General features: G+C 45.8%; 46 protein-coding genes and 1 pseudogene (2 of these 47 running past the window's edge). 27 read left to right on the top strand and 20 right to left on the bottom strand.

Annotated features, from left to right (window positions below):
• Together AC6EJC_RS00775 and AC6EJC_RS00770 are read left to right on the top strand one after the other, a co-directional pair.
• Window positions 1-5,656: the 3' portion of a non-ribosomal peptide synthetase gene (locus AC6EJC_RS00775; protein ID WP_444952293.1), read on the top strand. The gene continues 1,919 nt to the left of window position 1, outside the view; 5,656 of the gene's 7,575 nt are visible here — the last part of the coding sequence; the start codon falls outside the window, past its left edge; it ends in the stop codon at window positions 5,654-5,656.
• A 299-nt stretch (window positions 5,657-5,955) separates the two neighbouring features.
• Window positions 5,956-6,371: pseudogene (locus AC6EJC_RS00770) on the top strand (glycosyltransferase 87 family protein); the annotation flags it as partial.
• 140 nt (window positions 6,372-6,511) lie between these two features.
• On the opposite strand, the gene AC6EJC_RS00765 reads toward AC6EJC_RS00770, so the two are convergent.
• The 4 genes from AC6EJC_RS00765 to AC6EJC_RS00750 are packed head-to-tail and all read right to left on the bottom strand — an operon-like array spanning window position 6,512 to window position 9,911.
• Complete coding sequence (locus tag AC6EJC_RS00765) at window positions 6,512-7,225, bottom strand: Crp/Fnr family transcriptional regulator (protein WP_444952292.1); 714 nt, start codon at window positions 7,223-7,225, stop codon at window positions 6,512-6,514.
• A gap of 47 nt (window positions 7,226-7,272) precedes the next feature.
• Window positions 7,273-7,443, bottom strand: a complete 171-nt coding sequence (gene rd / locus AC6EJC_RS00760) for a rubredoxin (RefSeq protein WP_149034708.1) — start codon at window positions 7,441-7,443, stop codon at window positions 7,273-7,275.
• A gap of 2 nt (window positions 7,444-7,445) precedes the next feature.
• The gene (locus tag AC6EJC_RS00755; protein ID WP_444952291.1) at window positions 7,446-8,639 is read right to left on the bottom strand and encodes an NAD(P)/FAD-dependent oxidoreductase; all 1,194 of its coding nucleotides are present in this window, start codon (window positions 8,637-8,639) and stop codon (window positions 7,446-7,448) included.
• 36 nt (window positions 8,640-8,675) lie between these two features.
• Entirely contained in the window at window positions 8,676-9,911 is a 1,236-nt protein-coding gene (locus AC6EJC_RS00750) for an FprA family A-type flavoprotein (protein WP_444952290.1), read from the bottom strand.
• 256 nt (window positions 9,912-10,167) lie between these two features.
• On the opposite strand from AC6EJC_RS00750, the gene AC6EJC_RS00745 reads away from it, so the two are divergent.
• Window positions 10,168-10,509, top strand: coding sequence for a cupin domain-containing protein (locus AC6EJC_RS00745; protein ID WP_444952289.1), 342 nt, complete (start codon window positions 10,168-10,170; stop codon window positions 10,507-10,509).
• A 116-nt stretch (window positions 10,510-10,625) separates the two neighbouring features.
• On the opposite strand, the gene AC6EJC_RS00740 is transcribed toward AC6EJC_RS00745, so the two are convergent.
• A complete protein-coding gene (locus AC6EJC_RS00740; protein WP_444952288.1) occupies window positions 10,626-11,480 on the bottom strand; it encodes an SDR family oxidoreductase in 855 nt (284 codons plus the stop codon).
• On the bottom strand, window positions 11,477-12,613 hold the full coding sequence (gene uxuA, locus AC6EJC_RS00735; protein ID WP_444952287.1) for a mannonate dehydratase: 1,137 nt from the start codon (window positions 12,611-12,613) through the stop codon (window positions 11,477-11,479). The genes AC6EJC_RS00740 and uxuA overlap by 4 nt, the downstream gene beginning before the upstream one ends.
• A gap of 143 nt (window positions 12,614-12,756) precedes the next feature.
• On the opposite strand from uxuA, the gene AC6EJC_RS00730 reads away from it, so the two are divergent.
• The 6 genes from AC6EJC_RS00730 (at window position 12,757) to AC6EJC_RS00705 (ending at window position 22,734) form a co-directional block, all read left to right on the top strand.
• Window positions 12,757-14,388 carry a response regulator gene (locus tag AC6EJC_RS00730; RefSeq protein WP_444952286.1) on the top strand — a complete coding sequence of 544 codons (1,632 nt, stop codon included), beginning with the start codon at window positions 12,757-12,759 and terminating at the stop codon, window positions 14,386-14,388.
• Window positions 14,385-16,148: a sensor histidine kinase gene (locus tag AC6EJC_RS00725; protein ID WP_444952285.1), complete on the top strand. Its 1,764-nt coding sequence runs from the start codon at window positions 14,385-14,387 to the stop codon at window positions 16,146-16,148. The genes AC6EJC_RS00730 and AC6EJC_RS00725 overlap by 4 nt, the downstream gene beginning before the upstream one ends.
• Before the next feature lie 209 nt (window positions 16,149-16,357).
• Complete coding sequence (locus tag AC6EJC_RS00720; RefSeq protein WP_444952284.1) at window positions 16,358-18,025, top strand: ABC transporter substrate-binding protein; 1,668 nt, start codon at window positions 16,358-16,360, stop codon at window positions 18,023-18,025.
• Between the two features lie 14 nt (window positions 18,026-18,039).
• Window positions 18,040-19,014, top strand: coding sequence for an ABC transporter permease (locus tag AC6EJC_RS00715; RefSeq protein WP_444952283.1), 975 nt, complete (start codon window positions 18,040-18,042; stop codon window positions 19,012-19,014).
• Window positions 19,015-19,619: 605 nt separating this feature from the next.
• A complete protein-coding gene (locus tag AC6EJC_RS00710; RefSeq protein WP_444952282.1) occupies window positions 19,620-20,543 on the top strand; it encodes a carbohydrate ABC transporter permease in 924 nt (307 codons plus the stop codon).
• A 52-nt stretch (window positions 20,544-20,595) separates the two neighbouring features.
• A complete protein-coding gene (locus AC6EJC_RS00705; RefSeq protein WP_444952281.1) occupies window positions 20,596-22,734 on the top strand; it encodes an endo-1,4-beta-xylanase in 2,139 nt (712 codons plus the stop codon).
• 142 nt (window positions 22,735-22,876) lie between these two features.
• On the opposite strand, the gene hxlB is transcribed toward AC6EJC_RS00705, so the two are convergent.
• Both hxlB and hxlA read right to left on the bottom strand, forming a co-directional pair.
• Complete coding sequence (gene hxlB, locus AC6EJC_RS00700; protein WP_444952280.1) at window positions 22,877-23,434, bottom strand: 6-phospho-3-hexuloisomerase; 558 nt, start codon at window positions 23,432-23,434, stop codon at window positions 22,877-22,879.
• A 5-nt stretch (window positions 23,435-23,439) separates the two neighbouring features.
• Entirely contained in the window at window positions 23,440-24,075 is a 636-nt protein-coding gene (hxlA, locus tag AC6EJC_RS00695; protein ID WP_013312540.1) for a 3-hexulose-6-phosphate synthase, read from the bottom strand.
• Window positions 24,076-24,462: 387 nt separating this feature from the next.
• On the opposite strand from hxlA, the gene AC6EJC_RS00690 reads away from it, so the two are divergent.
• Window positions 24,463-25,338, top strand: coding sequence for a DNA-binding protein (locus tag AC6EJC_RS00690; protein WP_444952279.1), 876 nt, complete (start codon window positions 24,463-24,465; stop codon window positions 25,336-25,338).
• Window positions 25,339-25,527: 189 nt separating this feature from the next.
• Here the strand turns inward: AC6EJC_RS00690 and AC6EJC_RS00685 are convergent, their stop codons facing one another.
• Together AC6EJC_RS00685 and pepT are read right to left on the bottom strand one after the other, a co-directional pair.
• Entirely contained in the window at window positions 25,528-26,364 is an 837-nt protein-coding gene (locus tag AC6EJC_RS00685) for a methyl-accepting chemotaxis protein (protein ID WP_103047242.1), read from the bottom strand.
• A 200-nt stretch (window positions 26,365-26,564) separates the two neighbouring features.
• Window positions 26,565-27,800: a peptidase T gene (pepT, locus tag AC6EJC_RS00680; protein WP_103047243.1), complete on the bottom strand. Its 1,236-nt coding sequence runs from the start codon at window positions 27,798-27,800 to the stop codon at window positions 26,565-26,567.
• A 179-nt stretch (window positions 27,801-27,979) separates the two neighbouring features.
• On the opposite strand from pepT, the gene AC6EJC_RS00675 reads away from it, so the two are divergent.
• From AC6EJC_RS00675 to AC6EJC_RS00660, 4 genes are all read left to right on the top strand, one after another.
• Window positions 27,980-29,044, top strand: a complete 1,065-nt coding sequence (locus AC6EJC_RS00675) for a LacI family DNA-binding transcriptional regulator (protein ID WP_444952278.1) — start codon at window positions 27,980-27,982, stop codon at window positions 29,042-29,044.
• Between the two features lie 199 nt (window positions 29,045-29,243).
• The gene (locus AC6EJC_RS00670; RefSeq protein ID WP_444952277.1) at window positions 29,244-31,538 is read left to right on the top strand and encodes a glycoside hydrolase family 2 protein; all 2,295 of its coding nucleotides are present in this window, start codon (window positions 29,244-29,246) and stop codon (window positions 31,536-31,538) included.
• Between the two features lie 235 nt (window positions 31,539-31,773).
• Window positions 31,774-32,061 carry a hypothetical protein gene (locus tag AC6EJC_RS00665; protein ID WP_444952276.1) on the top strand — a complete coding sequence of 96 codons (288 nt, stop codon included), beginning with the start codon at window positions 31,774-31,776 and terminating at the stop codon, window positions 32,059-32,061.
• 146 nt (window positions 32,062-32,207) lie between these two features.
• Entirely contained in the window at window positions 32,208-32,948 is a 741-nt protein-coding gene (locus tag AC6EJC_RS00660; protein ID WP_444952275.1) for a Bax inhibitor-1/YccA family protein, read from the top strand.
• A gap of 216 nt (window positions 32,949-33,164) precedes the next feature.
• Here the strand turns inward: AC6EJC_RS00660 and AC6EJC_RS00655 are convergent, their stop codons facing one another.
• Window positions 33,165-34,040 carry a DNA-binding protein gene (locus tag AC6EJC_RS00655; RefSeq protein ID WP_444952274.1) on the bottom strand — a complete coding sequence of 292 codons (876 nt, stop codon included), beginning with the start codon at window positions 34,038-34,040 and terminating at the stop codon, window positions 33,165-33,167.
• Window positions 34,041-34,122: 82 nt separating this feature from the next.
• Window positions 34,123-34,572, bottom strand: a complete 450-nt coding sequence (locus tag AC6EJC_RS00650) for an AbrB/MazE/SpoVT family DNA-binding domain-containing protein (RefSeq protein WP_444952273.1) — start codon at window positions 34,570-34,572, stop codon at window positions 34,123-34,125.
• A 228-nt stretch (window positions 34,573-34,800) separates the two neighbouring features.
• Here AC6EJC_RS00650 and AC6EJC_RS00645 point away from each other — a divergent pair, with 228 nt between their 5' ends.
• The 3 genes from AC6EJC_RS00645 (at window position 34,801) to gpmA (ending at window position 37,604) form a co-directional block, all read left to right on the top strand.
• Window positions 34,801-36,183, top strand: a complete 1,383-nt coding sequence (locus AC6EJC_RS00645) for a helix-turn-helix domain-containing protein (protein WP_444952272.1) — start codon at window positions 34,801-34,803, stop codon at window positions 36,181-36,183.
• A gap of 220 nt (window positions 36,184-36,403) precedes the next feature.
• Window positions 36,404-36,646 (top strand): Spo0E family sporulation regulatory protein-aspartic acid phosphatase, encoded by a 243-nt coding sequence (locus AC6EJC_RS00640; RefSeq protein ID WP_444952271.1) that lies wholly within the window; start codon window positions 36,404-36,406, stop codon window positions 36,644-36,646.
• A 208-nt stretch (window positions 36,647-36,854) separates the two neighbouring features.
• Window positions 36,855-37,604 (top strand): 2,3-diphosphoglycerate-dependent phosphoglycerate mutase, encoded by a 750-nt coding sequence (gene gpmA, locus AC6EJC_RS00635; RefSeq protein WP_444952270.1) that lies wholly within the window; start codon window positions 36,855-36,857, stop codon window positions 37,602-37,604.
• Between the two features lie 63 nt (window positions 37,605-37,667).
• Here gpmA and AC6EJC_RS00630 read toward each other — a convergent pair whose 3' ends face one another.
• Window positions 37,668-39,161, bottom strand: coding sequence for an alpha-amylase (locus tag AC6EJC_RS00630; protein WP_444952269.1), 1,494 nt, complete (start codon window positions 39,159-39,161; stop codon window positions 37,668-37,670).
• A gap of 263 nt (window positions 39,162-39,424) precedes the next feature.
• On the opposite strand from AC6EJC_RS00630, the gene AC6EJC_RS00625 reads away from it, so the two are divergent.
• Complete coding sequence (locus AC6EJC_RS00625; protein WP_444952268.1) at window positions 39,425-40,249, top strand: HNH endonuclease; 825 nt, start codon at window positions 39,425-39,427, stop codon at window positions 40,247-40,249.
• A gap of 24 nt (window positions 40,250-40,273) precedes the next feature.
• On the opposite strand, the gene AC6EJC_RS00620 is transcribed toward AC6EJC_RS00625, so the two are convergent.
• Window positions 40,274-40,669: a rhodanese-like domain-containing protein gene (locus AC6EJC_RS00620; protein WP_444952267.1), complete on the bottom strand. Its 396-nt coding sequence runs from the start codon at window positions 40,667-40,669 to the stop codon at window positions 40,274-40,276.
• A gap of 501 nt (window positions 40,670-41,170) precedes the next feature.
• Here AC6EJC_RS00620 and AC6EJC_RS00615 point away from each other — a divergent pair.
• Complete coding sequence (locus tag AC6EJC_RS00615; RefSeq protein ID WP_444952266.1) at window positions 41,171-41,605, top strand: DUF1641 domain-containing protein; 435 nt, start codon at window positions 41,171-41,173, stop codon at window positions 41,603-41,605.
• 27 nt (window positions 41,606-41,632) lie between these two features.
• Window positions 41,633-42,814, top strand: coding sequence for an NAD(P)/FAD-dependent oxidoreductase (locus tag AC6EJC_RS00610; protein WP_444952265.1), 1,182 nt, complete (start codon window positions 41,633-41,635; stop codon window positions 42,812-42,814).
• An 89-nt stretch (window positions 42,815-42,903) separates the two neighbouring features.
• On the opposite strand, the gene AC6EJC_RS00605 is transcribed toward AC6EJC_RS00610, so the two are convergent.
• Window positions 42,904-45,477 (bottom strand): LamG-like jellyroll fold domain-containing protein, encoded by a 2,574-nt coding sequence (locus AC6EJC_RS00605; RefSeq protein ID WP_444952264.1) that lies wholly within the window; start codon window positions 45,475-45,477, stop codon window positions 42,904-42,906.
• 304 nt (window positions 45,478-45,781) lie between these two features.
• Here AC6EJC_RS00605 and AC6EJC_RS00600 point away from each other — a divergent pair, with 304 nt between their 5' ends.
• Together AC6EJC_RS00600 and AC6EJC_RS00595 are read left to right on the top strand one after the other, a co-directional pair.
• Window positions 45,782-46,888: a hypothetical protein gene (locus tag AC6EJC_RS00600; protein ID WP_444952263.1), complete on the top strand. Its 1,107-nt coding sequence runs from the start codon at window positions 45,782-45,784 to the stop codon at window positions 46,886-46,888.
• A gap of 185 nt (window positions 46,889-47,073) precedes the next feature.
• Complete coding sequence (locus AC6EJC_RS00595; protein WP_444952262.1) at window positions 47,074-47,871, top strand: copper amine oxidase N-terminal domain-containing protein; 798 nt, start codon at window positions 47,074-47,076, stop codon at window positions 47,869-47,871.
• 121 nt (window positions 47,872-47,992) lie between these two features.
• Here AC6EJC_RS00595 and AC6EJC_RS00590 read toward each other — a convergent pair whose 3' ends face one another.
• Both AC6EJC_RS00590 and AC6EJC_RS00585 read right to left on the bottom strand, forming a co-directional pair.
• The gene (locus AC6EJC_RS00590; RefSeq protein ID WP_444952261.1) at window positions 47,993-49,042 is read right to left on the bottom strand and encodes a stalk domain-containing protein; all 1,050 of its coding nucleotides are present in this window, start codon (window positions 49,040-49,042) and stop codon (window positions 47,993-47,995) included.
• Between the two features lie 256 nt (window positions 49,043-49,298).
• Entirely contained in the window at window positions 49,299-49,475 is a 177-nt protein-coding gene (locus AC6EJC_RS00585) for a CsbD family protein (protein WP_444952260.1), read from the bottom strand.
• A gap of 157 nt (window positions 49,476-49,632) precedes the next feature.
• Between AC6EJC_RS00585 and AC6EJC_RS00580 the strand changes: the two genes are divergently transcribed.
• Both AC6EJC_RS00580 and AC6EJC_RS00575 read left to right on the top strand, forming a co-directional pair.
• A complete protein-coding gene (locus AC6EJC_RS00580; RefSeq protein WP_023990890.1) occupies window positions 49,633-50,148 on the top strand; it encodes a DUF2179 domain-containing protein in 516 nt (171 codons plus the stop codon).
• A 245-nt stretch (window positions 50,149-50,393) separates the two neighbouring features.
• Window positions 50,394-50,606, top strand: a complete 213-nt coding sequence (locus AC6EJC_RS00575) for a cold-shock protein (protein WP_025721956.1) — start codon at window positions 50,394-50,396, stop codon at window positions 50,604-50,606.
• 118 nt (window positions 50,607-50,724) lie between these two features.
• Here AC6EJC_RS00575 and AC6EJC_RS00570 read toward each other — a convergent pair whose 3' ends face one another.
• The 3 genes from AC6EJC_RS00570 to AC6EJC_RS00560 form a co-directional block, all read right to left on the bottom strand.
• On the bottom strand, window positions 50,725-51,738 hold the full coding sequence (locus AC6EJC_RS00570) for a substrate-binding domain-containing protein (protein WP_444952259.1): 1,014 nt from the start codon (window positions 51,736-51,738) through the stop codon (window positions 50,725-50,727).
• A 247-nt stretch (window positions 51,739-51,985) separates the two neighbouring features.
• Window positions 51,986-53,185: a glycoside hydrolase family 130 protein gene (locus AC6EJC_RS00565; protein ID WP_444952258.1), complete on the bottom strand. Its 1,200-nt coding sequence runs from the start codon at window positions 53,183-53,185 to the stop codon at window positions 51,986-51,988.
• Complete coding sequence (locus AC6EJC_RS00560; protein WP_444952257.1) at window positions 53,182-54,357, bottom strand: AGE family epimerase/isomerase; 1,176 nt, start codon at window positions 54,355-54,357, stop codon at window positions 53,182-53,184. Before AC6EJC_RS00560 ends, AC6EJC_RS00565 begins: the two co-directional genes overlap by 4 nt.
• A gap of 235 nt (window positions 54,358-54,592) precedes the next feature.
• On the opposite strand from AC6EJC_RS00560, the gene AC6EJC_RS00555 reads away from it, so the two are divergent.
• The 3 genes from AC6EJC_RS00555 to AC6EJC_RS00545 all read left to right on the top strand — a co-directional run.
• Window positions 54,593-55,915, top strand: coding sequence for an ABC transporter substrate-binding protein (locus tag AC6EJC_RS00555; protein ID WP_444952256.1), 1,323 nt, complete (start codon window positions 54,593-54,595; stop codon window positions 55,913-55,915).
• 67 nt (window positions 55,916-55,982) lie between these two features.
• Window positions 55,983-56,867: a carbohydrate ABC transporter permease gene (locus AC6EJC_RS00550; RefSeq protein WP_444952255.1), complete on the top strand. Its 885-nt coding sequence runs from the start codon at window positions 55,983-55,985 to the stop codon at window positions 56,865-56,867.
• Between the two features lie 2 nt (window positions 56,868-56,869).
• On the top strand, window positions 56,870-57,671 hold the 5' portion of the coding sequence (locus AC6EJC_RS00545) for a carbohydrate ABC transporter permease (protein ID WP_444952254.1). 32 nt of this gene lie beyond the right edge of the window; only the first 802 of its 834 coding nucleotides appear in the window; its start codon is at window positions 56,870-56,872; its stop codon lies beyond the right edge, outside the window.

The following is a 57,671-nucleotide window of genomic DNA, read 5'->3' as shown; positions in this document are numbered from 1 at the left end:
TGATTTTGATCATCAGGATGTATGGACTATGTTCCACTCGATGTGCTTTGATTTTTCTGTGTGGGAGATGTATGGAGCGCTTCTTCAAGGCGGAAGGCTTGTTATTGTACCGAGAGAGACAGCTCAGGACGCTACTCAGTTTAGACAATTGCTGCTGGAAGAAAAGGTTACTGTCCTGAATCAGACCCCTTCAGCTTTTAATATGCTGTCAGCTTTGGAAGAATCTCATTCGAGTCCACTTCATATTCGTAAGATTATTTTTGGTGGAGAAGAGCTATCTCCTGTCCAACTTAAGAAATGGAACCATAAGTACCCGCATACCGAACTGATTAATATGTACGGAATTACGGAAACTACGGTCCATGTAACCTACAAGAGGATTACGCAAGAAGAGATAGATAGCAATAGGAGTAACATTGGAACTACGATGGCTACCTTAAACGCTTATATTTTAGACGATCAGCATCATCTTATGCCTATTGGAATTCCTGGAGAATTGTATGTTACGGGAGGCGGGGTTACCCGGGGCTATTTGAATCGAGTAGAGTTGACTGAGGAACGATTTATAGATAACCCTTTTAAACCAGGAGAAAAAATGTACAAATCTGGAGATCTGGCTAGATGGCTGCCCAACGGTGATATGGAGTATTTGGGCAGAATAGATCACCAGGTGAAAATCAGAGGTCACCGTATTGAACTAAATGAGGTATCTACTCAGCTACTGATTTATCCGGGGGTTAAGGAGGGTATTGTAATAGCCAAGCAAGATAAAGATGGCTACAGCTATTTATGCGCATACCTGGTTCCGGAAGAACATTACAGTCTGGAAGACTTGCGTAAACATATGGAAAATAGTCTCCCGGATTATATGGTACCTTCTTTTTATGTGGAAATGGAACAGTTGCCCATGAATTCAAACGGCAAAATCCAGCGTAGCGGATTACCTGAACCGGCAGACATGAAGAAACGGGATCTTCATGTTATAGAGCCTGTTAATGAGCTGGAATTCAAACTCCTGAATATTTATCAGGATGTGCTGGGTTTTCAACATATAAGTACAACGGATCACTTTCTAAAACTTGGCGGACATTCGCTTAAAGCGGCTATGCTGGTATCCAGAATACATAAGGCTCTGGAAATCCAAGTGTCGATCCGTGATATATTGCTGAATCCTACGGTTCGCGAAATGGCGAAATTGATTAATTCCAGAGATCATTCAGAGCAGGCGTTTTGGATTCAAGCGCATGATCATCGTGACGCATACCCGGTCACTTCGCAGCAAAAGAGACTGTATTCTATTCAGCAATTGGATCCAGCGGGGATAAGCTACAATGTGCCCTTTGCTGTTGAAATTATCGGGAGCATTGATAAAGAAAAATGGCAGGCTGCAGTACAAAAGCTAGTGGAAAGACACGAGCCGTTAAGAACATCCTTTCACTTGGAGAATGGCCAACTTATTCAACGAGTTCATGACGAGGTTTCTTGCCCCCTATTATATATGGAAACCAATGAGGAAGAGCTGGAATCCCATGCGTCAGGCTTTATTCAGTCATTTGAACTGAACCAGGCTCCGCTGGTTCGGACAGCTCTGTTGGAATTAAGCATTACCAAGCATATTTTCATCATGGATATTCATCATATTATTTGTGACGGACTGTCTCTGAATATATTGATACAGGATTTACTACAGATATATCAAGAGAATGCTCTCCCGCTCATTCAGGTTCATTATAAGGATTATGCAATATGGCAAGAGGAATGGGTGCATTCATCGGCATTTAAGCAGCAAGAATTTTTTTGGAGGGAGCGTTTTTCCGGGGAGTTGCCTACTCTCAATATTCCAACGGATTATCGTCGGCCTCCTCAGCAAACGTTTGAAGGAGATCAGCTGGATTTTGAACTGGACGCCGCAACAACAGCCAAACTCAAGGAATTGGCCGTATCTGAGCAGGTCACGTCGTATATGGCACTGTTTTCTGCGTACACTATACTTCTGGCCAAATACAGTGGACAGAAAGATATTATTGTAGGTTCTCCGCTTTCAGGAAGAAGAACGGGACAGTTGGATCATACCGTCGGCATGTTTGCCAATGTCGTACCCTTGCGCAATAAACTGGATTACGAGCAAACCTATGCGGACTTTCTACAGCAGGTGAAGACAGAAATGCTGTTGACTTATGAGAATGGAGATTATCCATTAGAGCAGTTATTAGAGCAGTTACCACTACAACGTGATCTGAGTCGAAATCCTTTATTTGATACCGTGTTTACCTTGGAAGATATCGAAGAATTGGATATTCAGATGTCGGATATCGAGCTTAAAGAGTACAAAATAGGCACCCAAAGCGCTAAATTTGATTTGACGTGGGAAATTCGTTTAGGCGAAACGATTGAAATTCATTTGGGTTACAATAAAAGTTTGTTTGCCAAAGCCACGATGGAGCGTCTTATCGGTCATTTTCAGCAAATCATTCTACAGATAGTTGATCATCCGGGCGTCTCTATAAGGGATATTCAACTTCTAACAGATAGGGAACACCATGAGGTTCTCCATCAATTTAATCTTCCTGAAAATCTACCTGATCATCGTCAATCGACTGTTATTGAGTTGTGGGAAGAACGTGTTGCCCAAACTCCGGATGCAATCGCATTGGAATGGCGGGAAGAAAAGTTAACCTATCGACAAGTGAATGAGCAAGCCAACCAAATAGCAAGAGTATTACGGAGCCGAAATATTAGTAGAGATCAGGTTGTGGGTATTATGTTGTTTCCATCTTGCCTGAGAGTAGTAAGCGTCATGGGTGTATTAAAGGCGGGGGCTGCCTATTTACCTATTGACCCTTCTTATCCCGCTGAACGTATATCCTATTTTATGGAAGACAGTCAAGCTCAATTATTGATCACAGAGCGGGATTTGATTGATAATATAACTGTCGATTTAGGAGATACCAACCGAATTCTATTCATTGACGACCGACAGGCTATAGATGAGCATGATACTTCCAACATAGAAAGAATAACTCGACCGGAAGATATGGCCTATGTCATTTATACCTCTGGATCAACTGGAAAGCCTAAGGGGGTCATGATTGAGCATCATAGCCTGTGCAATTTTTCTAGTTTAGCTACTACATTTAACATAAAGGAAGGAAGTAGGGTATTACAGTTTTTTTCCTTTAGCTTTGATGCCTCAGTGCTTGAGACCTTTCTGGCGCTTTTAGCCGGAGCGACGCTGGTCATTGAGGATCGCAATGTTTTGTTGGAATATGGGGTTGGACGGTGGTTAAGAGAGCATACGATCCATGCAACGATATTACCGCCTTCTCTTTTAAGAACCCTTCCCTATGAGCCGATCCCTAGCTTGCATACCCTTATAGCAGGTGGAGAAGCGTGTACCATGGATATTATTGAAAAATGGAGTGAGGGTCGTACCTTTGTGAATGCATATGGACCGACAGAGGGCACTGTATGTGCTACAGCGGCCATATTAGATCAAGATTCCTCCCGTATTACCATTGGTCGACCGGTTGTAAACACCGAGGTTTATATCGTGGACGAACATCATCATATGCAACCCGTAGGAGTTCCCGGAGAACTGTGCATCAGCGGTCCGGGATTAGCCAGAGGTTACCTGCACCGACCTGAATTAAGCAGAGAAAAGTTTGTACCTAACCCGTTCAGCGAACATCAGCGTATGTACAAGACAGGTGACTTAGCTCGTTGGCTGCCTAACGGGGAAATTGAGTATTTGGGCAGAATTGATGATCAAGTAAAGGTAAGGGGATACAGGGTTGAGCTTGGGGAAATAACGCAGGCGCTATTAAAACATGAAGCAATCCTTGAGGCTTGTATTCTTCCGGTTACGAGCGTAAACGGTATCGTATCTCTGGTCGCGTACTATGTATCGGAAGAATGCTTTACGACTGCTATGCTGCGTAAATTTTTGAGCAAGGAACTGCCTGATTATATGATCCCGGCTCATTTTGTCCATCTGTCAGCCATGCCGCTAACTGCCAACGGAAAAATAGATACTAAGGCGCTGCCACAGCCAAACGAGTCCTCCGAATCTAAAGTGGCACCTAGAAATGAGCTAGAACAATTATTGGTGGACATATGGAGCGAGGTTTTATCTATATCGAATACAGGCATTGATGATCATTTCTTTGAGCTGGGCGGCGACTCTATTAAAGCCATACAATTAGCTGCTCGGTTGGGACAAGTGGGTTATGCCGTAAAAATAAAAGATATTATGCAATTCCAGACGATTAGAGAGCTGGCCTCTAATCTGAACTGGGAGAAAACTATAAGCATCGGCGAACAAATGGTGGTAGGAGAGGTACCTTTAACACCCATTCAACAATGGGTATTCAACCTGAGCGATAATCCTTTCCATTGGAATCAGGCAGTCATGATGTATAATCCAAAAGGCTGGGATACGCAAGTCATTGTTGAGGCATTTGAGCGAATTACGAAGCATCATGATGCCTTAAGAATGCGTTTTAAACACACAGATGAAGGCTTAGTGCAGGAGAACTCGGGCGAAGCAGGTCGTCACTTTGATATTGAATTATTCGATTGGACCACGTCTGAAAAAGTTGAATTTCAGATCGAACAAGAAGCTAACCGATTACAGGAAAGTATTGATTTATTACAGGGTCCGCTGATTAAACTGGGCGTATTCCGAGCAAATGATGGAGATCACTTGCTAATTATTATTCATCACCTAGTTGTTGATGCAGTCTCCTGGCGGATTATTATGGAGGATTTTGAGTATTTGTACGAGGGTCTTAAAGATCATCCAGATCTGCAACTGCCTGCAAAGACGACCTCATTCAAGACTTGGAGTCAGGAATTATCTGCATATGCGAATAGCGCTGACTTTTTGCAGGAAAAAGATTACTGGAAAAATGTATTAAAAGCGAGCGTGCCTCGACTTCCAGTTGAATTGGCGGAGGGGGTAGGACCTCATGTATTTAAGGATATGGATTTCATAGATGTTTCACTTACCCAGGAAGAGACGGAAGCATTATTAACGAAAGCTTCTTCCGCTTATAACACGGAAATCAACGATTTGTTGCTTACAGCGTTGGTCAAGACGATTAAGGAATGGACGGGTAATCCTAACATAGCGGTTGATGTAGAAAGTCACGGAAGGGATGAATTCAGAGAACATCTCAATTTGACACGGACGGTAGGCTGGTTTACTTCTTTTTATCCTGTAGTCTATGATTCCAGTGGGGATTCTCCTGGCGAGCTCATTCAAAGGGTTCAACGTACGCATGCTAAAGTGCCCCATAATGGAATTGGCTATGGTATTCTAAAATATCTGACGGAACCGCAATATAAGGAGGATCTTGAGTTCACTTTATCTCCAGAGATATTATTTAATTACTTGGGACGGTTCGAGGATGGACTACAGCGTGAAGAGATTACTTCTTCCCCTATGCCTATGGGTGAACTTATTCATCAGGATATGCAGTGGCCCTACAATCTCGAGATGAACGCCTTTATCGTAAATGGAATATTCCATTACTCTTTGCGATTTAATCAGCGATTGTTTACCCGTCGTACTATGGAAGCACTAACCTTGAAATATCAGCAAAGTCTGTCGGATATCATTGATCATTGTGTTCATAAAGGATTACAAAAAGTCTAATGAAGTTTGATTGAATACAATCCCCTCAAGTTGTCACTCCTAAAACCTTTAAGGAGTGAGTGAACTTGGAGGGGATTTTTTTGTGACGCGACGAATCCATATTCAGCCAACATTCAGCCAGAACTCACCATGCTCTAAGCTAAAGCAGATACAATATGAGGAAAATAGAAACAGAGAGAGGTGCATCGGATTTGAACGTTTGGAAAGCGAACGGTCTGAAATATATACTTCTATTTAGCCTCATATTGTGTGCTGTCGTTAGTGTCGTTTCGTTATGGAGTTATTCAGGTAGTTCTGCGTCTCAGTCTGCGGCTGTTCAGCTGCACTGGTGCTAATTGCAGGTGTATTTACCTTCGCTTCCAGCATGCATGAACGGTACTTGTTCCCTGCGGCGGCGTTGGCGGTACTGGCGTTTCTGTATTTGCGGGATCGCAGATTTTTGTGGCTTGCAGGTGGATTCAGTCTCACGATTTTCCTGAACACCTTCGATATTTTCTATAGCTCCAATTCTCAGGATCATTATGGTGTTATATTGTGTGTGACCTCGTTGTTGAATGTGTTGCTGTTTGGGTATCTGGTTAAAGTAGTGTGGGATTGCTCCAAATCGACTACGATTCAGCCTGCTCCTTCCAAGGACCCGGTTCCGTCGGAGTTTCCTCTAGCGCAGTCTGCATGGGGAGCGTCTTCCAAAGGTGTGAACACAGCGAATGATTGAAAGATAGTTAATTGTAAATATATTCCAAAAAACCGCCCTTTGGCGAAATGGAAGTGGTCGATACACCAACCATAATCATAAACCAAAGAAGCGGTTTTTTTGTTATTCTTCATGCTGAAACAACATTGTATTGCTGTGCCTCAATCCATATATTCGTTCAGTTTCTGTATATCGCAGATGGTAATCTCTCGTGTACCCTTAATATGAATAATCCCCAGCTGTTCAAATTTTGCGAATTTTCGACTGATGGTTTCACGTGTGACACCAACATAATTAGCCATTTCTTCGCGTGAAAGGGGGAGATTTATTTTAATGTAGGAGCCGTCCGGCTTGCCGTATTTATGTCCGAGTTCGAGAATCATATAGGCGATACGGATTTCCGGGTCTTTGGTAGCCAGGCTTTGAGCCAGATTTTCGGTATGTGCCAAGCGTTTAGTAATGGTTTTGAGCAGCTTCAAAGAGATATCGGGATTGTTGCGGATCAACTGCTCCATATCATCCTTGGTAAGCATACAAATATCAGTATTCTTTAAGGCATAAGCACTAAAATTACTCAGCTCATCGCTGTTAAATATATTCAACTCGCCAAAAAAATCGCCAGTTGTCAGAATGTGCAGAATTTGTTCTTTGCCCTGAGGTGTCATTTTCAGAAGCTTGACATGTCCGCTTTTAATAATGTACAGCGTATCGGAAGCCTGCTCCTCCACAATCAAGGCCTCGCCTTTCTGATATTTTCTGTGTCGGATCATGGAACTGACCTTAAACAAATCTTCATCGGACAAAGAGGAAAAGATAGGCACTTTGCGGGCGCAAGGCTCCTTCGCATACTGGCACGACATCTCATTCACATTCATTCACTCCATTCATAAAACCGGAAACTACAGATTATAGCGCTTTGTTGTTATTCTGTATCATCTATTGGGGCAAAATGGCTTTGATCCTCACCGCAGACCGGACAAACCCAATCTTCCGGAAGATCCTCAAACGCTGTACCGGGCATAACGTCTTCATCGGGATCACCTATAGCAGGATCATAAACGTATCCACAGGGCTGACATACATATTTTTTCATCTTTAGTTCTCCTTGTCATCAAAAATTTTTGTAAGCTCTGGCGCATCCGGTTTGAGTCTATGGATGATGGCTGTTTTATATGGAAGTGAAGCGAGAGCATCCCCAAAGCCAATCACGCCGCAGATAGAACCATTTTGTATGAACATACGTGTATAAGAAGCTTGATTTTCACTAGTCAGGCTAGTGTCGCAGACTTGTTCATCTACTAGACCAATGGAAAACAGAGGGGATTCATAGCTGTTCGATAGGGTTACAGGGATGGGACGCTGATAGTTGACGGATGCACCCGCCATATTAGCACCTGCTATTTTTCCTTGCTCTATAGCACTTTCCCATAATCCATCCACTCTATTCTGAAATTCGGCTACATCACCTGCCGCATATATATTGGCGGAGCTGGTCTCCATCTGCGCATTCACCAGAATGCCGTGTCCAATATCAAGGCCGATCTGGCGAGCAAGCTCAGTATTAGGTACAATTCCGATAGAGTACACGACATGCTCGCAGGGAATAACAGACCCGTCCTGTAGCTCTACACCTTCTACATGATCTGAGCCTGTAATACGCTTTACGCCTTGTCCAAGGCTTACCTTGGTGCCCCGTTCAGTAATGCGATGGGTCAAAATAGCGGAGGCCTTCTCATCTAGCTGGCGGGGCATAAGCCGATGCGAAGCTTCCAGAATGGTTACAGAATATCCGGCTTGCTGGAAGGACCAGGCGGTTTCTACGCCTTGAATCCCACCGCCGATAATACATATCCGGTCTTCCTTTTGCAATTTCGTCTTAAGGCTGTCGGCATCTTGTCTAAAACGGATATTGTGAACGTTCCTTAGTGAAGCTCCGTCCAGCAAAAGCTCACGGTTGAAGGCGCCTGTACACAACAGCAGCTTGTCATAAGCAACAGTCTGCCCATTTGCCGTTTCAATGGTGCAATCCTCTGCATGTATCGCGGTGACCTTGATGCCGGAATAAACATTAATTCGTTGACTGGCAAACCATTTTTCCTTTTTGATCAGGATTTTGTCGCTGTGCAAGTCTGTGAATAGTCCCTTGGAAAGTTTGACTCTGTTATACGGAAGGGATGCTTCTTCCCCGTAAATAGAAATTTCGGCTAGCTCATCATGATCTCTAATCGCTTTTGCCGCGTTGACGGCGGCAACACTTCCTCCGATAATAACGTAATGTTGGTTACCCATTCAGTATCTCTCCTATTCGTTATACGCTACTGTGTTTTAAATAACACTAAGCAGTAGATCTGAGACAAATTCAGCGGCATTTTTAATTTTCTTCACTTTTTCAACTTCTGTAGGAGAGAAACGAATACGTACCGGGAATTCCACATGGGTCATACCCGTTGATTTGATTACATCTGAAGTACTTTGGACCTTCATATTGGTACCGTTCAAGTAATCCTGTACGACTTCAATGGCTTCCCCGCTCCAGCCGTAGGAACCAAAGGCAGCAGCCAGCTTGCCTTCCAGATTCATCTTTTGCATTTTTTGCAGCAGGTCTTCCAGCTTGCCCGTCATGTCGGCATATTTGGTAGAGCTACCCACGAAAACAGCATCCGCGGAGGCAATACTATTCAAAATCTCCGTTTCATCCGCCTTATCTACGTCCCATAGCTCCACCCTGATTTGGTTTTCCAAAAAGCAATCTTTCAGGATGTTTGCCATTTTTTTAGTATTATTTTTTAGGGTGGCATAAACAATCGCTACTTTTTTATCATCTTTGGTTTCGGTACTCATAGAGGCGTACAAATCAATAAACTTGGCAATATCATGCCGGATCGCGAAGCCGTGGGAAGGTGCAATCATCTCAATATCCAGATCAGCAACAGCTTCGATTAATGTGCGCACATATCTGCGATGCGGATGAATAATAGCCTGATAGTATCCAATAAAGTCTTCGGTGATATCAAAACCAGCCTCATCAGCAAATAGATGCTCCACAGCCACGTGTGTACTGAAAATATCGCAAGGGAACAAGATTTTATCTTCTATGCAGTACGTAATCATGGTTTCTTCTGTATGGAGGTAAGGCGTTTCCTTGAACAGTAGCGTTTTTCCTCCAATATCCAGTTGATCCCCGTCCTTAATTACGAGGAAATTACGATGCTGAAGCTTGTACATTTGTTGAATTTCCGGAACGGCAATCTCAGTGCAGACAATCGTAGCGTTCGTTGCCTTGGAAGCAAGTGCCGCCAATCCGCCCGAGTGATCTGGTTCCGTATGATTGACGATAATATATTGAATATCCAACGGATCGATCAATTCGGTTACAGCTTCTGCAAATTCTCTACCGAATGCCATATCCACGGTATCCACAATGGTTGGTTTTCCAGTTTTTAATAGATATGCATTATAGGTTGTACCCTTTGATAGTAGAAGACGATGAAAGGGAACCTCACGATTATCAATTTTTCCTACCCAATAAATATCCTTTGCCAGTTGAAATCCTGGTTTCATAGGAACAACCTCCTGCTTGTTTTTGTTTGTCTAACACAATTCGATTCTAGTTGGATGTGTTGATGAAAAAGATGATTGAAATCAAATTTTTAAATATTTCAAAGTATTTATGACTCAATTTTATTTTTGTGATTGCAATCACAAGGACAGCGTAATAATCAAATACAATAAAACCGTATAGATTGAAGCCTGAGAGCATGCCAGGTATCCAATCCATCATAGACAAACCCAATTTCAAACAGGAGAGTGAATCTACATGAAAAAATCAAACCTCATTCAATTTCAGGAATATAAAGAAGCTGCCTTTACTAAACGAATTGTGCATAAGGAAGCCGACAATGTAATTTTTATTCTCAACTTTACTCCTAATGCTGAACTGCCAACGCATAATCATCCAGGAGCAAATGTATATTTGCTTGTTCTTGAAGGTAACGGTACTGTAACTGTGAATGGTGAAGAAACGGAAGTTGTCCAAGGGGATATGATCCATGTTACCGGAGATGAGCGCTTTTCCTATCGCGGTGGTGCGGAGGCAAATTCCAGCCTGCATGTGGTGCTGACCCAAACGCCAAGTGAAAGCTATGCGCAAAATATATAAAGAGGGTACATCACCATCACTATATAAATTATAAAAATCACAAGAAGAGGAAAAGAACTCCACATATAAAAAAAGCCGCTTGGGCACTTGAGCCAAGCGGCTTTTTTTAGTGGGGGTCACACCCCGGAATACGCCATGAATCCGCCGTCTACCGGGATCACTGTGCCTGTAACAAAACCGGATGTCTGTTCATCCACAAGCCACAGCAGGGTACCCAGCAGATCGTCCGGCACACCAAAACGGCGCATAGGAGTATGGGTAATGATTTTATCCGCACGTTCAGTGAGAGAGCCGTCCTCATGGGTTAGCAGGCTACGGTTCTGTTCAGTGAGGAAGAAGCCGGGAGCAATGGCATTGACACGAATACCCGCTTCGGCTAGATGGACAGCCAGCCATTGGGTGAAGTTGTTAACCGCTGCTTTGGCTGCGCTGTAGGCTGGAACTTTAGTCATGGGGCTGGGTGCGCTCATGGAGGAAATGTTAATGACGACAGCCCCCGGGCGTCCAGTCATACCTTGAGCGAATATTTGCGTCGGAATGAGCGTCCCAATGAAGTTGACGTCCAGCACCTGACGGAAACCGGGTATACTCAGCTCAAAAAAGGTAGTAATGTCCGGCTGCGTCAGATCCTCCAGCCGGAAGGTTTCCCGGGTGGTATTAGCGCTAGCATGATTCCCTCCGGCTCCATTGATCAGAATATCACACGCGCCGAATTGCTCGCGTACCGCCTGTTCGGCCCGCAGTACGCTGTCGCCATCGGTAACATCGCAGGCCACGGCCATCGCTTCTCCGCCTGTGGCCTGAATAGCATGAACTACGCGTAGGCCTTTTTCCTCCGTTCGGTTCAGAATGGCGACCTTCACGCCTTGCCTTGCCAGCTCGTGGGCCATCCCGCTGCACAGAACTCCGGCGCCGCCTGTAACTACTGCTGTTTTGCCTGCCAGAGAAGGGTGTAGAGATTGTGTGCTCATAGGATCGACTCCTTCGGGTGAACGAATTCGGTTAGTGTGGACTCCACATGATAAGTGGGGTTGTTGTGTTGGGCTCGGCTTTGTGTAAGCGCATCCCACAATCCCCACAAATACATAATTCCGAGTGCGCGGTCGTACAGTCCATACCCGGGTCTGCATTGCTCTCCCCACAAGTGACGGCCGTGATCCGGTCTGACGTAGCCCGTAAAGCCAACATCGTGATACGCCTGAACAATGCCCGCAATATGGACGGTTCCATCCTGAGTTCGGTGAGATGTCTCGATGAAGTCTCCGTTAGCCGACACACGCACATTGCGTATATGGGCGAACGGAATGCGGTCCTTGAACTCATGAATCATGGAAATGATATCATGATTGGGATTGGCTCCCAGCGAGCCGGAGCATAGGGTAATGCCGTTTGCCGGACTGTCGTACAACGCCAGTAGCCTGCGCAGATGTGCCTGGCTTGTGATGATACGCGGCAGTCCGAATACAGACCACGGCGGATCATCGGGGTGAATAGCCATCCGAATGCCGCTGCGTTCCGCCGCAGGAATAACGGCCTCCAGAAAGTAGGCCAGATTCTCCCACAGGTCTTCCTCCGTGACGTGTGCATACGCTTCGAACAAAGCCGTCAGATGCTCCAGCCGCTCCGGCTCCCAGCCGGGCATGGTTAACGAGCTATTTTCGTTAATCCGACGTACCAGTTCGAACGGATCGATACCCTCGATTCGTGATTTCTCAAAGAAGAGGGCAGTGGAGCCATCCTCCAGTTCCTTGTGCAAATCAGTGCGCAGCCAGTCGAATATGGGCATGAAATTATAGCAGACGACCTTGACATCGTTTTGTCCAAGTTTTTCCAATGTACGTATGTAATTGCTGATATACTGATCGCGTGTCGGTCGTCCGAGCTTGATATCTTCATGCACATTCACACTTTCCACGACTTCATGATGAAAACCTGCCTGTACAGCTTGCTCTCGAAATGCCACAATACGTTCCAAAGGCCATTCTTCTCCGGCCGGAATATCGTGTAGCGCCCACACGATCCCTTCAACTCCCGGAATTTGACGTATTTGTTCCAGTGTTACCGTATCGTTCCCTTCACCGAACCAACGAAATACCATGCGCATGCTTTGCACCGCCCCATTCGTCATATGATAGGTGTAACGGAAATTTCCAATTCCTGATGTTTTTACATTACCATATTGCTAGAGATCATTGGAATAGTTAACCAAAATAAAATGACGTTTACATCGAAAGGAGGAAGCGGGTTATGAAGCTGCATCGGGCCATCGTAGTCGATGATGAAATCTTTACTCGTAAAGGGCTGCTTCAACTCATGGATTGGCAAGCCTGTGGTTTTGAAATCGTGGGAGAAGCTGATAACGGTGAGGATGCGTTGGAGTTAATCGACAGTATTCATCCCGACCTGGTTATCACCGATATTCGTATGCCTGTGCTGGATGGACTAGAGCTGATTCGGTCTGTGCTCGAACGGAGTACAGAACATCCTGCGTTTATTATCTTAAGCGGCTACAGCGATTTTGCTTATGCGCAGCAGGCACTCCGCTATGGGGTTCATGATTTTATGCTTAAGCCGATTGATGAGGGTGACTTTTCGACTACACTGCGCAAGCTGAGTGAAAGACTGCATCGTGAGCAGCGGAACGCGCAACTATATCAAAATCACCGTACAGGTGGGCTGTTAGAGACAGTGATGATAAACAAAGTGGATGATGCCGTGGTGACCCATTGGGAGCAGCAATTACGGCTTGGAGAAGCCGCCCATATGTACTATGTACTCGTCGAGCTGAATGATCAGCATCCGTGGCGCACCGGTGACGATGGCGTCATGCTGTCGCTTTTCCAATTCAGAGAGCTTATAGAGCAAGCGCTTCATCGTTTAATAGACGGCAAGTACCCCCTCTATGTCCATGAGCATCGTAACCGGATGGGTCTTATCGTACCGGACTTCTTTTTAGAGTGTTTTGAAGCCAAGGTGGAAGTATTTATGAAAGCGCTGCAACAGGAGATAGAGGGGATGAGGTCACTAAAAGATCGGCTGGGAAGTCGGGTTTTCGTTTATGCAGGAAGCCCTGTAAATCGGTTGCAGGATATCCAACAGTCCTATGCCTGTGCGAGGGAAGCAGTGCTCCATAAATACATTCATGATCATAGCGGTATTGTTGTATATCTGGAGGGGGGAATGCCACCACTCCACTATAGAACCATCCATCCGGACGTACTGGATCGGTTGACAGAGCAAGTCGAGGAACTGCGGCTGGAAGAGCTGCATGCGACCGTGGATCATTTATTTAGCAGCTTTCGGGAGGAGTGTTATGCTCCTGAGGCTATGAAAATGAGTCTGCATCAATGTGTTCTCAGTATCGTGCGGGTCATTCATAACATGCAGGGAAATGAGCGCTCACTTCAGTCATTGGAGCCGATGATGAATTGGCAGGATATGAACCTGTCGCTCGGTGAATTGCAGCGATTGTTCACAGCTTTTGCCGAGGAAAGTGGAAGATATATCGGGGTTCTGCGCAAGGATCGTCAGCAGGGAGGCATCCAGCATATCCGCGCTTACATTGAGCAGCACGCCGCTGAGAATATAAGCCTGAAAAGTATTGCGGCTCGCTTTTACATGAACCCGGTTTACCTCGGTCAATTGTTCAGAAAAACGTACGGTATGTACTTTAACGAGTTCCTGCTGAAATTACGCGTTCAGGAGGCGAAGCGGCTGCTGCGGCAGACGGATCTGCGCATTTATGAAATTGCCGAGCGTGTGGGCTTTGGCAGTTCCGACTATTTTGTTACCCAGTTTGAAAAGATGGTACATGCCACGCCAAGCGAATACCGCAACAGCCTGAGTGTTGGAGACGAGCCAGAGAGGGCTGGCGAATGAAGATGCTGAGAACCACCCTTGATCATGTGCGACTGCGGGATAAAATGCTGTTGCTTTATTTTCTCTGTGTTTTTACGCCTGTAGTGCTGACCAATCTGATTTTTTACCATGTCACCTCGCAAAATGTGAAAGAACAGCGTATACAGGATATTTCGCGCGCGCTGGAGCAGATTAAAATTGAATTTTACCGTGAATTTGAAGATGCGATGGAAATCTCGTCTATCTTTTATACCGATCATCGGCTCAATAAAGTATTGGAGGAAACCTATCCCCATCCTGCTGATTATATTGCCGCCTATGATTCTTATTTACGTCGTATCTTGAACAATACTTACAGTCCCGTATACCATTCCGTAGGTGGAATTACGATCTACACAGATAATTCAACGTTGCTGGATTCCGGGGGAATCAGCTTTATAGATGAGCGGGTCAGAAGCTTGCCCTGGTATACCAAAATCCCGCCCGGACGGCAGTCCAAGCCTATATTTGTGCGTACCAACGACGGTACGGGCGAACAGCTACATCCCTTTAGCCTGATTCGGCGGATGAACTATTTTTATTCCCAAAATGGTCGTGAGAAAATACTGAAAATAGAGCTGCGAATGTCGTCCATTCGAGATATTTTCAATAATCTGAATTTACAGGGTAGTCTCTTTCTACTGAACGAACGGGGGGGAATCGAGTATACGACTGATCCCAAGATTGATATAAATCATAAGAGCGTGGCCTATAGCACCCTCAGGTTTCCTGGGGACACTATGGAGTTCAAAACGAATTATGTACTTACGAGTAACTTGAACGGCTGGAGCATTGTGGCTGCGGTATCGAGAGATGAAGTGCTGTATGAAATGCAGGAATCCCGCAATTTTGTACTGCTGTTAACCTGTGTGAACATGCTGCTGCCTACCTTGATCATTATCTGGATTACACGTTCGCTGAACGTGCGGATTCATCGCATTCTGAAACATGTGAAAAAGGTGAAAAATCAGCATTTCGAACTCATTCCCGGTACGGAGTCGAGCGATGAAATCGGGCAACTAACAGGCGAGTTTAATCGGATGACACTGAAAATAAAGCGACTGATTAACGACGTCTATATGGCCGATATTCAGCGAAAAAATTTGGAGATTCAGCGCAGACATGCCCAATTGAATGCACTTCACAGCCAGATCAACCCACATTTTCTGTTCAATGCGCTGGAGACGATTCGCATGCGGAGCCTAATGAAGCATGAGGATGAGACAGCCCGCATTATTCATAACATGGCACGGATTTTCCGCAATTCGTTGGTGTGGAACAAGGATCGGGTTACTTTGCGGGAGGAGCTAGAACTGATCCGTTGTTTTCTGGAAATCCAGCAATATCGCTTTGGTGAGCGAATACAGTACGAAGTGCAGACGAGTTCTGAAGACTTGGAGTATTTGCTTCCCAAAATGGTTGTGCTGACGCTGGTTGAAAATGCAAGCATCCACGGCATTGAGCCACTAAAGCACGGGGGGCGCATCGAGATTCATTTTGAAAATTGGGAAGGACAATTGATTCTAACGGTTCGGGATGATGGGGTTGGCATGTCTGCGGAACAGGTACAACGATTGTATGGTTACATGCAGAGGCAGGAGGAAATGGGAGAGCGTATAGGTCTGCAAAATGTCATCTATCGTCTTAAGCTTTACTACGGGAACCGCTTTGAGATTGCTATTCGCAGTGCACCCGGCGAGGGTACGGAGATTCGTATTATGATTCCTGCGGATCGGGAGTGAGGGTAGAGCGTGGCGTCTATGTTGCTTGAAGGACCTACACCTATAGTTTTCTAAGTAACACCTTTAGATTGACAGGTGAACGAAATGAACGACATTTTATAAAATGAAAGTGCTTACAATTTAGGGTGTATGGGAATTCCAGTGCTTGAGGTACGTCCGTACGATATCACACACAATCGATAAAAGAGGACGAAAGGGGAAGGTCTTGCATGACAAGCAAAAGGTTCGGAATCATCAGTCTGGTAATGGTCATGATGGCATCTATGATCGCTGCTTGCTCAGGAAGCTCGGGCAAGGAGCCGGCGTCAGGAGATAGCAAGGAGAAGGTCACATTCACGTATTTTAATGCCACTGCGGGGAGGGACATTAATACCAATGAAACGCGGATCGGCAAAATCCTGGAGGATCAGACGGGGGTAAACTGGAAGCTGGAGCATTTGGTGGGAGATGCCAATACAAAGATCGGTACATTTATTGCCAGTAACGATTACCCGGATGTGATAGTACCGGATGGCACGATCGATAAGCTGCTGGATGCCGGGGCTTTTATTCCCCTGAATGATTTGATCGACAAATATGGACCGAATATTAAGCGTGTATATGGACCGTACTACAACTTGATGAAGGCGGAGGATGGGAACATTTACTTTCTGCCGCTCAGTGCGGTGGTAGGCGATTATTTACCTGCGCCTAACTTAGAGCAAGGAGCCTTTTGGGTGCAACGCAGGGTATTAAAAGATGCGGGATATCCAAAAATCAAAACACTTGACGAGTATTTAGCCCTGATTCGTAACTATGCGAAAAAGCATGCAGATGAGGGCTTGACTGGGTACCTGGCGTTAACCACACAGGATAGGTTTTATGCTCTTACGAACGCGCCGATGCATCTGGCAGGCTATCCGAATGATGGCGGCACGATTATTGATATGAAAACACACCGGGCCACGGATTATGGAGATATGGAAATCACAAAGCGGTATCTGAAAGAGCTAAATCAGCTCAATGTAGAGGGCCTATTTGATAAATCGTCCTTTGTGGACAATTACGATCAATATCTGGCGAAGCTGACCTCGGGTAAGGTGCTGGGCTTTTTCGACTACCGCTGGCAGGCGGGGCAGGCCCTGAATAATCTGCAGGAGGCTTCCAAGCAATCGGGCAATGATGATATGGAGTATATAGGGCTGCCTGTTGTATACGACCAGAATATAAAGGATCAATACATTGATCCGTCGTCATTCGTTAATAACCGAGGCATAGGAATTACGGTCAGTGCCAAGGACCCGGTGCGTATCATCAAATTTTTTGACAACCTGCTGACCGATGAAAACCAGGTGTTATCCAACTGGGGAATCAAGGGAGAAACCTATGATGTAGATAAAAAAGGACGCTTTTACCGGACTGAGGAGCAAATTAAGCAGACTGGTCAGGACGCGTTCCGCGAATCATTCGGGTTCAAATATTTTGAATACAGTTGGCCGAGATACGGTAGCGGTTCTACCCTGCCTGACGGCAACTCGGTTGGCCCCGGACGGCAGCCTGAGGTTGCGCGTATGTCCTACACCGAGGGAGATAAAAAGCTACTAAAAGTCTATGGTGTAGAGTCCTTCTCGCAAATGTTTTCCGCACCTGACGAGCGCCCATGGTACCCGGCCTGGAGTATCCCGATTGCTCAAGGCTCAACTGCGCAGCTCTTCCAGCAAAAGAAGGGGGACCTGCAGCGCAAATATTTCCCGCGTTTGGTGCTGTCTGCACCGGAGCAGTTTGATGCGATTTGGAATGAATACACCACCGAATTTAACAAGCTGGATGTGAAGGCGTATGAGGAGCTGATCACGAAGGAGGTTGCCAAAAAAATCGAGACCGCCGGTAAAAAATAAAGGAGGAAGCAGCTATGGGCCGCACGACACCTGTCACGACCTCTACGGGCCATGTGTCGCCCTCACGGCGAACCGGCTTAAGAGGATTTATGCACAAGCTGAACCAGCAGCGGGCACTGGTATGGATGTCCGTCCCTTTTTTAATCTGGCTGTTCATCTTCAAGTATTTGCCCATCTGGGGCTGGACAATTGCTTTTCAAGATTTTAAGCCTGCCCGCAAGTTGCTCGATCAGCAATGGGTCGGATTAAAGCATTTCTATTTTCTGTTTCAGGATGAACACTTTCTACGGGTAATGCGCAATACGCTGGCGATGAGCTTCATTAATCTGGTGCTGGGCTTCGTCACCGCTATAACATTAGCGATTTTGTTGAATGAGCTTAGGCAGCTCGTATTTAAGCGGGTGGTACAGACGATCAGCTATTTGCCGCATTTTATTTCGTGGGTGGTCGCGGCCAGCATTATCAGTACGGCGCTGTCTGCGGATGGCGGCATCATTAATGAGGTGCTGATGTGGTTGGGGCTGATTAAGGAGCCTATCCTGTGGTTGGGCGAGGGAAGCTATTTTTGGGGCATTCTCGGTGCATCGGAGGTATGGAAAAATGTCGGCTGGAACACGATCATTTATCTAGCCGCGATGACGATGATTGATCCTTCGCAGTATGAGGCGGCTGAGATGGACGGAGCCGGACGTTTTCAGCGGATTTGGCATGTGACATTGCCGGGATTAAAGCCTGTATTCATCATCCTGCTCATTATGAACATTGGCAATCTGCTGGAATCCGGCTTTGAGCCGCAATACTTACTGGGCAACGGCATGAACGTGGATTACTCGGAGAACCTGGATATTTTTGTATTGAAATATGGCATCCAGATGGGTAATTTCTCGCTTTCTATTGCTGCGGGTATGTTTAAAACGGTGGTCAGCTTCATTTTACTGTTTAGCGCCAATCATATTGCGAAGCGGTTAGGGGAGGAGAGATTGTTCTGAAAAAAGAGTGAGTTATGGTGGGGGGACGGTCGCTTCGCGTGCGGATTGTTCTTCCGATCGCTGTTATCCCCGGATTTCTTTTTATCATAAAACAGTAGAGGTTGGAATCCGGGGATAAAGGCGCCCGCTCCGCTTCTTCAGAACGATTCCGCCCGCTCCGCTGCTATCCGCCGTAAAGTCACTTTTTTTGAGAACTGAGGGTAGTGGCAGGGGAGAGCTTAAGGAAGGCGCGTGACTCGCGCTTCCTTGGGTAAATGCGCCATGATGGTTGGCTCAGCTTCGCTATCGCCATTAGAGGCTGTTTTTTAGGACTGTGCTATTCGAAGGAGATAGCAAAGGGTGCGTGCTCTTCATACTACAGGAGAAGATCAGTGGATTTTTAGCAGGCCGCTTCGCTGACCTCATCAAGACCTTATCAAACGAACTAAAACATGACTTCTTATAGTACTAATAATATTCCACAAAAATTCACTCCAATTGCCACTAATATAACCACTCAAAATAACAGTTCCAAGTAGCAGCACCAACAAGCTCCAATAACAATTAGTTGAATTAGGGTGCGTGATCCAAAGGCTTAAGCTATTTTTTAGAAAGGAGCGGAAGTCATGGGCAAAGGGAAGGCCGTACACGGGCGATTTCGGGCGCCCTCGGATCGAATTTTTGATGCGTGCAATATCGTGTTTATGCTGTGCCTGATGGTGTTCACGCTGTATCCGTTTTTGAATACGCTGGCGGTTTCGTTGAATGAAGCGAATGATTCGATTCGGGGCGGGATTTATTTGTGGCCACGTGAATTCACGTGGAGTAATTATGAATTTGTGTTCAAGGAAGCGACGATTTTCCATGCTACGCTGATTTCTGTATTGCGTACGGTTGTGGGTACAGTGACCTCGGTGTTTTGCTGCGCGATGGTGGCGTATACGATCAGCCGGCCGGAATATGTGCTGCGCAAATTTGTTTCGATTGCTTTTATTTTGACGATGTATTTTAACGGTGGATTGATTCCAAACTTTCTCCTGATTCGTGAGCTGGGGATGCTGGGGACCTTCTGGGTGTATGTCGTGCCGGGGTTGATCGGGGTGTTTAACGTAATTGTCATTCGTTCCTTTATTGAAGGATTGCCAGAAGGGATTTTGGAGTCGGCGCGTATTGACGGGGCCGGGGAGTTTGCCACTTTTATGCGCATTGTTTTGCCGCTGTGTGTGCCGGTGCTGGCGACGGTGTCGCTGTTTACAGCGGTCGCGCAATGGAATTCCTGGTTCGATGTGTTTTTGTACAATTCGTCGTATGAGCAATGGAGCACTCTTCAGTATGAGCTGATGAAAATACTGCAAAATTCCAACACGTCTGTTAACGCTCAGGACTATGCCAGCCAGTTCGCTGGTTCGGAAAATCTGGCGAAGTCGGTCACTCCTACCTCGATTCGGGCCACGATGACGATTGTAGCTTCGGTGCCTATTATTTTGGTGTATCCATTTTTACAAAAATACTTTGTGAAGGGTATGACCTTGGGAGGTGTCAAAGGATAAGCTGGGCCGGAAAAGAACGAAACTCACTTCTTATCTTACGGGAGGGATTGCTTTGCGGTCATGTTTGTATAAGCCTTTTTGTCTGGTGCTAGCTGGAGTACTGTTGTTATCGCCTGTCGGGTGGTGGGGGGCATCTGTAGCGAAGGCAGCTCCTTCTGTGGAACCTTCCCCTTCCGTTTCGGATACGGCGCTTTCGGCGGGGAGTGTCAATAACAATAAGACCATTGGAACGTATGGATTTGAGCAAGGAAACAGCGAGGGCTGGAAGCCCCGTGGAACTTATACCCAAATTGCATCCGTCTCGGAAGCTGCATATGGCGGCACACACAGTCTGAAGGCAACCGCTCGCACGGCGGCTTGGAACGGAGCGGAGCTGGATGTGAAGCCGCTGTTGCAGCCGGATGTGGAATATGAAATTAGCGGCTATGTGAAACTGGATGGTAATTCTGCGGTTTCGAATGTGATTAAACTTACAGTGGAGCAGCAGCCGACAGGCGGGGCTACGGCATGGAAGACGGTAGCGCAGACGGAGACGATGGATACATCGTGGATCAAACTTCAAGGCAAATATACTTTTACCGGGGGGATGGATGCATTGAAGCTGTATGTGGAAAGCTCGAATCCCGCTCAGGCATACTATGTGGATGAGGTACAAATCAGACAGGTATCGGAGACGCCAACGGAGCCGACCCATGGTATCGTATCCGGGTTCGAAGATGGTACGGCTCAAGGATGGGTGTCCCGTATGGGGGCCGAGACGGTGCAGGTTTCGAATGCCGATGCACGAACCGGCTCGTACAGCCTGCTGACAACAGGCAGACAAAAGGCATATGCCGGACCCAAGCTGGATGTGACTGCTACGGTGCAAAAGGGCAACCGTTATACCGTCAGTGCTTGGGTGAAGCTGGCGCCGGGTGAGCAGCCTGCCAAGGTGAGGCTCAGCGTACAGCGTGATCACCAAGGTGAAAGTGCGTATGAAACTGTTGTAGGCGACACAGCTACCACGACAGGGGGATGGATGCATTTGTCTGGTACGTATACTCTCACGAATGATGCAGACACCATTTCTATGTATTTGGAAACGACAGAAGGAACGTCTTCCTTTTATATGGATGATTTCGAGCTGTCACTTGTACCGCCGCTGGCTATTGAAAAGGACATTCCCTCTTTGCATGGATTATATCAGGGACAGTTCAGCATCGGCACGGCGATTGAGGCTTTCCAGACAGAAGGAGCTTACGGAGAACTGGTGCAGAAGCATTTTAACAGCGTTGTTGCAGGTAATGCGATGAAGCCAATCTCCTTGCAACCGTCCGAGGGGCAGTTCCATTGGGAGGAAGCAGATCAAATTGTGCAATTTGCTAGACAGCACGGACTGGAAATTCGCTTCCATACCTTGGTGTGGCATAACCAGACCGGGGATTGGATGTTCAAGGATAAGGATGGAAAGCCGATGACGCCGACTGCTGAGAATAAAAAGCTTTTGCTGGATCGGCTGGAGACGCATATTCGCGCTGTTGCAGCCCGGTATAAAAATGTCATTACCGACTGGGATGTGGTGAATGAGGTTATTGATCCTGACCAGCCGGACGGCATACGCCGCAGCAAGTGGTATCAGATTACCGGAACCGATTATATTGAAAAATCATTCCGTGTCACGAGGGAAGCGGCGGGGCCGAACGCACGACTATTCATTAATGATTACAACACGCATGAGCCGAAGAAACGGGATTTTCTGTACAATTTGGTGCGTGATCTGCTCGCTAAAGGTGTACCGATTGACGGCGTAGGCCACCAATCGCATATCCGCCTGCAGTTTCCCGCTATTGACGAGATTGAGCAGTCCATAGAAAAGTTCGCTTCGCTTGGTCTGGATAATCAGATTACGGAGCTGGATATGGGCCTTTATTCCAATGACACAGATCGCTACGAAACGATCCCTGAAGCCATGCTGATCCGGCAGGCTCATCGCTATCGGGCGCTGTTCGATATGTTTTCAAGGCAGCAGGAACATATCAGCAATGTGACGATTTGGGGGACGGATGATGGAAATACGTGGCTCAGCACATTTCCGATCGCCCGGCTGGATAAGCCGCTGCTGTTCGACGAACGGTTAAAGGCCAAATATGCCTATTGGGCGCTGGTTGATCCGTCCAAAGTTCCACCGTTGCCAGCAGGGAGTAACGAGTAAATGGTCTGAATACATGGCGGGCTTGTTTTGCCTTATTCTATGCTGTATCGAACGTCGCCTTATACAAGCATAAAAGCAGGCTGTCCTTCACATGTGACATGTAAAGAACAGCCTGCTTTGCTATCGTAAAGGAATTACATTTTTATTCCAAATTGGCGTGTTGACCAAACATCGATTCGGAGGTCAGCTTGCGCAGTTCCATCGTTCTGAGTACCAACGCGTCGCCATACAACAGCAGGGTTTGCTCAAACAATGAGCCCATGGGCTGAATCGTCTGGTAATCCTTGTTGGACGGGTCCTTGGGTGTACCGGGCAGCTTGACGATGATATCGGCCAGTTTGCCAATGGTGGACTCGGGGGAAGTGGTTAGAAGCGTCAGAGAGGCTCCGAGCTTCTTCGCTTTTTCTGCCATGGAGGCCAGGCTTTTGGTTTCACCAGAGCCTGAACCAATGATCAGCAGGTCACCCTCGCCCAAACCGGGAGTTACGGTTTCCCCGACCACGTAAGCTTGAATCCCCATATGCATCAGCCGCATCGCCAGCGAGCGAATCATGAACCCTGAGCGGCCCGCACCTGCCACGAATACCTTATTCGCAGCGAGGATGGATTGGATCAGCTGTTCCGATTCCGCATCGCTGATCAACTGTGGGACCAATTGCAGCTCCTTGAGTACCTCAGATAAATATTGAGAGGTTTCCATTGGGATTAACCTTGTTTGATGAGCTGTTGCATTTGGGAAGCAACAGCTTTTTTGTCGTCCTCGCCAGTGATGCCACCGCCTACGATAACCAGATCCGGTTGAGCCTTCACAACTTCAGCTAATGTGCTCAGCTTAATACCGCCAGCCACGGCTGTTTTGGAGTTTTTTACGACTTTTTTGACGGTTTGCAGCGCTTCGAACGGGCTTTGTCCTTCAGCTTGCAGATCGTAGCCTGTATGCACACAAATGTAGTCTACGCCGAGAGCGTCGATTTCTTTCGCACGTTGCTCCAGGTTTTTAACACCGATCATGTCCACCAGGATTTTTTTTCCGCCTTGTTTTTTAGCTTCTTCTACTGCACCTTTGATCGTTGCATCTTCAGCTACAGCCAGAATCGTAACGATATCTGCACCAGCCTCGGAAGCTTTCAGCACTTCATAGCCCCCTGCATCCATAACCTTCAGGTCAGCAAGCACTTTCAGATTTGGAAATGCTTCCTTCATTGCTTTTACTGCATGAAGTCCTTCATTGATGACAATCGGCGTACCGATTTCTACGATATCAATATACGACTCCACTTCTTTTACCAATGCAATACCTTGCGGGATATCTACTAAGTCTAAAGCCAATTGAAGTTCCATGTTATTAACTTCACTCCTTAAGTGGATTTGTATTTTGATGATAGGTACATGCTTTGTTGAGTGTTACTCTATACTTTGGTTTCATGCACAGGTTTGATTGTAAGGCCCCGGTATCTGATTGAAAAGTACGCACTAATTCGTAACGTAGTTACCCTGACGATACTATAGCATCATAAAAACCACCCGTGAGAGAGTCTGCGTTTACATAGCAATGTAAGGTTGCAAAAGAATGAATGCAGCGATGATTGAATTGACTTCAAGTTAGGTTTTGACTATATTTGTAATATACTGGTATGCAAAAAATGGAGGCTAGCAGCATAACTGCCCTGAAAAATAGCCATTGGGCTAGGGGTAACCGCAATTTTCAGGATAGGGAGGCGGGGTTTAGTGGAAGAGGTCCTGAACCAAAGGGAAGCTATTTATTTGTTGTCGGACAGCCACGAACTCGATAAAGCTTGTGAGTTGTTTAGAATCAGCTACACACATAATGATTGGGACGAAGCTAACAAAGTAGCAGACTATCTGCATACGTTGGCTGAAAACCTGTATCACACCCAACTGAGAAATGCTGCAGACGGCAAGTACGAGACATTGGACACCAAACACCCGCTAGTGTTTTATTATGCTTACAGTTATCTGGCGAAATCTATTTACTATCAGAATATGGGCAAGTATGAGGAAGCCAGAGACTATATTATGAAGTATAGCGAAATGGGTTGGTTTATGGGGCTGGACCAGAGCGGTCACGAAGAAGTAGAGAGATTCCGTTTTCTCGCCAAAGCCAATTTATATACGATTGAATTACTTTCGGGGAAAAGGGAACTTTTGCCTGAATATGTTCAATTTCTTCACGACAATGACGAGGAGCTGCTTCCAGGATTGGTTGGTATTGCCGAAGCAGCTAACTTGAATAATTGGGATATAGACGATCTGCTGAACGATTTTGCCGACGATATTGAGATATTTGAAGGTTATGAAGATAGAGCAAACCGCGTATATTATTTAAAACTGGTCAACCAATTAGCCATTTACCATTTCAAAAAGAAGCAGTACACCGTTGCCTTAAATTATGTCCTTGTTTCTCTGCAATTCTCTGTCAGTGTAGAAGCAGATGCCGATTTCAGGACACTGGTTGCTTTGTTTGAGGCTTATCGAGATTTGGCAACACCGTCACAGCAAGAGCAATATCAAACCATTTTATTAAGGGGGCTTCATAATGAAAAAGGCATTAATCTCGGTAACTATGGTCTTGGCGTTTCTTAGTATTGCTCTTCCGGTGGCAGATACAGTGAGAGGGTTAAACCCCCTACATCCTTCAAATCATGGTGTCTTTTCTCATCATGTTTGAGCATTGGGTTTCCGTGATGAGGTCCAGCAGGGCTTTTGTAAATAAAGGGAGCGCACTTTTACGCATTTTGCGATCAGTGGGCTCCCCTTTTTCATGCCGATGATTTATTTTACGATATAGGAAGTCAGGTTATTGGCCAGATGTTGCATCGTTTCGCTCGCCTTTTGCATACGCTCCATCACTTCGGTGAAAGAGCTTACCAGAGTCGCCTGCTCCTGAGAAGAAGAAACAATTTGCTCAATTTCCTGCTCCATTTGACGAATGGAGTTCTGCACATCCTTGAGGGCTCCTTCAATATCGACCGTTGCTTTTTTGGATTCTACGGATAGCTTGCGCACCTCTTGAGCGACGATACCAAAGCCTGCTCCTGCTTCTCCGACACGTGCGGCTTCAATCGCCGCATTCAATCCAAGCAGGTTGGTTTGATCGGAAATTTCCTTGATGAATACAGCTACCTGATTGATTTTACCCGAGTTTTGTACGGCGATTTGGGTATTTCTTAAAATCTGTTCACTGGTAGCTTGAAGCTCCTCGGAATGAGCTGCCACCTGCTGCACCATATCAATAAGATGCTCGGTGATGGAGCGGTTCTCGGATACGATTTGATCCAGTTCATTTTTGTTAGTCAAATTATAGGAGGCCGCAAACGCTGCGATGACTTCACCTTTTTCGTCAAACACAGGAATACTGATCATATCAAGAGGAAACCCCAGAATTTCAGCAGGAATGTGGGTCAAGCTGGCTTCACGTCCATTTTTAAGCATGGCAAAATTTTTATAGTCCTCGAGCAGCTCCGAGCCCGTTTCAAAGCCGAGGTCCATACCCTCCGATTGAGTATACATAAGGACATGAGTACGGTCGAAGAGAGAAAGGGTCACTTTCTCACGCATAATCTGTTGTATGTAGGGAATGGCTGCAATTAATGCATCTATTGTATTCAAATAGATGACCTACCTTTCTTTACTAGATATATTTTTTATAGTCTTGTATATAATTGTCGGTCTATGGACGGATAAAAGTTATAAAGGTATTGAAAACTCAAGGAAATTGAGAGTTTCAGAAAAAAAGGCATACCGTTTCCAATATGAAACGATATGCCTTCGTATTTAATCTTAAAATGTAAGTGTTTGGTATAGCTGGGTCACTTGCCACGCTGCTCGAACAGTTGTGCGATTTCTACAATAACCTTGGTAGCAAGTACCATGTTGTCCACCGACACATACTCGAACTTACCGTGGTAGTTCTCCCCACCTGTGAAAATATTCGGTGTAGGCAGTCCCATGTAGGACAGCTGTGAGCCGTCTGTACCGCCACGAATCGGCTTGATAATGGGTTCAATATTCAGCTTCTTCATTGCTTCATAAGCGACATCGACGATATGCTTGACAGGCTCGATTTTCTCTTTCATATTGTAATACTGATCTCTCAGCTCTAGTGTGATACGGTTTTCTCCATATGCCGCCTGTAGCTCTTTTACTACATTCGTCAAATAAGCCTTCCGGTTTTCAAAGCTCTCGCGGTCAAAATCACGGATAATATAGTTCAGTTTAGCTTGTTCTGCTGTGCCTGTAGATTCCAACAGATGATAGAAGCCATCATATCCGTCTGTATATTCCGGGGCTTCGTTCGCAGGTAATCGACTGTGCAGCTCCATAGCGATTTTGGCGGCGTGGATCATTTTGTTTTTAGCTGTACCGGGATGCACATTCACACCGTGAATGGTAATATGAGCGGCTGCCGCGTTGAAGCTCTCATATTCCAGTTCTCCGAGCGGTCCGCCATCTACGGTATAAGCATATTCAGCGCCAAAAGCGGCTACATCAAAGCGTTCCGGTCCTCTCCCAATCTCCTCGTCCGGTGTAAAAGCAACGCGAATTTTTCCATGTTGAATTTCTGGATGATCAATCAGATAGTGGATAGCTGTCATGATTTCTGCGATCCCGGCTTTGTTGTCTGCACCGAGCAGGGTGGTACCATCTGTTGTGATCAGGGTGTGGCCTTTATATTGAGCCAGTTCGGGAAACTCACGTGGAGAAAGCACCACACCAAGCGAAGCATTCAGCGTGATATCGCCCCCATCATAGTTTTCCGTCAATTGCGGTTTCACCCCTGCGCCAGTCAGCTCGGTAGCCGTATCGAGGTGAGCGAGAAAACCGATGACGGGAACCTCTTTATCCGTATTGGAAGGAAGAGTCGCCATCACATAACCATGATCATCAATGGTTACGTCTGTCATACCGATGGCTTTCAATTCGCCCACCAGGAGGTTGCCCAATGTGAGCTGTCCGGGTGTGGTGGGGCAAGTGTGGCTGCTTTCGTCGGATTGGGTATCTACCTGAACATACGTAGTCAGGCGGTCAATCAGTTCCTGTTTCATGTGTATATCCTCCTTGTTATCATTTCTTTTATGGTACGTATTTTATCATGATTAGACCTGTGATATGAAAAAAATGGTTTAACCTTTTGGAATGACGGGTTGTGTTGCACAGGGAGGACGAGTAAGATAATAGTAAAATAAGAAGTAAAAATAGAGTAAAACCATTAAAGGAGCCTGCAATGCCTACGTTAAAAGATATCGCTCAGGAGGCAGAGGTTTCGATATCCACGGTCTCCCGAGTGCTGAATTATGATGAAACACTGTCTGTGTCAGAGGAAACGCGTCGTAAAATTTTTGAGGTTGCCGAGCGCATGAAATATACGACTGTTAAACGTAAAAATGGCGGTATTGGCCGTCAGCCCCGCAAGAAGGCAGAGGGACCCATCCGGTTGGGTATGGTGCACTGGTTTAGCGCGTACAAGGAACTGGAAGACCCTTATTATCTCTCCATCCGGTTTGGCGTGGAAAAAGAGTGCCGCCAAAGCGGGGTGCAGCTGGAGCGTATTTTCCGACAAGAGGACCTGGCTGCACTGAAGACGTCATCCGAAGGGCTGCATGGGCTGATCGTGCTGGGGCATTTTAGCAGCAAAGAGGTCGAGCGCATGCTGGAACTGCCCATTCCTTGCGTCTTTCTGGATCACCCGGTAGATCGTACAGGGGCAGACTATGTTGTCATTGACCTCGCTCGCGCTGCGGCAGATGCACTGGATTATTTGATGGGTGCGGGCCATCGTCACATCGGATATGTAGGTATGGGCAAGGATGAGCAGGCCCATGATTCCGAACGAGCGGAGTTGGATGCCCGTTATGAGACTTTTTTGCGGTATCAGGAACAGCACGGGCTGTGCACGTCGGATGACATTCATGTGTGCGGCGGAACGGCGGCAGACGGCTTCCGTGCGATGGAAGCGGCCATTCTGGCAGGGACCGAAAACCTGCCTACAGCCTTCTTTGTCGCGAGCGATTCGGTGGCTATTGGAGCGTTGAAGGCACTGGAGCAGCATCAGATTGCTGTTCCGGAACGTATCTCAATCGTTGGCTTCAACGATATTCCGACAGCCGAATATTTGACCCCATCCCTGTCAACGGTCAAAACGCATACCGAACTGATGGGAGAAACAGGCGTTCAGCTTTTGCTGCATACGGTGCGTAATGGTCCGAACGAGGTGGGGCGCAAGGTCACCATTCCGACCGAGCTAATGATTCGCAACAGCAGTGCGCCGCTGCATACCCATACAAAATAAAATCAACATTATTGATTTGAACAGCTCCGGCTTACCGGGGCTGTTTTTGGTATAGGAAGATACAAAAATGGAATTGACAATTGTTTTGTAAATGCTTACATTGAAAGTATATTTATTTTACTAAGTTTTACTCGTCATTTTTACTTAAATATTTTACTATGGTATAAGAGTGAAAAATAAAAGGTTGAGGTGACTGCCCATGCGTACCATTTTGCCGCTAAATGACCAATGGTTTTACCGTCCCGAATATGTCGAGAGCGAAGTAAGCGCAGGCATTGATGCGAGTCGGTATGAGCCAGTTCTGCTGCCGCACACTAATGTAGAGCTGCCGTATAATTATTTTGACGACAAGGCATTTCAGTTTATTTCTACGTATAAAAGGGAGCTGGATATTCCGGCAGATGCCAAGAGTAAGCGAGTGTATGTTGATTTTGAAGGAGTCATGACCTATGCCCAGGTATATCTAAACGGGGTGAAAGCAGGTGAGCATAAAGGTGGCTATACACCGTTCAGCGTTGAATTGACCGAACTTGCCGAGTATGGCGGCTCCAATGTGCTCACGGTTATTGTCGATTCCACGGAACGGGACGACATCCCTCCCTTTGGGGCAGTCATTGATTACCTGACCTACGGCGGTATTTACCGCGAAGTGCAGCTGCGAATCGTCGAGCCTGTGCATATCGGCACGGTATTCGTCCAAACACCGGAGCCGCTTGCGGCCAGCAAGGCGGTGCGTGTGGTCGCAGAACTGGAGGGACTGGGCGATCAGGAGGAAGACTTGACGCTTGGTCTACGACTGCTGGACGGAGCGAGTGTGAAAGCGGAAACCGGGCCGACAATAGTAAAGGCGGCGGATGTAACGCTGGAACTACAAGAACTGAACGGCTTACAGCTTTGGGAGCTAGACGATCCCAAGTTGTATGAAGCAGAGCTGACGCTGCTGTGTAACGGGGAAGAGCTGGATCGGTTGATCGTGCGCTTTGGCTTCCGCGAAGCCGAATTTCAGCCGGATGGTTTTTACCTGAACGGGCGGAAAATCAAGCTGCTCGGCTTGAACCGTCACCAATCCTATCCGTACGTTGGCTATGCCATGCCCAAAAGAGCGCAGCGTCGTGATGCGGATGTGCTCAAGGAGGAATTGGGACTGAATATGGTACGGACATCCCACTACCCTCAGTCTCGTCATTTTCTGGATCGTTGTGATGAGATTGGATTACTCGTTTTCGAAGAGATTCCGGGTTGGCAGCATATTGGCGGTGAAGCGTGGAAGGAGCAGGCGGTGAGGGACGTAGAGGACATGATTATCCGTGATCGTAATCATCCCTCCATTGTGATCTGGGGCGTACGAATTAATGAGTCGCAGGATGACCATGAACTGTATGCACGTACCAATGAGCTTGCGCGAAAACTTGATCCAACCCGTGCTACGGGTGGTGTGCGCTATATTGTAGGTAGCGAGCTGCTGGAAGATGTATATACGATGAATGATTTTGTTCATGATGGTGGGCACCAAAAATATTTGGCGAAGGAAATTCGCAATTTTGATACGTATGATAATACAGAAGGCGTAGATGGTGAAACGACAGGCTTGCGCCAGCCGTCTTTTGTTACAAAGCTGGATCATCCGGTCCCTTATCTGGTAACGGAATATAACGGGCATATGTATCCGACCAAGCGTTTTGATCAGGAGGAACGGGTAATGGAGCATGCACTGCGTCATACGCGGGTGCAAAATGCTTCTTATGCCGATGAGGGCATTGCCGGAGCGATTGGCTGGTGTGCTTTTGACTATAACACCCATGCCGATTTTGGTTCCGGTGATAAAATCTGCTACCACGGTGTCATGGATATGTTCCGCCTGCCTAAATTTGCGGCGAACGTGTACCGTAGCCAGAAGTGTATCGAGCAGGAAATCGTTATGGAGCCGGTCACATACTGGTCACGTGGCGAGCGGAGCATCGGAGGTGTCGTGCCGCTGGTCGTGTTCACCAATTGCGATGAGGTGGAGTTCATCTACGGCGACGAGCGCAAGGGTGTCTATCGTCCGAACCAAGAGAAGTACCCGGCGCTTCCACACCCACCTGTTGTCATCGACGAGCTGACAGGGCACTGGGGTATGAAGTGGGAAGATGCTGTATTTATTGGGTACGTGGATGGGCAAGAAGTGATACGCAGATGCTATTCACGTAATCCGGTGCCGACAGAGCTGCGCGTAGCTGCAGACGATACAGTGCTGGAAGCAGGCGATTGGGACGTAACTCGAGTGGTAGTGGATGCTCTCGACGAATACGGCAATGTCTTGCCGTTCTATGCGGATCCAATTTCGGTGGAGGTCGAGGGAGTGGGTGAATTGATCGGTCCTTCGAGCTTATCCCTAATTGGTGGACGCATTGCATTTTGGGTTCGTACGAAGGGAGAGGCTGGCCCAATTCGTGTCAAGGTTTCCGCGCCTTCCCGTTTCAGTCCGCAGGAATTGAGCATTCACGTGCAATAAGGAAGCAAAGGCAATATACAGACGGTTATATATCGTAAGTGGTTATCCATGATTACTAGAAGGGGTTGTCCGCAGATTCTGCAAAGAATCTGAGAGGGCAACTCCTTTTTAGTATATGTTTAGGTACGATAATCTATGAATCTGCTAAATTGTGTTTTATACCCGAGTCACTTAACGTTGCACTCATAGGTTGGAAGCATAGAATACACTATCAAGCGCAAGGGAGGTGAAAATTATGGCGATTCTTTTACCTCAGCAATTCTATTCTCTCGCTGCTAATATTGGTAAATCATACTTTGAAAACTTGAACGGTGGCGCGAATGCTACAATTACCGTTAATAATAACGGTCCAGCACCGATCAATCTTGTCGTCACTCGTGTCAATGAGCCCGTGATCACTTATGTTATCCCTCCAACTAACAGCCTTACGTTAGCAGTTGCTTTACTGCTGGTAGCTGCTCTGCAGACTACTGCAGCTGGAGCAGCTACGGGTACGATCCAGATTGCGACAGCTGATTTTTAAGCTGTAACGACTTGACCCTCTAACTCTAGCTTTGCCGTATGGCAAGGTTAGAGCTTTTTTGTTTGAAATTTTCTGAAACTTTTTTCATGTTGTACCGATATATACATATGGCATAGCAAATAACACATCGAAAAGGAGTATCCTTTATGAGCTTTAGCAATCCGGTTTTACGTGATGACATCTTTTTGCGCGAAGATGAAAGAGAAGTTAGCGAACAACGCATGACCATCAGAGGAACGGTGAACAAAACGTTGCTTCTGCTGGTTCTGCTCATCGTCTCTGGCAGTATGACCTGGTACATGACCTACGAAGGAACCGTAGAGGTGCTATCCTTGCTGATGGCAGGCTTTATTGGCATGGCTGGCGTAGCACTTGCCATATCATTTTTTCCCAAAACGGCTCCATTACTCTCACCTGTATATGCGATTCTGAGTGGTTTTGCTTTGGGCGGCGTTTCAGCTTTTATGGAATATGAGTACCCTGGAATTGTGGCCAATGCCATTTTACTGACCGTGGGTATCTTGTTTTTGATGCTCTTTATGTACACACAGCGAATCATCAAGGTGACACGGGGCTTTATCTCATTCGTTGTCCTGTGTACGATGGCGATTTTTCTGGTGACGCTAGTTGATTTTATTTTGAACTTTTTCGGTATGAATGTTCCGTATATTCATGAAACGGGCTGGCTGGGCATTGGCATCAGTTTATTTATCGTGATCATTGCCGCTTTAAATCTGCTGCTGGATTTTAATTTCATTGAGGAACAAGCTGATCAAGGGGCACCCAAATATATGGAATGGTACGGGGCTTTTGGATTGCTGGTGACTCTGGTATGGCTGTATGTGCGGATTCTGGATCTGTTGTCCAAGTTCAGTAAGGAGGACTAAGCGTCTGCGATTCATGAATAGTTTCACTTTAATGTGCAGATAGGTGCAGGATAAGGAGAAGAGGACGGCTGAATGCCCCCTCAGGCTGCCGAGAAAGTCTCGACAGCCTGAGGTCCACCTGCTGATGCAAGGGGGCTTTGCTGTTACCCGTTAACACCGTGATTGAAAGGAACAATGGTTGAATTTGAAGATGGAGAGGAAACCGGAATCAAAATACTAAAAAATGTCATCAGCATAAATGTAACTACTAATGTTTTTCTCATGTGAATGCACTCCCTGTAAGATATTTTGATACTTTGTCAGCTGTTCCGTTGTTGCAAACGGACGAACGGTTTCGAACATGGAAATAGTTGTAATAAATTCCCTGTATAAATCCATTGTAACAGCTGTTTGCAAATAATTCAGAATATAATTTATGGCGATACCATACCGCTGCTGATTTATGTTATAGATAGCTAGTTGATTAAGTAATTTCACATAATACACACGATTTCCAAGATCTTCAAAGCTGGAAAAAGTCTCTAGCTGATCGGGAATATAATAATAATACTCGTCTATATTCCATTCATTTATGTTTGCTGCCTCAAAAATTGTGATTAATCCGGGCAATGTTTCCTCGTCGTTTTCTTGTATAAACTCAATGTACTCCTTCAATATTTCCTTATTTCCTGATAATAAGTCTACAGCGTATCCATTTGCCACTGCAAATCCTTTAAAACGTTCTATTTCTTGTATATCTTCGTCCGTAGCATTTTCGTACCATCCTAAGTCGGCATATTTAGCTATATATTCTCTTGCTCGATCAAAAAGACCTTGCTTCTGAAAAACGATGGATTTAGCCAGGTATCCGTATCCAAAATAAAATATAAGTGGGTGCTTTAGCATCTGATTTAGAGGAACAACGTCACCCCATTTTTGTCTACTGTTATAACTGCGTTCAGCCATACTTAAAATGTGGTCAGCAACGCGATCCGCTTCTGCCCAATCATTTTGTCTATAATTTAGATGAAACAATTCAAAACCCTTATCCAAGGGATGCACGTGTTCAGACAACAAATAAATTTCTTCCTCTGTTTTAAAACGATTCCCCATCACTAACGCCTCCATAAGATAGACTCATTTCACTATAACGGAGCCTTTATAGGTAAAATCATGAAGAAAACGTCATCAAAAGCTATAATAACTTTTTAAGCTGGGAAATACGGCCTTGTGACACGCCAAGCCTTTTCGCATATTCACTCTGCTTGGCTGTCGGGTGCTCGCTTATGAGTCTTCTCAGGCTTTCAACCAGTTCTTGTGTCGACCGATTTACTTTTTTTGCTTTGTACGCAGACTCCTTAACAACAGGGCCAGGAATGGGACGAACACCTACGTTTCCCTTCAGGTCGAGTATACATTGTCTACATAAAAGTAAACTTTTGAAATAGGTTAAATCCTGAAATGATTTGCACAAATTACAGGAAACCCCGCTACTATACTTTCCTATGCCCATAAAACCTTTTTCAACGTCCATATAAAATTCTAAAGGCTCGCCAATCTCAATCCCCATTGAGTTTCGGATTTCCATGGGAATAACAATCCGGCCCAACGTATCTAAGGGACGTGTCATACCTGTTCTCTTCAATGGATATCCTCCTTATCAGATGATAGAAACCCACTTCATTCTCTGAACCGTCACCTGTGATTTTTGCGTACATAATCCAATGTTCTCCAAAAAGAGGTATTTATTGTTGTACCAATAGATGGTATATTGAAAACATACAAATATTTCATTATATTATAAGTTTTCCAATTCTTCTTTTTGTTTAAATTTGCAGACTTCCAAAGCTCACGCTGAAAGGGTGGTTTATTCATGGAAATAACACCTACGATTCGGGCAGAAATTGAAAGATATCTGAAACAGAAAGGCTTAAGCATGACCCAGTTTGGCCATATCACTAATTTAAATGTAGGTACTGTTAGCGGCATCATCACAGGCAATCGTTCTTTATCTGTTAATCAACTGGATCGCATTACGATGGGCATGAATTTACCACCGGATTATTTTTATGAGCGATTCGTTGAAGAATGCGTTGAAGAATCCCCACTGAATTGGCGGAGAGTAAAACCTTTCGTATATCGTTGTGTTGAGTTAGGGCGGCTTGATTGCTTACAGCGTGCTGTAAGTATGTTTCTAGATAATCCGATCTACACTCATTCACTCTTTGAACTGGCTGAGGATTTGTTCCACAAAGGGTATCGGGACACAGCAGCTTATCTTTATGAAAACGCGGCTGTGAGTGAAAGAAAGCAGCATTCAGAACGGCTTGCTTTATGCCAGTATCGTTTGTTCAGCATCCGGATCGGGGAAGATCAGGCTCAAAATCTTCAAGCGGCTGCTAAATTTGAACCTTTTGTCGATCGTTTAGATGAAGTTGACCAACTGGATGCCTTGAAAGACTTGGCCAACGTGTATAGATCATTGAGCATGTGGGATAAGGTCTATAAATTCTCATGCCAAATGTATAAGTTAGGACAAATTCAGTACGATTTGGTTCATAACTCCAAGCGAGAAATAAAACCGGTAAAGAAACTTAGCAGACCTCTGTTTGTATACATAGCTTATGCTGAACTGATGTGTGCACACGCTTGTGATGCGAATGGAGATCATGAACAGGCTCTAGATCATATACGTGGCTATACTGATCTAAGCTGGGTTAAAGAAAATGATCCAGATACACTCCATTGGTTAGGTAAATTTCAGCAATGGGCCCAAATTAATACTTACGTTAATAGGCTTATGTCTGGGGATATTAGCGTGCTGTCAGATTACGTTGGCCGTATTTCAGGCGAAAAACATTTTTTTGCTGAACTTTTAAACGTTATAGAAGTAGCTAACCGGTACGACATCGACATTGATCATATTCTTCAGCGATTTGAACCCCAAATTGAAGCTTATCGAGATCAAGTATATACGAGCACATTAACAGAGCAGCAAGTTATACTCGAAGAAACTGTACGATTCTGGTATAAGTTAGCCAAGTATAACCTGAATAAAGGCAGATACTCATATGGTTTCAAATGTTTGATAGATGCTTTTGAAAAAGCCGTTACTCTTAAACATGCACTTCTTATTGCTAATTGTGTTGGTTTGTTTGAGCGTTTCAGAGCATATGCCGAACCTGGAATACTAGCTCGGTACAATATGTGGGAAAGAAATGATCGAAAAGACGGCTTTGCTATTTGTAGCGACTAGCTTTTTACTGGTATTCGAACTACCAGTTCCAACCGAAATCCCAAGTTATTACACAATTCAAGTTCAAGGACACATTGGGTCATTTTAATCAATTTTTAAATTCTTACTATGGGCCAGCCCTTCGGTTGGCTTTTTTGTTTATTTTGTTGTTTTAGCTAAAAAAAGATCATGATGTATTTGTTCATTACCTCTTAAAATAATTCACTAGGGGGTAATGCACATGAACAATGATGGAAATTTAACGTTAAATCAACAGATAGAAAGTGCCAGACAACGATTGCATGATCTTTATGGACAGTATGGTTTTGGACATGCTTGCGTACTTGAGCAGGCTATGTTTTTGGACGAACTAATTAATCAGTACAATCGTATGTATCAGAATAAGCATCACTATGTTCAGTCAGAAACCTCAAAAACCACTCCTTCCTTATGCAAAAATATTCCTCCTCTCAATCCCATATAACGATCATAATTATTCAATAAAATGGATTATTTGAGATAAAAATAAAAATACATCCCTATGTAATAAAATGTAAATTTATTATTATAGGCATCGACTGTTATTACCCGGACTCGTCACGATTAAGAAGAAACGGTTTAAAAATTGCAGTTTACGTTAAATACATAGAAGTTGGGTAAAACATAGAGACAGACAGGAGAGGAGTGAGTATATGTATCAAGTGGTACTGGTGAGGCATGGAGAAAGCGTGTATAACCGACAAAACCTGTTCACAGGCTGGACGGATGTGGACCTGACCGAACAGGGAACTCATGAGGCCATTGAGGCGGGACGTATTCTCAAGGAGGCTGGATATACGTTTGATTTGGCATTTGCCTCTGTGCTAAAACGTTCTATCCGCACGTTGTATCACATCTTGGATGAGCTGGATCATCTGTGGATACCTGTGCAGAAGTCATGGAAGCTCAATGAACGCCATTACGGTGCCCTTCAGGGGCTTAGCAAGCTGGATTCTGCCGTCGAATACGGAGAAGAACAGGTTCATATCTGGCGGCGTAGCCTGACGGTGCGGCCTCCCATGCTGGATGAGAAGGACGAACGGAGCCCACATCGGGAAGAGCGTTATCGCCATATTAAGCCAGAGGAGCTGCCGCTTGGGGAAAGTCTGGAGGACACCGTGCATCGGGTCGGTGAGTTTTGGAAGCAGCGAATTGTTCCTTTAATTCTCAAAAAGGACCGAGTTATCATTTCTGCACATGGTAATACTTTACGGGCCTTAATCAAGTATATGGAGAATCTGGACGAAACCGCACTGATTGATTTGAATATTCCGACAGGCATTCCACTGGTGTACGAGCTGGACGAGCGAATAGATCCCATCCGGCGCTTCTATCTCGGTGATCCGAGTCATGTAGAGGCTAAGAAGCAGGCCGTGGCCAACCAAAGCAAGGTGACGGAGTGACTTTCCATACACAAAGAGGACAGGGCGCTTCCTCGCATCCTGTCCTCTTTGTGTTGGTATAAATTAAGCGTTCGCTTCGTCTTCTGTTTCCAGGCTGTCATCCTCGGCGGGAAGTGCCCATACCGATACACTGCCGGCACGAACGGGAAATATGCCGTAGCCATCCTGCTCGATCTTTACGGTATGATCGTGATGCCCGGTCAAATCCATCCATTCTTCTCCTGCACGTTGTTTACCTACGAACATGCGCTTTTTCCCGTCATTTGCGTTGGTAATCACCACAGCACATCCGGAGCCTTCTAGCTCAGGCACGCCTTGACGAACCCATCCAATCGTATGGGGATCATCAAAATAATCTTTTTGCCCACCATAAGCTTTATGGTACCGAGCATATAGGAGCGGGTCTAGCTCAGCTTGCTTGCCTTTCACGGGTGTTTGTCCCTGGATGCCGTAGTAATCGCCGTAGAACACGCAGGGATAACCGTCCTTGCGCAGCAAGATGAGTGCATAGGCGCTGGGCTTAAACCAATCCTCTACCCAAGATTCGAGCGCTTCGTGCGGCTGGGAATCATGATTATCGACAAAAGTAACCGAGTTCAAGGGATGGGTATGAACAAGCGTATCCTCGAAAATGGTGCTTAAATCGAAATCCTTACCACCCAAGGAAGCGCTATGTAGTTTGTAGTGGAGGGATACGTCAAACAGGTCGATTTTATAATCAATGGTGTCCAGGAACTTTTGACACGATTCCAGATCCGGCTTCCAAAACTCGCCTACCATATAAAAATCCTGTCCACGCTTTTTGATCATTTCTGTCGCGAACTCCCGTACAAATTCATGATTAATATGCTTGATCGCATCCAGACGAAATCCGTTGCATTGCAGGGTATCCACCAGCCATTTGCCCCAGCGAATCATTTCCTTGCGCACATCCTGATGATTATAGTCAATATTGGCGAACATTAAATAATCATAATTGCCGAATTCATCATCTACATTTTTGTTCCAGCTTTTATTTTTACCTAAAATACGATAGATTCCTGTCCGGTCCTGGCTTGCATCGTAATCGGTTCCGTTAAAATGTTCAAAGTTCCATTGAAATGTGGAATACTGACCTTGACGGCCGGGGAACGTAAATTTAGTCCAGCCTTTGATATCAAAAGGCTCGGAAATGACCTCATTGCGGTTATCGGGGTTGACCTCGACGACCTTGAATACTTCGGTTTCATCCGCACCGGCCTTATGGTTCATGACCAGATCGATATAGACGGCCACACCGTGGCGAACGCAGGCGGCAACAGCTTCCAGCAGGTCTTCCCTGGTTCCGTATTTGGTGCGCACCGCACCCTTTTGGTCAAATTCGCCCAGATCGTAAAGGTCATAGACGCCGTATCCCGTATCCTCGGGCGATTGGCCTTTGGTGACAGGTGGAATCCATATCGCGTCAATTCCTTTGGCCTTCAGTTCCGGTGCCAGGCGGGCAAGCTTTTTCCAGTGAGAACCGTCAGCTTCGACATTCCACTCGAAAAATTGCATCATCGTATGGTTCCTTTTCATGTGCGTCCCTCCTTCATATATAACAAGTTACCCACCAAGTGAGGGGGGCTAAACGTCAGACGGTCAATATGATGTTGAATGAAGAACAAGGATCGCTGTATAACGTATGCTAAATCATTAAAATTTGTTATACCTGAGTGTTCACAACGACTCGGGTAGCTAGAAAACGAAACGTGAAAACGGTAAAATGAATCTAACTAAACAATAGTTCGGGTTTTGGGCAAACCGTGAAGCGTGAGCAAAAGAGGAAAGGAGGGGTGGACGTGATAGAACCGCAGCAGAACAAGGATGAAGCGAGCAAACCGCTGATAAAAAAATGTACGTATTGTCAGGAGATGAAACCATTAACGGACTTTCAGCGCAGAACTGGTCGTCGGGCTGGTCCTTATTCCCGGCGTGGTCCTTGCCGTTCCTGCCGGGGGTTGGCCCCGCAAGAACGTGCGGCTACGTCCGCTCCTTTTGGCGAGGAAACGAACCCCTCGGCTGCTCCCGTGACGCAGCATAGCCTTGAAGCAGATACGTACAGCCTGGAGGCGTCACTATCTATGGAGGCACAACAACGTCCCCGCAGGAAGCCGGTCACGGATAAAGCGCGTGAGCGCCACCGGCAACGGGTTCGGCATCTGCTTAGCAGATTAAAGCCTGCGGATACCCGGGCATTGCGGCTCAATCGCAATGGCATGATTCGGCTAAGAGGCAAAACCGACCAGGGGAGACGCTGGCATCAGGAGATTGAACTTGATCTGGCTATGACCTTGGTCAGAGAGCGTATGGCAGTGATTGTTAATCCATACACCGTCCGCAGACTGTATAGCAATAAGGAATTTCGTCAATATGTGCTTAAGCGTGACCGCTATACTTGCTTTTTTTGCGGGGACTACGGTGACACGATTGATCATTTACTGCCTCGGGCTAAGGGTGGGCACACAACGCCGGTCAATTGTGTTTGTGCCTGCAACGAGTGCAATCAAGTTAAAGCTGCCCGCGATGTAGATGAGTTCATTGAGTCCGGTGTGCCGCTGCCGTCTCCCGATGATTTCGAGGCACATGATAATCCCGATGCCCCTGAGGACACCCTATGTACGTAGGGCGATTCTTGGAGCATAGGTCCCTTAGTACAGTTCTACTTCAAAGCCGGATTCCTTCCAGGCTGTTGTTCCGCCTTCGATAAAGGCTACATTGGTAAAGCCCATCTGCTGGAGTGTATAAGCTGCCAATGCGGCTTGTCCGCCTGCTCCACAGGTGGTGATAATCGGACGGTTGCGATCACGTAAGCGTTCGTCACGCAAATCCTGTGGAACCTCCAAGTCAGCTCGGATGGGTAGCATGCCCAGTGAAATATTGGCGCTTCCGCGAATCAGGCCGCAAGCGCCTGCATCATGGGAATCCTGTACGTCGATAACGAATGTATTAGGATTTGCCTCCATTCGCTGACGTGCCTCCTGTGAATCAATGCCCTGAACGTGCCGTCTCGCTTCCTGAACCATATCTCCAAATGTTTTAGCCATCGTTTTAAACCTCCGTATGAATATATTTTGTGTTATTTTCATATTATCGAAATGAAACGCACTCTCTCTATTACCCTCCTCTACTATAAAATGACCCTTTTTTTTAGGTAAACTTGGACAAAAACCGAGCTTATTCTAATTTTTATCTAAAATAACAATAAAAATTTTGTAGAAATTTGTGCAAATTTAAAATTTCTTCGACGATTGTGTTGTGAAAGGTGTAATATAGAGGTATAGGGTTCCGTTTCGGCCTGTTGTAGTCACGAAGGAGCGCTTCGTGAGATATTCCGCAGCAGTAACAACAGAATACCGTCTGAGCAATATACAATTGGCATCTGCGATAAATCAGTCTTGCCCTTTAGGGTATAGGCCGTTTTTAGCTGTGCTTCTTGCATGTTTGAGGGCGTGAATTCAATGAACGTTTTATTGCTAGAGTTTATGGATACAGGTTACGAGAAAGGAATGGACTTCTATTTTCACAGTAAAGGAGGACGTTCACGCATGTCTGAAAACCAACAAGAGGTGGCAGTAACACAAGAAGCTACCAAAGAGTCTCGGGATGTATTGGACCAATTGATGAAACCGGAGGTTCAGCAATCGCTGACCGTGCTGGTAGAGAATCTGCCCAAGTTGACTGAGATGGTTACTTTGATGACCGACGCTTATGATGTAGCCCGCAGTCTGGCAACTGACCCTGTCTTTATCGGAGATATGAAAAGCTCCATGGGAGAGTTTGTGAAGCCTGTTACAGAATCGGCTAAAGGCTTGGCTTCTGCTGCCATCGAAGCAAATGACCGCGTACAAACTACGGATACTGGCAGTGTAGGTCTGTTTGGCCTGCTCAAAATGCTTAAAGATCCGAATGTACAAAAAACGCTGCGTTTCAGCCAGGCTTTCCTGGATATTTTGAATGAGCGCCAACGCGAAAGCAAATAATTACCTGATCGAGAACGGAGGATGGACATGTCGAAGCAAATTTTGATCTTGGGCGGCGGATACGGCGGATTGCTGGCCGCTCTTACAGCACGCCAGCATATGGACGCTAGCCAAGCAACCATTACAGTGGTTAACCGCTTTGCGTCGCACCAAATTATTACGGAACTGCACCGTTTGGCGGCAGGTACAATTGCCGAAAAAGCTGTTGCGCTTCCTTTGGAAAAACTGCTGCGTAACAAAGAGATTATCCTGAAAGTGGATACTGTTTCCGAAATCAAGCCGGACGATAAAAAAGTAACCTTGGCCAGTGGTGCTACGTTGAGCTATGACGCTCTCGTTATTTCCCTGGGCAGCGAAACGGCTTACTTTGGTATTCCGGGACTGCAAGAACATAGCTTCACCCTGAAATCAGTGGCAGAAGCCAATCGCATTCGCGCACATGTGGAAGCTCGTCTGGATGCTTACAAGCAATCCGGTAACCAAGCGGACGCTACAATCGTTATCGGTGGTGGCGGTCTGACAGGCGTTGAGCTGGTGGGCGAATATGCTGACAAACTGCCTGCGGTTTGTCGCGAAAAAGGTATTAACTACGAAGATATCAACTTGTATTGTGTAGAAGCTGGACCATCTATTTTGGCAGGCTTCCCTCAACCACTGGTTGATCGTGCAGTAACAAGCCTTGAAAAACGTGGCGTTCAAATCGTAGCGGGTGTTCCGATTACAGAAATGAAAGCCGACGAAGTTCTGCTGAAAGACGGACGTTCGATCAAAACGAACACACTGATCTGGACAGGCGGCGTACAAGGTAATGCACTGGTTGGCGCATCTGGTATCGAAGTAAACCGTGGTCGCGCAACTGTGAATGGTGCACTGCAATCGACTTCTCACGAAGACATCTTCCTCGCTGGCGACAGCGCAGTGGTGTTCCCGGGTGAAGGCGAGCGTCCATACCCTCCAACTGCACAGTTGGCTTGGCAAATGGGCGAATTAGTTGGTTACAACATCTTCGCTTATTTCAACGGAGCGAAAATGGAACGCTTTACACCAGTATTCTCCGGTACACTGGGCAGCTTGGGCAGAACAGACGCGATCGGTACTGTAGGCGCGAATGGCACCCAACTGAAGGGCGCTGTAGCCACTTTGATGAAGGAAGGCAGTAACATCCGTTACCTGTCCCACATCAAAGGACTTTTTGCATTGGCCTATTAATATTCTTTACATTTTATATGTTTCATTGGAAGAGAGCGCTGTTCTGCGCTCTCTTTTTGTAGCTTTTTGACACTAGCGATGCTTACCGTTCACTTATAGTCTTGGCTCACTTCCATCTTTGCTAACTCTGTCACCTGTACAGGAGGAAGCGCACCTTCAAATATACTTAGCTCATCAATAGACCCTTTGAACGCAGGGTCCCACCAGTTGACACCTAAGCTGAATGTTCCAGATTTGGAGGTGAAGATATCCGGGAATCCTGAGCCGGTAAATTGAGGATTGCCATTCACATATACGGCTAATACTCCATGATCTACAGTGAAGGCGAGATGTGTCCATTCATTTGCTTTGATCTTCAGGCCGGTACTGCCGGTATACCAGGATGAGCTGCCGGACCAGACCATCGTGTTATCCTTCTCGGGTCCTCTGGGCAGAAGGCTAATCCAGTGGTTACTATCCATAGCTCCAAAAAAAGTAGGTGTATGCAGAGTCAACTCGCTTGGTTTCACCCACAGCGACACGGAATAGGCTGAGCTGGATATGAGTCCCTCAGGTAGAGCAATGCCGGACTTTCCATCAAGGAATACAGCTTGGCCCCTTACGCCTTCAGCGTAGGATACACTTCCTCCCTGGCGATCGATCCGGTCACCAATAACTTCGCCATTAGCAAAAGCATCTTTCTGATCCTCCAGGCTATTTTCAAATGTGTATGACGCAGTCAATGCTGCCTTCTCATAAGGGGATACCGTGATGTTAAAAATTTTGTCCCGACTACGTTCCCCTTTGGTAATGGTAGCTGTCAAAGTGGCTGACACAGCCTTTTCCCCGATCCCGGGACGCTTGATTTCACCTGTATTGGAAATGACACTTGGGTCTGAGGTTTTCCAGGTAATTAAGGATTGTCGACTGCCTTCCTTCGGAAGATTCAAATTAGCCGTCACCCGACTTGTATCGCCAAGATCTAATTCACGATACACACTGTCCACTACTGTCGTATCGGTCATATCAGGGAGCTTACTGCCCCAAGCCATCTCACCTTTATTCGATAAAACTGTAAACGCCAGGATGTATTGATTCGTAACCTGATCCCATTGTCTTAAGAACACCCCATCCAATACAGCACCATCCAGTGTTAATTGGATATTCGCATCTCCCGACTTGCGCCATGTTCCTTGCACATCGCCTTCGATGGTATGATCTGCTCTAAGCTGAATGAATTTTGTATTCTTGATCGTAGCCGAAGAATCACTACCATGATTAATATATTGATAATCGCCAATGAATTGTTTCTCATCCAGCTTTGTAAGCGTCTCGCCACTGTAACGGTAAGGAGCTACGACAGGCCAGTCCTTCTGATTCATAAACATTTGGTGTATACGCAGCTCATGTGTCTCCCCCTGCTGAGGGAATCGGGTATGAAAGACGACAAACATTTGTCCAGTAGCAGGATCGGTGTATACAGAATTGTGTCCAGGGGAAACATAGCCGTAGCCAGTGCCTGTACCGGGGTCTCCTATCTTACTATCGAACAAGAAATTACCTATCAACTTGTTGCCATAAGTTGTATTTTTGGTGTTTGCCGGCAAAACAGCATTCTGTCCTTTGGCATCTTTATAAGGTCCTGTCGGACTCTTGGAACGGAATAACCTCATGTTATACCCTCCGTCGGCTGCAAGACCGCCGTAAGTTACATACAAATAGTAATAACCCGTTTTTGGGTTGTATTCAATATACGGACCTTCCCCGGACTCACCGTATCCACCTGCGATCTTGGTGCCAAAATAACGATCAATCAGACGGCCGTCCTCCGTAGTTCCATCTTGACCTGGATACATGGGTTTGCCAGTTGCCTTATCCAGCTCAAGTAAAAATATTCCCCCGGACCATGATCCATACGTCATCCACAAGCGCCCGTTTGCATCGTAAAAAACGCTTGCATCGATTGCATTTGGGAACATCCGATTCGCATAAGAACCATCGGTATTAAACCATCCCGGTCTAGGACCCTCAAGCTTGCCTTCCTTAATGAGTTGTTGAATCGGCGTATTTGTCCATTTTTTATCTACCTTGCTATCTTTATCGAATGCAGTCTCCTTCGTAAAACCAGTGTGGATAATGGTATCCACATATTGATATGGACCCTCGATTTTGGGTGCAACTGCAATGCCGATCGCGGAACGAATGTAGGTGGAAGATGCGCTATAATAAATCATATATGCCCCTTTTGTTCCATCCTCATTGACATAATGCTCATTCCAAAATACATCGGGCGCCCATACCGAGAATCCTCCCTTACTGTCCGCATCATTCTCACCCGCCCAAGCGAAAGATCCAGCCAGATTCTTCGATAAGTCCCCGTAAAGTGTGTTCCCAGGCGTAGTGTAACCGTTTGCAAAAGAAGTCCAGTTTGTAAGATCTTTTGACTTCGCCGCAGAGATGTGTGACCCAAATACATAATAAGTGTCACCGTCTTTGACAATGGAAGGGTCATGAACCGATACATTAGAGAAGGTTGGCGCATCCTGCTTATTATTCTGGTCTGGCACCGTTGCCGCCGCGTCTATTGCACTTGCACCTAATGGTACGCTTGCAATTGCTAATAATAATGTTAGTGTTATTGCAATGCTTTTCCTGACCTTACGTTTAACAAAACTTCTCATCATACACATTTGCCCCTTTCTAAATTGGAATACAGAGATATATTCTGCTTTCATTGCTAAATACCTTTATATTTATAAATATTATTAATGTATTTATGAATTATATGGCTATAAGGAGGGTCTCAGCATCCAAGCGACTTTGACGCCACTGCTCCACACTTTCTTTTTTGATATGTAGTTGATCCTTCTATACACTACGATATGTAAAATACTATACTCTCTTTTTAGGTAAAATTTATAAATTATGGTTGACGTTATATATTTGTGGGAGTATGCTAGTTTCGAAAAATAACTAGGAGGTTTGTGTATGTTTAGGAAAAAAAAGTTTTTAGGTATGGGGTTAGCAACCATTCTCATGTGCTCCTCACTTTCGGGAAGTCTCGCCTATGCGGAATCGAAGCCTAGTACGTACGATGCTTCATTTTTTGAAAATCTCAAACAGCGGGCCATAGTCCATGAGCTTCAAGAACACAAGATCGCTGTTAATCCGAAGGCATCTATTGCTGAACTGCTGAATACAGCGGATAGTACATCACTAAAGAGTAAGAATAATAGTGATCTACAACATAATCTGGAGAAGCTTAACAAGTCGGAATACATATATCTTACACTCGATGGAGAAGTATACAGCTCAGAAAAGGGTTATGTAGGCATGGCGGATAAAGTTGAATCAAAAGAGGATAGTGTAACGGATGCTACTTATATGAAAACAAACTCTTTGAGTGAACCAAGCAACAAACATGATGTTTCCATATCAAGTAAATATAATCCTACTCCATCGCAAGTAAGTGGAGGAACAACTGGAGCTTTTTCAAGGGTTCAATTGGATTATGATGGTTTTGATGGGGTTAATGCACGTGTGATTCTGCCAAGAGCTGAGGACCTAGGAGCAAACGAACAGCCATGGGCGTATTATGGTTTTGATGCGAAGAATGGACGGAAAATCGAGGGGGGATTTTCCTTTCAAACGGGCCAAAAAAGATACTTAGGATACATTAAAAATGGAGATTATAGATATTCTACAGAGTCGTGGGTAAATTACGAGGGATTTAATTCAGTTAAATTTTATATTGATAATAGTACCTATAACGCTTATCTGTTAGCCTACTACAATCAAATCGTCGTTATGCAAACCTCTTTTGACTCTTCAGACCTATCATCCATGTCTGTTAAGAGAGTGACGGCAATAGCGAAAAAAAACTTTGATGGCAGCAATATCTATGGAAGTGCTATCAATGGGGAGTTTTCAGAATTGGTAGTCTCAAAATTCAATTCAGATTATTATTATCCATGGGATGACTATCGGGATTACTCGTTTTGGGATGGAAGTCAGTGGTTCGGTACGATTGATTGGCCCACCGATTATATTACTCATTTTGGTCCAAGTGTATGGATCAGAAATCCAAACCGATAAGAACAATTAGTTAAACAATGGCTCAAGCTAAAATATACTGAGTAGCATCTGTCATTTCCTTTGTTGTTGGGTGGGACTTACAACAATGTGGCTTGGCAGATGTTTTTCCATGTTAAGCATACTCAACTGGACTCCTCCACCGTAATTTTGGTTTTGAGCCTAAACAAAATAATTAGGAGGGCATTATGAAAATCAAGTTATTAATCAGTATTATGATTGTACTAAGTTTTGCTACTGCACACTCGAATTCGACATCAGCTCAAGCTCAAACCCCCATACATCTGAAGGTCAATGATCATTACGTTCTATATACTTACCCTGCAGCACCTTTCTTGGATAAGAAGGGGAGACTGCTTATACCGCTCCAAGCGGCTGAGGATATACTGGGCGGCAAAGTAAGTTATAATGCAGCGAACAAGACGGCTGCTGTTGATCTGTTGGGGCGTAATGTAACGGCTACGATTGGATCACCCGAAATATCAGTTAACGGTGAGTCGGTGACAATGGACACAGTCCCCATCATGAAAAGCAACGCGATGTTTTTGCCGGTATCCATTTTGTTGAAGGATACAGATGCGAAGATGGAGTGGGATCCCCAACGTGGCTTATTGAAACTAAGACATGATAGCTTTACGGAGAGTCCAGTTCTTATGAGGTTTAAGGGACAAGACTTGGCCCAAGTCATTGATGCGAATGCATTTAATCTTATTTCCTTTGACTGGGATCGCAAGAAAGGCATATTGGATATTTATGCTATGTACGAGGGCGGCTTATCACCTGCTTCCAGGCAAATCGACTTTAATCCTATGATTGTTTATAGCAAAGGGACCTATAGTGTAAATCCTTATTCTAGACCCAGTATGTTTTACAAAGTGAAAATCACCACTCCTGGTAATTTGGTTTATACAAGAAATATAGATACGACCAATGCGGATAAAGATTATGTAAAATATATTACTTCCGTAGGAAGGTTGATTAACTGATTGTTCGGATTTCTAAAAATTGCAGTTATGAAAAAGAAGACAGGGAAGCTATTTTCCTTGTCTTCTTTTCTGTCAAGAAAGTCTATTTTTGGACTCCCTCTTATTTATAGTATTTATTCACTTAGTAGTTAAAGGTCGCCAGTGTGCTGTTGTTTTCGTTTGAATGAACAACACCTTTTACACGTGATACATTTTTATTTCTAATATCTGAAATAATATCTTCTTGGATCCTATTCTTTTGGTAGTAAGTTAGACTATTCCAATCATCCGTTTTAACATAAGCATCCACAGTAACTTCACTGGAGTCGCCCTTTACGCTAAAGTCTATAGAAACATTATTGTATTTGCGGTCAAAGTCGTTGAGTAATACTCTTTTGAGTTCACTTAGATCAATTTTAGAGGATAGCTTTTCCAGATCCACATTTCCTTTGCTATCGGATTCAAAGGTTGCAAGTTTGTTTCCATTATTGGAATTTTTGACGATTCCTTCAATATCAGCATCTTTAAAGGATTTCAAAATATCATTCGAAATATCTTCAAGATAAGATTCTTGTCTACTGCTTGAAATATCGTTCCATCTACTTTCTGTCAACTCAATAGTCACAGTAATATCGTTTTTATCACCTTTCAAGGTAATATCTGCATTGGCATTATTTTTATCGCGATAGTCTCTATTCAACTGGCGTTCAAGATCCTTCAATGTATCCGTGCTACTTTTGCTGGCTGTATCTTTTAGCGTCTGGTTGTCTTTTTGCAATTGAGCGATGGTAGCATCTTTTGTCGTGTTTGCTGCTTTTGCCGTATTCAGCTCCTGAGTCAGCGTGGTAATCTGATTGTTCAGTGCTGTAACTGTGGATTGATCAATCGGAACGCTTTTGTCAGCAATAACTACGCGTTTGTTCGTTCCGTCCCAATCTACTTTTTTATCCAAAGCCGTACCTGCCAGACGAAGCGGGAGATACGTCACGCCATCCATCATAAATGGTTCGGTTTTAGCATCATAAGGAACTTCAGTTCCGTTATAGATGATTTTGATATTGTTATATACTGCTTGGATCGGCTTAGTCACTTGTGCGGCATATGTGGATTGGCTGAAAAGAGCCCCGGATATGGCCAAGGCGGATACGGCAGTGATGATGACAGGTTTTTTGATAGATTTCAGTGATTTCATTCGTTGGTCTACCCCTTTATTTAAGAATTATAGCCTGGTTCATAGACTAGAGTAACATTAATGCCTACAAAATCCAACAGCTTGGAGAGTCATTATGGGTTGTGCTTATATTGGTTAGACGCAAAAGCAACCGTAAAAGTTGCCCTGTTTGCGTAAAAGTTTTTCCAAAAAAAATGGATCAAAACAAAACAAGCCCCGCTGCCCAATACAGCAGAACTTGTTTGTTGAACAGTGCGTCAAGGTATCAAAAGTTGGATTAATTGTGGTCCCTCAGCTTGCCTGCTGTTTCCTGAAGATGGCCTTTGGCCTTATCCAGTTTACCCTCGACTTGAAGGGACTTATTATCCGTGGCGTTCCCGATTTGGTCCTTGATTTCACCTTTGGCTTTGTTCACATTACCTTTGATTTTATCGCTAATTCCATTATCCTTCATGTTGAAGCCCTCCTTATGTGGTCGAACCTTCTTTCAGCATGCTGTAGTTAGTCATTACCCGAGCGAGGGGAATACGAAACCTGAGGCTGTATATCACAGACAGGGGTATAATGTTGAGATATGGGTTAAATCAGAACGTGAAGTGGGGAGTGAGCGTATGCTCAAAATTTTATTGTTTATTCTCGTTATTCAAATTATTTATGTGTCGGCGTATACACTGCGCATGATTTTGACGCTGAAAGGACAGAAATACATTGCTGCGCTCATTAGCACCGTGGAAGTTACGGTCTATGTGTTGGGCTTGAATGTTGTGCTTAAGTATCTGGATCAAGTGGCAAGTCTTGCAGTATACGCCATTGGCTACGCATTGGGTATTCTTATTGGAGCATGGATTGAGGAAAAAATAGCGCTCGGTTACGTCACCGTTAAGGTGATCAGCAATGAGATCAATGGAGGAATTGCCAACGCGCTGCGGGACAAAGGATACGGCGTTACAGCCTGGCTGGGCAGTGGACGTGATGGAGAGCGCCTGGTGATGGAAATTTTGGCTAAACGAAAAAACCAGAATAAGCTGTATCAGTCCATTTTGGAGCTGGATCCTAAGGCTTTTGTCATTACGGTAGAGCCGAAGCAGTTTCATGGCGGCTTCTGGACCAAGGCTATCCGTAAATAAATATTTTGGTAAAATGCGCATATTTTTCGGAGGTTGGAGCATATTAATACCCGCACAGGTGAGAATTTTGTAAAAATCCAATAAGCGACTTCCGATGAACAAGATATAGATCGAAATGGTTTAGTTCGTCTATATCTTGCACTTCGGAGCGACTGGAATCGGATTTTTAAAAATTCTGGCACATATGAGAATTAACAGTATGCCGACAGGGGATATTACCCTATAAAAACCGAGGGGGGATATAGATGTACAGACGCCAGGCCCCGGAAATCATTCCAGAGGAAAATACGGCTATTTGGTCGTGTACAAACGAGGGTTGCAACGGTTGGATGCGAACGGATTTCACCTTTTTGAACGAGCCAGCTTGTCCATTTTGCCAAGCCTCGATGGGGCAGGAAATGCGGATGCTGCCGATTCTCAATCGGGCGGGCAATTCCTTTGTCGCCCAGCGCTCCTAAGATAATCACCCTGCAGAATCTATGAACGTCAAAAGCCGCTCCAGCGACATGCTGAGCGGCTTTTGGTTGTGGAATATTGAGAATAGGAATCACCTGTCCCAAAACAGGTATGCGTTGATCATGGCCTCTCGATGGGCTGCACGGAATCACGATATACAATATGTCCCTGCACAAGGACTCGACCAAAACGACTGCCGGGATGGCTTATTTTTTTCATCATCGAATCAATAGCGGTACGAGCCATCTGTTCAATGTCTACTCCGACCGTGGTCAGTTGCGGAACAATAAGAGTGGCGTATACATCGTTGTCAAAGCCGACTACAGAGCAGTCCTCAGGCACGCGGTATCCCAGAGCAATTAGCTTATGCACCAGATTGTGAGCGACCTGATCGCAGTTACATACGAAGGCAGTCGGTAGTGGCTGAGGAAGCTCCATTTCAACAAAAGTACCTTCGTCGTCCCGGTCACTGAGCACCCACTCGTTACGGAGGGGCAACCTGTGCTCCAGCAGGGATTTATAGTAGCCGAGGAAACGATCCTGAATACTGCTGGTGGAATAGAGATTGCCCACATATGCAATATCCCGGTGTCCCTGGGCGATCAAATAGTTGGTCAGCTCGTAGGCTCCGTAAAAATTATCCGTCACCACGGAGTCGATATCGGCGTGCTCATCATAAAAATCGAGAAACATTTTGGGCAGGTCCATGGTTTGTACAAGCTCGATATATGGCTTGCTCACTTGGCCCAGGAGAATGAAGCCGTCCACCTTGCGGTCGTAATAGATACGTGGCAGATTAAGCTGTTCCTCGTCTTCGCGATGGAGGATGTGAAGGATGCCGTAGTAGCCGTATGGCTCCAGTGCCCGTGAAATTTGCTGGTAGATGTGCAGATAAAACGATTGGCCGGGGCCGGTAAAACGTTCGGGGATTACAACACCAATGTTATAGGTGAGGCCCTCTTTCATGGACTTGGCAACGGTGTTGAAACGATAACCCATTTCGCCCGCAAGCGTCTTAATACGCTCTTTTAACTCCTCGCTAACCCCATCCTTGTCATTGAGCGCCTTCGACACGGTCACGCTGCTTACTCCCAGCTTATCTGCAATATCCCGCATCGTTACGTTGCTCTTCATTCCTGTTCCGCCTTCCAATTTTAAAAAGATAAGCATTTTGCATAAATCCAGAGAACGGATGCAAAATGCTGGGATAAATATCATTAGCTTTGCCGCCTGTAAAGATACAAAAAACTTAGCAGCATAGCTGCTCTGTAAAGATACAAAGGCTAGCAGCATAGCTGCCCATAGAACAACTATTAGCCCGCGGGTAACAGTTGTTCTATGGATAGTATACATGGTTCCGCAAGCAGGATAAAGCTTGCGCTTATGTCCGCTGGGAAGGACGGGAGCGTGCTTGCAATAGCGCTTCATTGTGATGGATCAGCTCGCGGCGGACAGCGGCGCTGCTGAGAGAACGCAACGGGTCGGAAGGTGTATTGAATGTGTAGTCCTCCAGTCGGTCGATGGTGGTCGTCGCTACGTGGATACGGGTATCACTGGACGCGTAGTAAATAAAGACTTCATCTTGTTCGTTAACGACTGCCCCATTGCAGAAAATAACATTCGAAACGTCGCCCACGCGTTCCTCATCATAAGGAGCCAGAAAGTGCCCACCGGGCTTGGCGATGACGCGCGTAGGATCTTCCAGACTGGTGGCAAAGGTATACAGCACATATCGCAGCCCGGCGGCCGTATTGCGTACTCCGTGAGCGATATGAATCCAACCGCGATTCGTCTTGATCGGGGCAGGGCCTTGCCCGTTCTTGGCTTCGTACACCGTATGATAACAGCGCTCATCAATGACGGTTTCACGTTCAATCACGGGCTGTGTAATATCTTTGCACAGGCCGAAGGCGATGCCACCGCCCGAGCCGGTGGAAATAAAACCGTCCTGGGGACGAGTATAGAAGGCGTATTGACCGTCCACAAATTCGGGGTGCAGGACAACGTTGCGCTGCTGCGGGGACTGGGTAGTGATGTTGGGAAGCCGGGTCCATGTGCGAAGATCACGAGTGCGGACCAGTCCGGCCTGAGCGACAGCGCTGGAGGTATCGTGGGGTGGCGCGTCAGGGTCTTTTTTTTCCGAGCAATAAATGCCGTAAATCCAGCCGTCCTCATGCTTCACTAGCCGCATATCGTACATGTTTGTTTCTTCCGGGTCGATATCATCCCATACTAGAGGAGCGTCAATGAACCGAAACTGATCAATGCCGTTATCGCTCTCTGCCAAGGCGAAAAATGATTTTCGATCCAGTCCCTCGGTGCGCGAAACAAGAATGTATTTTCCTTCATGATAGATCGCCCCAGGATTCAATGCCGCATTTACACCCAGCCGCTCCATAAAAAAGGGATTGGTTTGTGCATCCAGATCAAACCGCCAGTGAAGTGGAACATGATGGCGTGTGAGCACTGGGTAGAGGTAGCGTTCGTAGATGCCATTATAAAAGGAAGTTTTAACCTCGTTGGGGCGTGTAATCAGTTCCTCTTGCTGCAATAGCAGCTCATCGTATTTGCTATGGATCATTGGTTTTCCATCCTTTCCAGCATTTCTATGCAAAATCGGCTGTTATGATAAGGGCACTTCCAAGGTCCTGCAATCTCTCTCGCATCAGGCTTACCATCCGCTTGAACCGACCAGAACCATTCACCCCCGGGACGCGGATCGATGATATATTGCCGGGTATAGGCCCATAGATTTTTCACAATTTGCAAAAATCGTTCGTCCTGTGTCCGTTGAAACGCATTGTAAAAGCCAACCATCCCCTCGGCTTGTACCCACCATATACGTGAGGTGTCTACCCGATCTCCCTCCCGCTCGTTGATGAGCGAGCCATCCGGCTGAACAGCGCGCTCTGCCACTGCGTTGGCAATATCCATCACCATGTTCACGTACTCTGATGGATAATAACCCAGCACATTCATAGCGTCCTCAATCAACCAGCTGGCTTCGATGTCGTGACCGTATGAGGTCAGGTCGAGCAGAGAGCGCCATTCATGGTCGAAAAATACCCCCAGTCGTCGGGCAGAAGCATCGTAAACACGATGATATAAAATGTTCAGTACGTTCGTCAGCGCATCCCGAACCTCTTCATTTGGCCAGACGCGCAGCAATTGGGTATACGCCTCCAAAATATGAATATGCGTATTCATGGTGATATGCGCGGTAACCCCGTTTTCGCTGAGTAGCTCATTAGGCTGCGTGTTCCACAAGCGGTCATATTGTTCGCCGTATGCCTGTCGGGTGCGATCATATCCTTTTTGCTCCAGTAGGTGAAACAACTCCATAGCTAGTGGTAATGCATTCGGGTCGTCCGTGGCTCGTGCATACTCTGCCAGCGCATAGATCGCGAATGCCTGTGCGTAGACATGCTTGCGCGTGTCTACAGGTTGCCCGGTGTAGTCCACCATCCAGTACATTCCTCCATGTAACGGATCTCGCAGGTGATCTCGCAGGAATGTGAATGCATGTCGTGCGGCTTCCGCATAGGTGTCTTCCCCCGTTACACGGGCAGTCGCCGAGAATGACCAGAGTAGCCGTGCAGTGGCAATCCCGCCTTTGTCCGCTTGGCTATGAATGTGCAGATCCACATCCACCTCGCCGTAAAATCCGCCATGCGTTTCATCCTTCAGCCCGAGCCAGAATGGGAGTATGTGTTCCTTCCATTCCTGTCTAATTTCGTGCAGTAGTGTTTCCAAGAGACAAAGCCTCCTTCGGAAAATTTATTATTAAGTTATCGTTAACTTTACAAAGAGTATCATAGCCATGTGTTTGCGAACTGTCAACTATCCTCGACTCGCGTTTTCCCAAAAGAAACAAGCCCATGGCCCGTACAAATAAATAATGTAATTGACAAAGTAAGCGCTATCATAATAGAATAAATTTTGTTAGCTTAACGATAACCTTATTCTAAAAAATGGGAGGGGTCGTTTCATGAAGTTGTCTAAAGTTTTGGTGCCATTGTTGTCGGTGCTATTGTTAGCGGGGTTGTTTGCAGGATGTGCCCCAAAAGGATCAGATGCACCAGCAGCCAGCTCTGATCCAAAGGATGTGGAGGGTGAAATCACGGTTATTACACAACGGACAGATATTGTAGATACCGTGTTTCAAGACTACGCGAAGGAATTCAACAAGCTTTATCCGAACGTAAAAGTTAATTTTCAAGCGTTAGCCGATTATGAGAGCCAAATTAAAATTCGGATGGGGACCAGGGATTACGGAGATGTTTTGCTTATTCCTACCAGTATTCCCATTGCAGAACTACCCGAATTTTTCGAACCACTGGGCACTTATGAGGAGATGAAAAGCAAGTATACCGGCATTGAAGAACGTATGGTGGACAACAACGTCTACGGTATTCCGGTAGCGATTACGTATTCCGGTGTGATTTATAACCAAAAAGTGTTTAAGGACGCGGGAATCACGCAAATTCCCAAAACCACAGATCAATTCCTGAAAGCGCTACAGCAGATTAAGGACAAAACCAAGGCGGTGCCGCTGTTTACAAACTATGCCTCTGGGTGGGCACTGACCCAGTGGGAAGCTGATTTGGCAACAGTGGCGGGTACGAAGGAATATGTGAATGTCACACAGCCGAATACAGATGACAATTTTACGAAGGGTCAGCCCCACTATGAACTGTACAAGGTCCTGTACGATGCGGCTAAAAATGGTCTGATCGAAAAAGACCCAACTACTACGGATTGGGAGACCTCCAAGGCGGATATGGCTCAAGGCAAAATCGGTACGATGGTACTTGGCTCTTGGGTGATTGACCAGATCAAAAGCATAGCCACCAACAAGGACGATATCGGGTTTATGCCTTTTCCGACGAATGCCTCCAAGGTGCTTGTTCCGCTGGCAGCCGATTACAACCTCGGTATTAACGTAAACAGTGAAAATAAAGCGGCGGCTCGTGCTTGGGTGGATTGGTTTACCAACAAGTCCAACTATGCCGTAGAGCAGGCGGGCAGCATTAGTCCGGTGAAGGGTGCAGAACTGCCCGACATTTTGAAGCAATACGGAGATCAAGGAGTCGTTTTTGAAACGCTCACTCCGTCTCCAAAAGGACAGGAAGGGATTGTCGATAAAATCGACAAAAAGGGGGAGATCGGCTTGTGGCAGCCGGACTTCAAGAAACGGATTATTGAGGCAGCAGTCGGTAACCGCCCGGAATCGTATGACACCATTATGAAGGATCTGAACGACGCATGGGTGAAGGCGCGTGCTGAAGTGGCTGCGAAGGAAGCCAAATAGTCATCTGAACTGACGATAAGAAAGGATCGACGTAGCAGTCGATGGACGGATAGCCAGGAGGTGCAGCATGTTTAAATTTTCGAATCTCAGCTACTCCAAACAAAGATTGGCGATTATTGCAGCCTTTTCATTTATTCCGCTAGCGCTGCTGATCACTTTTGCGTACTTGCCGGTGATCAACATGTTCAAATACAGCTTTTCGGACTGGAACGGCTATAGTAAGCGTCTGGAATATGTGGGCTTTGAAAACTATATCAAAATCTTTACCGATCCTGAGTATTTCTCGGTATTTAAGGTCAGTCTGTATTACTTTGTCGCTACGTTTATACAGATGGGATTGGCTCTTTATTTTGCGACCATTCTCAGCTTCCAAACCTGGTTTAAAAATGTGTTTAAAGGCATTTTATTTTTCCCTTCCCTGATGAACGGGGTGGCTATTGGTTTTATTTTCCTATTCTTCTTCAAGCCGGACGGCACACTGGATACACTACTTCAGGCACTGGGGCTGGGTTCGTATATCAAGCTGTGGCTGGGCAACCCGGAGATTATCAATATTTCACTGGCTGGCACGTCGATCTGGAGATACATGGGCTTTAATTTTATTGTGTTCCTCGGTGCGATTTCCTCCATATCAAGTGATCTGTATGAAGCATCTGATATGGACGGGGCTAACCGCTGGCATCAGTTCCGACATATTATTTTGCCGAGTATCAAGCAGATTTTACAGTTGAATCTCATCTTGGCGATTAGCGGGGCGATCAGTGCATTCGACATCCCGTATATTATGACTGGCGGCTCCAACGGCAGTAAAACGTTCGTCATCCAAACGATTGATGTGGCGTTCAAATACAGCAAGGTCGGTCTGGCCTCGGCGCTGGCAGTTATTTTGCTGCTAATCGTGGTTGTTGTTACGATGCTTCAACGTTTGCTGATTCGGGGAGAGGAGGACTAACCGTGTATATGTTGAAAAGAGTGCTGGCGAACGGCATCAAATATGCCGCGTTACTGCTAGGTGCGTTCGTCGCTCTGTTGCCGATTGTCGTGATCTTGTTTGCTTCCTTGAAGACGAAGGCTGAATATGCGGCAACCAGTCCTTTGACTCCCCCGGACAACTGGCTGAATTGGGCGAACTACGTCAAAGCCTTTGTCAATGGAAATATGCTAACCGGATTTATGAACACGGCCTTTATTCTACTGGTCTCGATCATTGGGGCCACGTTGACGGGTTCCATGATCGCGTATATTTTGAACCGTTTTAAATTTAAGGGCAAAAGCCTTATGCTCGGAGCGTTCCTGCTCGCGACCCTCATTCCGGGGGTAACGACACAGGTATCCACATTCCAAATTATCAACAAGCTGGAGCTGTTTAACACGCCTTGGGCGGCTATCTTGCTGTATTTGGGAACGGATATTATTGCGGTGTATATTTTTCTGCAGTTTCTGGATTCTATCGCGGTGGCGCTGGATGAATCGGCCATGCTGGATGGGGCCTCCTATCTGACGATCTACTGGAGAATTGTTTTGCCCCTGTTGAAGCCCGCCATTGTGACCGTGATTATTATCAAGGGCGTCAATATTTACAATGATTTTTACACCCCGTTCCTGTATATGCCCAAAACAAGCCTTCAGGTCATATCTACGGCGCTGTTCAAGTTTAAAGGGCCATATGGCTCGCAATGGGAAGTCATTAGCGCGGGTATTATCATTGCCATCATTCCGACGCTGGTTGCGTTTTTATCATTACAGAAATATATCT

It is taken from the genome of Paenibacillus sp. TY11 (assembly GCF_059772165.1).
Note: the sequence above shows the minus strand (reverse complement) of the source record. Positions and strands in the feature narration are given on the sequence as shown.

What these genes read in the sequence shown, in the direction of transcription:
- AC6EJC_RS00765 (WP_444952292.1), bottom strand. Translation starts at nt 7,225, where the DNA reads ATGAATGTGAATGAGATGTCGTGCCAGTATGCGAAGGAGCCTTGCGCC.
- rd (WP_149034708.1), bottom strand. Translation starts at nt 7,443, where the DNA reads ATGAAAAAATATGTATGTCAGCCCTGTGGATACGTTTATGATCCTGCT.
- AC6EJC_RS00755 (WP_444952291.1), bottom strand. Translation starts at nt 8,639, where the DNA reads ATGGGTAACCAACATTACGTTATTATCGGAGGAAGTGTTGCCGCCGTC.
- AC6EJC_RS00750 (WP_444952290.1), bottom strand. Translation starts at nt 9,911, where the DNA reads ATGAAACCAGGATTTCAACTGGCAAAGGATATTTATTGGGTAGGAAAA.
- AC6EJC_RS00745 (WP_444952289.1), top strand. Translation starts at nt 10,168, where the DNA reads ATGAAAAAATCAAACCTCATTCAATTTCAGGAATATAAAGAAGCTGCC.
- AC6EJC_RS00740 (WP_444952288.1), bottom strand. Translation starts at nt 11,480, where the DNA reads ATGAGCACACAATCTCTACACCCTTCTCTGGCAGGCAAAACAGCAGTA.
- uxuA (WP_444952287.1), bottom strand. Translation starts at nt 12,613, where the DNA reads ATGCGCATGGTATTTCGTTGGTTCGGTGAAGGGAACGATACGGTAACA.
- AC6EJC_RS00730 (WP_444952286.1), top strand. Translation starts at nt 12,757, where the DNA reads ATGAAGCTGCATCGGGCCATCGTAGTCGATGATGAAATCTTTACTCGT.
- AC6EJC_RS00725 (WP_444952285.1), top strand. Translation starts at nt 14,385, where the DNA reads ATGAAGATGCTGAGAACCACCCTTGATCATGTGCGACTGCGGGATAAA.
- AC6EJC_RS00720 (WP_444952284.1), top strand. Translation starts at nt 16,358, where the DNA reads ATGACAAGCAAAAGGTTCGGAATCATCAGTCTGGTAATGGTCATGATG.
- AC6EJC_RS00715 (WP_444952283.1), top strand. Translation starts at nt 18,040, where the DNA reads ATGGGCCGCACGACACCTGTCACGACCTCTACGGGCCATGTGTCGCCC.
- AC6EJC_RS00710 (WP_444952282.1), top strand. Translation starts at nt 19,620, where the DNA reads ATGGGCAAAGGGAAGGCCGTACACGGGCGATTTCGGGCGCCCTCGGAT.
- hxlB (WP_444952280.1), bottom strand. Translation starts at nt 23,434, where the DNA reads ATGGAAACCTCTCAATATTTATCTGAGGTACTCAAGGAGCTGCAATTG.
- hxlA (WP_013312540.1), bottom strand. Translation starts at nt 24,075, where the DNA reads ATGGAACTTCAATTGGCTTTAGACTTAGTAGATATCCCGCAAGGTATT.
- pepT (WP_103047243.1), bottom strand. Translation starts at nt 27,800, where the DNA reads ATGAAACAGGAACTGATTGACCGCCTGACTACGTATGTTCAGGTAGAT.
- AC6EJC_RS00675 (WP_444952278.1), top strand. Translation starts at nt 27,980, where the DNA reads ATGCCTACGTTAAAAGATATCGCTCAGGAGGCAGAGGTTTCGATATCC.
- AC6EJC_RS00670 (WP_444952277.1), top strand. Translation starts at nt 29,244, where the DNA reads ATGCGTACCATTTTGCCGCTAAATGACCAATGGTTTTACCGTCCCGAA.
- AC6EJC_RS00665 (WP_444952276.1), top strand. Translation starts at nt 31,774, where the DNA reads ATGGCGATTCTTTTACCTCAGCAATTCTATTCTCTCGCTGCTAATATT.
- AC6EJC_RS00660 (WP_444952275.1), top strand. Translation starts at nt 32,208, where the DNA reads ATGAGCTTTAGCAATCCGGTTTTACGTGATGACATCTTTTTGCGCGAA.
- AC6EJC_RS00655 (WP_444952274.1), bottom strand. Translation starts at nt 34,040, where the DNA reads ATGGGGAATCGTTTTAAAACAGAGGAAGAAATTTATTTGTTGTCTGAA.
- AC6EJC_RS00645 (WP_444952272.1), top strand. Translation starts at nt 34,801, where the DNA reads ATGGAAATAACACCTACGATTCGGGCAGAAATTGAAAGATATCTGAAA.
- AC6EJC_RS00640 (WP_444952271.1), top strand. Translation starts at nt 36,404, where the DNA reads ATGAACAATGATGGAAATTTAACGTTAAATCAACAGATAGAAAGTGCC.
- gpmA (WP_444952270.1), top strand. Translation starts at nt 36,855, where the DNA reads ATGTATCAAGTGGTACTGGTGAGGCATGGAGAAAGCGTGTATAACCGA.
- AC6EJC_RS00630 (WP_444952269.1), bottom strand. Translation starts at nt 39,161, where the DNA reads ATGAAAAGGAACCATACGATGATGCAATTTTTCGAGTGGAATGTCGAA.
- AC6EJC_RS00620 (WP_444952267.1), bottom strand. Translation starts at nt 40,669, where the DNA reads ATGGCTAAAACATTTGGAGATATGGTTCAGGAAGCGAGACGGCACGTT.
- AC6EJC_RS00615 (WP_444952266.1), top strand. Translation starts at nt 41,171, where the DNA reads ATGTCTGAAAACCAACAAGAGGTGGCAGTAACACAAGAAGCTACCAAA.
- AC6EJC_RS00610 (WP_444952265.1), top strand. Translation starts at nt 41,633, where the DNA reads ATGTCGAAGCAAATTTTGATCTTGGGCGGCGGATACGGCGGATTGCTG.
- AC6EJC_RS00605 (WP_444952264.1), bottom strand. Translation starts at nt 45,477, where the DNA reads ATGATGAGAAGTTTTGTTAAACGTAAGGTCAGGAAAAGCATTGCAATA.
- AC6EJC_RS00600 (WP_444952263.1), top strand. Translation starts at nt 45,782, where the DNA reads ATGTTTAGGAAAAAAAAGTTTTTAGGTATGGGGTTAGCAACCATTCTC.
- AC6EJC_RS00595 (WP_444952262.1), top strand. Translation starts at nt 47,074, where the DNA reads ATGAAAATCAAGTTATTAATCAGTATTATGATTGTACTAAGTTTTGCT.
- AC6EJC_RS00590 (WP_444952261.1), bottom strand. Translation starts at nt 49,042, where the DNA reads ATGAAATCACTGAAATCTATCAAAAAACCTGTCATCATCACTGCCGTA.
- AC6EJC_RS00585 (WP_444952260.1), bottom strand. Translation starts at nt 49,475, where the DNA reads ATGAAGGATAATGGAATTAGCGATAAAATCAAAGGTAATGTGAACAAA.
- AC6EJC_RS00580 (WP_023990890.1), top strand. Translation starts at nt 49,633, where the DNA reads ATGCTCAAAATTTTATTGTTTATTCTCGTTATTCAAATTATTTATGTG.
- AC6EJC_RS00575 (WP_025721956.1), top strand. Translation starts at nt 50,394, where the DNA reads ATGTACAGACGCCAGGCCCCGGAAATCATTCCAGAGGAAAATACGGCT.
- AC6EJC_RS00570 (WP_444952259.1), bottom strand. Translation starts at nt 51,738, where the DNA reads ATGAAGAGCAACGTAACGATGCGGGATATTGCAGATAAGCTGGGAGTA.
- AC6EJC_RS00565 (WP_444952258.1), bottom strand. Translation starts at nt 53,185, where the DNA reads ATGATCCATAGCAAATACGATGAGCTGCTATTGCAGCAAGAGGAACTG.
- AC6EJC_RS00555 (WP_444952256.1), top strand. Translation starts at nt 54,593, where the DNA reads ATGAAGTTGTCTAAAGTTTTGGTGCCATTGTTGTCGGTGCTATTGTTA.
- AC6EJC_RS00550 (WP_444952255.1), top strand. Translation starts at nt 55,983, where the DNA reads ATGTTTAAATTTTCGAATCTCAGCTACTCCAAACAAAGATTGGCGATT.